This is a genomic window from Streptomyces sp. NPDC047917 (assembly GCF_043204345.1).
GTDB lineage: Bacteria > Actinomycetota > Actinomycetes > Streptomycetales > Streptomycetaceae > Streptomyces > Streptomyces sanglieri.
In genome coordinates this window covers 229,706-286,752 of the sequence record NZ_JBIDCA010000013.1, presented here as the reverse complement: position 1 = coordinate 286,752, position 57,047 = coordinate 229,706, and the positions used below count along the sequence as shown (strand labels likewise).

General features: G+C 70.0%; 49 protein-coding genes and 4 pseudogenes. 16 read left to right on the top strand and 37 right to left on the bottom strand.

The window, feature by feature from the left end; translation table 11 throughout:
* Positions 1-175: 175 nt before the first annotated feature.
* A pseudogene (locus tag ACGF8B_RS30875) lies at positions 176-429 on the top strand (oxidoreductase); the annotation flags it as partial.
* 153 nt (positions 430-582) lie between these two features.
* On the opposite strand, the gene ACGF8B_RS30870 reads toward ACGF8B_RS30875, so the two are convergent.
* From ACGF8B_RS30870 to ACGF8B_RS30825, 10 genes are all read right to left on the bottom strand, one after another.
* Entirely contained in the window at positions 583-1,041 is a 459-nt protein-coding gene (locus ACGF8B_RS30870) for a hypothetical protein (RefSeq protein WP_392745186.1), read from the bottom strand.
* Between the two features lie 168 nt (positions 1,042-1,209).
* Complete coding sequence (locus tag ACGF8B_RS30865) at positions 1,210-2,331, bottom strand: Gfo/Idh/MocA family protein (protein WP_392745185.1); 1,122 nt, start codon at positions 2,329-2,331, stop codon at positions 1,210-1,212.
* Complete coding sequence (locus tag ACGF8B_RS30860; RefSeq protein WP_392745183.1) at positions 2,331-3,125, bottom strand: sugar phosphate isomerase/epimerase family protein; 795 nt, start codon at positions 3,123-3,125, stop codon at positions 2,331-2,333. Before ACGF8B_RS30860 ends, ACGF8B_RS30865 begins: the two co-directional genes overlap by 1 nt.
* 260 nt (positions 3,126-3,385) lie before the next feature.
* Complete coding sequence (locus tag ACGF8B_RS30855; protein ID WP_392745181.1) at positions 3,386-3,715, bottom strand: alpha-galactosidase; 330 nt, start codon at positions 3,713-3,715, stop codon at positions 3,386-3,388.
* Positions 3,716-3,982: 267 nt separating this feature from the next.
* A complete protein-coding gene (locus ACGF8B_RS30850; RefSeq protein WP_392745180.1) occupies positions 3,983-5,941 on the bottom strand; it encodes a DUF2264 domain-containing protein in 1,959 nt (652 codons plus the stop codon).
* Positions 5,938-6,906, bottom strand: a complete 969-nt coding sequence (locus ACGF8B_RS30845; RefSeq protein ID WP_392745178.1) for a family 43 glycosylhydrolase — start codon at positions 6,904-6,906, stop codon at positions 5,938-5,940. The genes ACGF8B_RS30850 and ACGF8B_RS30845 overlap by 4 nt, the downstream gene beginning before the upstream one ends.
* Complete coding sequence (locus tag ACGF8B_RS30840; RefSeq protein ID WP_392745177.1) at positions 6,903-8,780, bottom strand: hypothetical protein; 1,878 nt, start codon at positions 8,778-8,780, stop codon at positions 6,903-6,905. Before ACGF8B_RS30840 ends, ACGF8B_RS30845 begins: the two co-directional genes overlap by 4 nt.
* Complete coding sequence (locus ACGF8B_RS30835) at positions 8,777-10,438, bottom strand: extracellular solute-binding protein (RefSeq protein ID WP_392745175.1); 1,662 nt, start codon at positions 10,436-10,438, stop codon at positions 8,777-8,779. The genes ACGF8B_RS30840 and ACGF8B_RS30835 overlap by 4 nt, the downstream gene beginning before the upstream one ends.
* A 53-nt stretch (positions 10,439-10,491) precedes the next feature.
* Positions 10,492-11,379: a carbohydrate ABC transporter permease gene (locus ACGF8B_RS30830; RefSeq protein ID WP_392745173.1), complete on the bottom strand. Its 888-nt coding sequence runs from the start codon at positions 11,377-11,379 to the stop codon at positions 10,492-10,494.
* Positions 11,376-12,359 (bottom strand): ABC transporter permease, encoded by a 984-nt coding sequence (locus tag ACGF8B_RS30825; protein WP_392745172.1) that lies wholly within the window; start codon positions 12,357-12,359, stop codon positions 11,376-11,378. The genes ACGF8B_RS30830 and ACGF8B_RS30825 overlap by 4 nt, the downstream gene beginning before the upstream one ends.
* A gap of 188 nt (positions 12,360-12,547) precedes the next feature.
* Between ACGF8B_RS30825 and ACGF8B_RS30820 the strand changes: the two genes are divergently transcribed.
* Both ACGF8B_RS30820 and ACGF8B_RS30815 read left to right on the top strand, forming a co-directional pair.
* Entirely contained in the window at positions 12,548-13,633 is a 1,086-nt protein-coding gene (locus ACGF8B_RS30820; RefSeq protein ID WP_392745171.1) for a substrate-binding domain-containing protein, read from the top strand.
* Between the two features lie 252 nt (positions 13,634-13,885).
* Positions 13,886-14,935: a hydroxyacid dehydrogenase gene (locus ACGF8B_RS30815; RefSeq protein ID WP_392745169.1), complete on the top strand. Its 1,050-nt coding sequence runs from the start codon at positions 13,886-13,888 to the stop codon at positions 14,933-14,935.
* Positions 14,936-15,014: 79 nt separating this feature from the next.
* On the opposite strand, the gene ACGF8B_RS30810 is transcribed toward ACGF8B_RS30815, so the two are convergent.
* The 9 genes from ACGF8B_RS30810 to ACGF8B_RS30770 all read right to left on the bottom strand — a co-directional run bounded on the left by ACGF8B_RS30810 (position 15,015) and on the right by ACGF8B_RS30770 (position 25,792).
* Positions 15,015-16,571 carry a DUF4832 domain-containing protein gene (locus tag ACGF8B_RS30810; RefSeq protein WP_392745168.1) on the bottom strand — a complete coding sequence of 519 codons (1,557 nt, stop codon included), beginning with the start codon at positions 16,569-16,571 and terminating at the stop codon, positions 15,015-15,017.
* A gap of 165 nt (positions 16,572-16,736) precedes the next feature.
* On the bottom strand, positions 16,737-17,843 hold the full coding sequence (locus tag ACGF8B_RS30805; RefSeq protein ID WP_392745166.1) for a peptidase C39 family protein: 1,107 nt from the start codon (positions 17,841-17,843) through the stop codon (positions 16,737-16,739).
* Between the two features lie 77 nt (positions 17,844-17,920).
* Positions 17,921-20,017, bottom strand: a complete 2,097-nt coding sequence (locus ACGF8B_RS30800; RefSeq protein ID WP_392745304.1) for an iron ABC transporter permease — start codon at positions 20,015-20,017, stop codon at positions 17,921-17,923.
* A gap of 50 nt (positions 20,018-20,067) precedes the next feature.
* Positions 20,068-21,132 (bottom strand): iron-siderophore ABC transporter substrate-binding protein, encoded by a 1,065-nt coding sequence (locus tag ACGF8B_RS30795; protein ID WP_392745165.1) that lies wholly within the window; start codon positions 21,130-21,132, stop codon positions 20,068-20,070.
* Between the two features lie 56 nt (positions 21,133-21,188).
* Positions 21,189-22,085, bottom strand: a complete 897-nt coding sequence (locus ACGF8B_RS30790; RefSeq protein WP_392745164.1) for an ABC transporter ATP-binding protein — start codon at positions 22,083-22,085, stop codon at positions 21,189-21,191.
* Between the two features lie 165 nt (positions 22,086-22,250).
* A complete protein-coding gene (locus ACGF8B_RS30785; protein ID WP_392745162.1) occupies positions 22,251-23,030 on the bottom strand; it encodes a helix-turn-helix domain-containing protein in 780 nt (259 codons plus the stop codon).
* Entirely contained in the window at positions 22,919-23,428 is a 510-nt protein-coding gene (locus tag ACGF8B_RS30780) for a winged helix-turn-helix transcriptional regulator (protein WP_392745303.1), read from the bottom strand. Before ACGF8B_RS30780 ends, ACGF8B_RS30785 begins: the two co-directional genes overlap by 112 nt.
* Positions 23,429-23,752: 324 nt before the next feature.
* A complete protein-coding gene (locus ACGF8B_RS30775; protein WP_392745160.1) occupies positions 23,753-24,859 on the bottom strand; it encodes a serine hydrolase domain-containing protein in 1,107 nt (368 codons plus the stop codon).
* A 327-nt stretch (positions 24,860-25,186) separates the two neighbouring features.
* Positions 25,187-25,792 (bottom strand): helix-turn-helix domain-containing protein, encoded by a 606-nt coding sequence (locus ACGF8B_RS30770; protein WP_392745159.1) that lies wholly within the window; start codon positions 25,790-25,792, stop codon positions 25,187-25,189.
* A 92-nt stretch (positions 25,793-25,884) separates the two neighbouring features.
* On the opposite strand from ACGF8B_RS30770, the gene ACGF8B_RS30765 reads away from it, so the two are divergent.
* On the top strand, positions 25,885-26,514 hold the full coding sequence (locus tag ACGF8B_RS30765; RefSeq protein WP_392745157.1) for a class I SAM-dependent methyltransferase: 630 nt from the start codon (positions 25,885-25,887) through the stop codon (positions 26,512-26,514).
* Positions 26,515-26,544: 30 nt separating this feature from the next.
* Positions 26,545-27,045 carry a DinB family protein gene (locus ACGF8B_RS30760; RefSeq protein ID WP_392745155.1) on the top strand — a complete coding sequence of 167 codons (501 nt, stop codon included), beginning with the start codon at positions 26,545-26,547 and terminating at the stop codon, positions 27,043-27,045.
* Positions 27,046-27,144: 99 nt separating this feature from the next.
* On the opposite strand, the gene ACGF8B_RS30755 is transcribed toward ACGF8B_RS30760, so the two are convergent.
* Positions 27,145-27,519: a VOC family protein gene (locus tag ACGF8B_RS30755; RefSeq protein WP_392745153.1), complete on the bottom strand. Its 375-nt coding sequence runs from the start codon at positions 27,517-27,519 to the stop codon at positions 27,145-27,147.
* Positions 27,520-27,629: 110 nt separating this feature from the next.
* Entirely contained in the window at positions 27,630-28,466 is an 837-nt protein-coding gene (locus tag ACGF8B_RS30750) for a ribonuclease activity regulator RraA (RefSeq protein WP_392745152.1), read from the bottom strand.
* A gap of 91 nt (positions 28,467-28,557) precedes the next feature.
* Between ACGF8B_RS30750 and ACGF8B_RS30745 the strand changes: the two genes are divergently transcribed.
* From ACGF8B_RS30745 to ACGF8B_RS30720, 6 genes are all read left to right on the top strand, one after another.
* Positions 28,558-29,853, top strand: a complete 1,296-nt coding sequence (locus ACGF8B_RS30745; RefSeq protein ID WP_392745302.1) for an alpha-L-fucosidase — start codon at positions 28,558-28,560, stop codon at positions 29,851-29,853.
* On the top strand, positions 29,853-31,856 hold the full coding sequence (locus ACGF8B_RS30740; protein ID WP_392745150.1) for a heparinase: 2,004 nt from the start codon (positions 29,853-29,855) through the stop codon (positions 31,854-31,856). Before ACGF8B_RS30745 ends, ACGF8B_RS30740 begins: the two co-directional genes overlap by 1 nt.
* A 219-nt stretch (positions 31,857-32,075) precedes the next feature.
* Positions 32,076-33,311 carry an ABC transporter substrate-binding protein gene (locus ACGF8B_RS30735; protein WP_392745149.1) on the top strand — a complete coding sequence of 412 codons (1,236 nt, stop codon included), beginning with the start codon at positions 32,076-32,078 and terminating at the stop codon, positions 33,309-33,311.
* Complete coding sequence (locus ACGF8B_RS30730) at positions 33,290-34,210, top strand: carbohydrate ABC transporter permease (protein WP_392745147.1); 921 nt, start codon at positions 33,290-33,292, stop codon at positions 34,208-34,210. Before ACGF8B_RS30735 ends, ACGF8B_RS30730 begins: the two co-directional genes overlap by 22 nt.
* A gap of 13 nt (positions 34,211-34,223) precedes the next feature.
* The gene (locus tag ACGF8B_RS30725) at positions 34,224-35,138 is read left to right on the top strand and encodes a carbohydrate ABC transporter permease (protein ID WP_392745145.1); all 915 of its coding nucleotides are present in this window, start codon (positions 34,224-34,226) and stop codon (positions 35,136-35,138) included.
* A gap of 85 nt (positions 35,139-35,223) precedes the next feature.
* Positions 35,224-37,215 (top strand): right-handed parallel beta-helix repeat-containing protein, encoded by a 1,992-nt coding sequence (locus ACGF8B_RS30720; protein ID WP_392745144.1) that lies wholly within the window; start codon positions 35,224-35,226, stop codon positions 37,213-37,215.
* Positions 37,216-37,277: 62 nt separating this feature from the next.
* Here the strand turns inward: ACGF8B_RS30720 and ACGF8B_RS30715 are convergent, their stop codons facing one another.
* Both ACGF8B_RS30715 and ACGF8B_RS30710 read right to left on the bottom strand, forming a co-directional pair.
* Positions 37,278-38,096, bottom strand: coding sequence for a GntR family transcriptional regulator (locus ACGF8B_RS30715; protein ID WP_392745143.1), 819 nt, complete (start codon positions 38,094-38,096; stop codon positions 37,278-37,280).
* A 341-nt stretch (positions 38,097-38,437) separates the two neighbouring features.
* Positions 38,438-39,262 carry an amidohydrolase family protein gene (locus ACGF8B_RS30710; RefSeq protein ID WP_392745141.1) on the bottom strand — a complete coding sequence of 275 codons (825 nt, stop codon included), beginning with the start codon at positions 39,260-39,262 and terminating at the stop codon, positions 38,438-38,440.
* A 110-nt stretch (positions 39,263-39,372) separates the two neighbouring features.
* On the opposite strand from ACGF8B_RS30710, the gene ACGF8B_RS30705 reads away from it, so the two are divergent.
* Both ACGF8B_RS30705 and ACGF8B_RS30700 read left to right on the top strand, forming a co-directional pair.
* A complete protein-coding gene (locus tag ACGF8B_RS30705; protein ID WP_392745140.1) occupies positions 39,373-41,319 on the top strand; it encodes a hypothetical protein in 1,947 nt (648 codons plus the stop codon).
* Positions 41,316-42,272 (top strand): aldo/keto reductase, encoded by a 957-nt coding sequence (locus ACGF8B_RS30700; protein WP_392745139.1) that lies wholly within the window; start codon positions 41,316-41,318, stop codon positions 42,270-42,272. The genes ACGF8B_RS30705 and ACGF8B_RS30700 overlap by 4 nt, the downstream gene beginning before the upstream one ends.
* A 394-nt stretch (positions 42,273-42,666) precedes the next feature.
* Here the strand turns inward: ACGF8B_RS30700 and ACGF8B_RS30695 are convergent.
* Positions 42,667-42,891: pseudogene (locus ACGF8B_RS30695) on the bottom strand (hypothetical protein); the annotation flags it as partial.
* Between the two features lie 225 nt (positions 42,892-43,116).
* On the opposite strand from ACGF8B_RS30695, the gene ACGF8B_RS30690 reads away from it, so the two are divergent.
* Positions 43,117-43,842 (top strand): dienelactone hydrolase family protein, encoded by a 726-nt coding sequence (locus ACGF8B_RS30690; RefSeq protein WP_392745137.1) that lies wholly within the window; start codon positions 43,117-43,119, stop codon positions 43,840-43,842.
* 173 nt (positions 43,843-44,015) lie between these two features.
* On the opposite strand, the pseudogene ACGF8B_RS30685 reads toward ACGF8B_RS30690, so the two are convergent.
* Together ACGF8B_RS30685 and ACGF8B_RS30680 are read right to left on the bottom strand one after the other, a co-directional pair.
* A pseudogene (locus tag ACGF8B_RS30685) lies at positions 44,016-44,723 on the bottom strand (DUF4158 domain-containing protein); the annotation flags it as partial.
* A gap of 210 nt (positions 44,724-44,933) precedes the next feature.
* Entirely contained in the window at positions 44,934-45,725 is a 792-nt protein-coding gene (locus tag ACGF8B_RS30680; protein ID WP_392745135.1) for a class I SAM-dependent methyltransferase, read from the bottom strand.
* A 143-nt stretch (positions 45,726-45,868) separates the two neighbouring features.
* Between ACGF8B_RS30680 and ACGF8B_RS30675 the strand changes: the two genes are divergently transcribed.
* Complete coding sequence (locus ACGF8B_RS30675) at positions 45,869-46,597, top strand: DUF4253 domain-containing protein (protein ID WP_392745134.1); 729 nt, start codon at positions 45,869-45,871, stop codon at positions 46,595-46,597.
* Here the strand turns inward: ACGF8B_RS30675 and ACGF8B_RS30670 are convergent.
* The 5 genes and pseudogenes from ACGF8B_RS30670 to ACGF8B_RS30650 all read right to left on the bottom strand — a co-directional run.
* Positions 46,560-46,909: pseudogene (locus ACGF8B_RS30670) on the bottom strand (transposase); the annotation flags it as partial. The gene ACGF8B_RS30675 and the pseudogene ACGF8B_RS30670 sit on opposite strands and share 38 nt — an antisense overlap.
* 203 nt (positions 46,910-47,112) lie before the next feature.
* Positions 47,113-47,598: a hypothetical protein gene (locus tag ACGF8B_RS30665; RefSeq protein WP_392745132.1), complete on the bottom strand. Its 486-nt coding sequence runs from the start codon at positions 47,596-47,598 to the stop codon at positions 47,113-47,115.
* Between the two features lie 21 nt (positions 47,599-47,619).
* Positions 47,620-47,886 (bottom strand): hypothetical protein, encoded by a 267-nt coding sequence (locus tag ACGF8B_RS30660; RefSeq protein ID WP_392745130.1) that lies wholly within the window; start codon positions 47,884-47,886, stop codon positions 47,620-47,622.
* A 559-nt stretch (positions 47,887-48,445) separates the two neighbouring features.
* Positions 48,446-49,237, bottom strand: coding sequence for a carbon-nitrogen hydrolase family protein (locus ACGF8B_RS30655; RefSeq protein ID WP_392745129.1), 792 nt, complete (start codon positions 49,235-49,237; stop codon positions 48,446-48,448).
* Complete coding sequence (locus tag ACGF8B_RS30650; RefSeq protein WP_392745128.1) at positions 49,237-49,428, bottom strand: hypothetical protein; 192 nt, start codon at positions 49,426-49,428, stop codon at positions 49,237-49,239. The genes ACGF8B_RS30655 and ACGF8B_RS30650 overlap by 1 nt, the downstream gene beginning before the upstream one ends.
* A gap of 786 nt (positions 49,429-50,214) precedes the next feature.
* Here ACGF8B_RS30650 and ACGF8B_RS30645 point away from each other — a divergent pair.
* Positions 50,215-50,892, top strand: coding sequence for an esterase/lipase family protein (locus ACGF8B_RS30645; protein WP_392745127.1), 678 nt, complete (start codon positions 50,215-50,217; stop codon positions 50,890-50,892).
* A gap of 336 nt (positions 50,893-51,228) precedes the next feature.
* Here the strand turns inward: ACGF8B_RS30645 and ACGF8B_RS30640 are convergent, their stop codons facing one another.
* The 6 genes from ACGF8B_RS30640 to ACGF8B_RS30615 form a co-directional block, all read right to left on the bottom strand.
* Positions 51,229-51,882, bottom strand: a complete 654-nt coding sequence (locus ACGF8B_RS30640; RefSeq protein ID WP_392745125.1) for a hypothetical protein — start codon at positions 51,880-51,882, stop codon at positions 51,229-51,231.
* Positions 51,879-52,427: a TetR/AcrR family transcriptional regulator gene (locus tag ACGF8B_RS30635; RefSeq protein WP_392745124.1), complete on the bottom strand. Its 549-nt coding sequence runs from the start codon at positions 52,425-52,427 to the stop codon at positions 51,879-51,881. The genes ACGF8B_RS30640 and ACGF8B_RS30635 overlap by 4 nt, the downstream gene beginning before the upstream one ends.
* Positions 52,428-52,880: 453 nt before the next feature.
* Positions 52,881-53,612 carry an NPCBM/NEW2 domain-containing protein gene (locus ACGF8B_RS30630; protein WP_392745122.1) on the bottom strand — a complete coding sequence of 244 codons (732 nt, stop codon included), beginning with the start codon at positions 53,610-53,612 and terminating at the stop codon, positions 52,881-52,883.
* Positions 53,613-53,872: 260 nt separating this feature from the next.
* Positions 53,873-54,421, bottom strand: a complete 549-nt coding sequence (locus ACGF8B_RS30625; RefSeq protein ID WP_392745120.1) for a GNAT family N-acetyltransferase — start codon at positions 54,419-54,421, stop codon at positions 53,873-53,875.
* Between the two features lie 163 nt (positions 54,422-54,584).
* The gene (locus tag ACGF8B_RS30620; protein WP_392745117.1) at positions 54,585-55,727 is read right to left on the bottom strand and encodes a glycoside hydrolase family 3 N-terminal domain-containing protein; all 1,143 of its coding nucleotides are present in this window, start codon (positions 55,725-55,727) and stop codon (positions 54,585-54,587) included.
* A gap of 194 nt (positions 55,728-55,921) precedes the next feature.
* Positions 55,922-56,713 (bottom strand): GH25 family lysozyme, encoded by a 792-nt coding sequence (locus tag ACGF8B_RS30615; protein ID WP_392745114.1) that lies wholly within the window; start codon positions 56,711-56,713, stop codon positions 55,922-55,924.
* Positions 56,714-57,047 lie beyond the last annotated feature (334 nt).

Genomic DNA, 57,047 nt, shown 5'->3' with positions numbered 1-57,047 from the left:
GGTGCCCGTCGTGATGGTGCGGCGGTCCACACCGACCCGCGAACCGGCACAACACGCGTGGGCCCGTGCCGGGGTTCACCGGGTGAGCCGCGCTGAATCAGCTCAGCATGTTGCGCCGGATCAGTGTGCTGCTGAGCCCGGTGGCCGCCGCCCGCACTCGCGTCGCGAACCGGCCGCGGTGCGGGCCATCTGCGAAGGTCTGCGGCAGGAGGCGGGTCCGGCCCTTCGGGTCACCACCGTCCGGCCGGTCCGATCGCCACCGATTCTGCCGAGGCGTCCAGTAACGACCGGATGCGCGGCGACATCACGCGCATGCGGGACGAGGTCGCCATCGCCCCCGTGGCGATGGCGCGGGCCATCGCCTGGGCGATCGACCAGCCTGCCGACGTGGACGTGAACGAGGTCGTGATCCGGCCCACTGCGCAGACGTGGTCGGCGGCGGCGGGCAACGGTTCACGGGCGACCTCATGGAGCAGATGTCCTGAACCCTCGGAGTCCGGGGCCCGCGGCGCCACCGCCGCTGCGCACGATTGGGCCGCTGAACGCCGGACGGCCGCCGCACGACTGCTGCTCGACGGGGTCTCAGTCGTCGGCTATCTGGAGGGCCAGCACGAAGTGTTCACCGTTCGTCCCTGCGAGCAGGCTGTCGAACAGCGGGGTGAGTCCGTTCACGGCGCCGCAGCCGACGTCGTGGTTGGTCCACCAGCCGGCCTCCGGTCCGAGCAGGGACACCACCCGGGCCGCCGCGTGTTCGGCGGTCCCGGCGGGCAGGTGCCGGTGGCTCGGCCAGACCAGGTCGACGGCCGCGACCCGGGCCAGGAACGGGGCGGCACCGTGCGTCTCCAGCGGCTCCAGAGCGGCGCAGATTTCCGGAGCGGACGGCGGGGTGTATCCGGTCAGGAAGCGCTGCCAGGGCTCGTCCGCCGCTACCGCGGCCAGCAGCCCGCGGATCCGGGCCGCCAGCTCCGGCAGATCGGGGTCGGGCTCGGTGAACCGCCCGGCCCGCACGTACACCCTCATCGGCGTGGACAGCGCCGCCATACTCGTTTCCAGTCCGGCCAAGCCCTCCAAAGACGCCACAGTGGGATTCTGCCGCACGCCATCGCGCGCTCCTCACTCCGCCCACCGCCCGCTCCCGAAGCCGTTCACCGGTCGAGCCGCCGGACGGTGGCCGTGGCCCGCGCCGGCGGGCGGCGCGGGCCGTGCGGCTCAGAGGGTGGCCGCGTACGGGTCGCGGTCCGGCGGGACCAGCGGGACGGCTCCGGCCCGGCTGCCGATGTGTTCCGTTTCGCCGGTGACGACGGACCGGTCGATGGCGGTGAGAACGTCCAGGACGTGGTAGCCGAGGTCTCCGGTGGCGATGTGCGGCTCGCCGGTGCGGATGGCCCGGGCCATGTCCAGTACCCCCAGTCCGCGGCCCGATCCGGTGCCGACGGACCCGGCCGTCTCCCACTGTGCGGCGCCGTCCGCGGAGTGTCCCCGGGTGATCCGCACGTCCCCGGCGAACGTGTTGGGGTCGGGTACGACCAGGGTGCCCTCCGTCCCGGTGATCTCCACGACCCCGCTGCGGACCAGGTGGGAGTCGAAACTGTAGACGCTCTGGCTGCTCGCCCCGCTCTCGAACGTGGCGAGTGCCGAGACATGGGTGGGGACGGCGACGGCGAACTCCGTACCGGCGCGGGCGCCCGTCCTGATGGTGCGGATCCCGCGACCGGTGGAGCCCACGGCGGACACCCGGGTCACGGAGCCGAGCAGGGTGACCAGCATCGTCAGGTAGTAGGGGCCCATGTCGAACAGCGGGCCGGCTCCCTCGGCGAAGAGGAACTCCGGGTCGGGGTGCCAGGCGTCGGGGCCGGGGGTCTGCATGAAGGTCTGCGCCGACAGCACGGCGCCGATGTCCCCGCGGGCGATCACCCGGCGCGCCGTCTGCACACCCGGACCGAGGACGGTGTCGGGAGCGACTCCCACCCGCAGTCCGGCCGCCGCCGCCCGGTCGAGGAGCGTACGTGCTTCGAGCGGGTGGACGGCGAGGGGCTTCTCCGACCACACATGTCTGCCCGCTTCGAGGGCCGCCGTGCTGACGTCGGCGTGAGCGGCGGGAACGGTCAGGTTGACGACCAGTTCCACGCCGTCGTGGGCGAGTACGTCCTCCGCGCTCCCCCACGCACCGACACCGTGCCGCCGGGCCTGGGCCTCGGCACGGTCGAGGGCGACATCGCCGACGATCCGCACGTCCGTGTCGGGGAACCGGCCGAGCGTGGCGAGGTACTGCTCGCTGATGTTGCCGGCGCCGATGATGCCGACACCGACCGGACCGGTACGGGGACTCATCAGACGATTCCCTTCTCGTTGAGGTACGCCACGGAGTCCGCCACGCCCTCGAACATGTCGCCGGCGTAGTGGTCGAACTCCACGACCGCCCACGCGGTGTCGGGAGCGGCGGCCAGGGCGGCGGCCACCGGTATCTCGCCCTGCCCCGCCGGCACCTGCCGGGTCAGCGCCACGTCGAACGGGGCGCCGGACGTGTGCGGGTCGTCGATGACGGCGCCGTCCTTGATGTGCAGCGCACGCACCCGGGGGCCGAGCCGGCGCAGCAGCCCGACCGCGTCCCTGCCGCCGGCCGAGGCCCAGTACACGTCCACCTCCAGCCCCACTTCGGCGTCCAGCCGCTCCACGAAGCGGTCGTAGGCGTTCACACCGTCGACGGTGGGGGTGAACTCCTGCGAGTGGTTGTGGTAGCCGACGCTCAGCCCGTGGCCGACGGCGACGGCGGCCGCTTCGTTCAGGAGCGACGCGGTCCTGTCGATCTCCCGCGCCCCGGCCCATCGGACGGCGGGCACCATCGGCTCGAACACCGTCTCCAGACCCAGCACTTGGGCCGCGTCGAACGTTCGCCGCAGTGTGTCCGGGCTCTGGCCGGGGGAAGCGATGGCGGCGTGCCCCGTGCGTGCGGCCAGCCCGTGCCGGGCGAGGGCGTCCGCGAGTTCCCGTGGACGGTGGACGAAGTCGAACACTTCGACGTTGCGCAGCCCGATCTCCGCGAGGCGGGCCAGGGTGCCGTCCTCGTCGGCGTGGAGCGCGTCGCGCACGGAGTAGAGCTGGAGTGACAACCGGGATGTGGGCATTCGGCGTCCCTTCGGGTTCAACGGTGGGTTGCGGGCCGGACGGTGACCGGCCCGGCCGGTGGCGTGCAAGTGGCGGATCCGCACATGACGGGGCGGCGGGTCCGCCGGGTCGGCGGGGTCCGGCAGCGCGTGCGGGGTTCCGGGCCGGAGCTCTTCGGCTCCGGGTGGGGGCGTTTTCGCCGCCGGCCCGTTGGCGTCACGCGGTCGTGTCCGTCGCGGCGTCCACGGCCGTGACATCGAACAGGGCGCGACCACGCCGGTCAGCCGCAGGCTGTCGTCCCACGGGTCCTCCCGTACGAGCCGCCCGGTGCACAGCGGGCCGCGGCAGGCGCGGTACAGCGCGAACCACTCCCGTGTTCCCGCTCGTCGGCCGCCCGCACGTCCCACTCGACGCCCATGTGTCCGAAGAGGGCGGTCGCCGCCCGGAACGACAGGTCGTGGGTGCGGGCGGTGGTGTGGGAGCGGGGCGGGGCGATGTGGGTGCCAGGGAGTTCGAGCGGTTCGAGCTGGGTGGTCCAGCGGTTGATCCGCCGGCGGGCCAGGGGGTCGCCGCAGTCCGCCGGCCGGACCCCCTGGGTACGTTCGAGCACGCCCGGCTCGATGCGCGATCCGCCGGACGAGCACGATTCGATCTCCAGCACCGGGACGCGGCGGCGCGGTTGGTGGCGTCATCGAGGCCGCCGAGGGGAGTACCCCAGTGGACGTTCTTCAGGAGGCGGCCGTCGCCGAATTCGACGACGGCGCTCACCGTCCCGGCGCGCAGGTGGACGATCGAGGCGGTCGGTTCGGAGCGCATGATGCCTTCCGTACGGTCTGTCCCGGTCTGCGATCGGCCGGGGTGCGGGGTCGCGTCGGGGTCATACCCCGGGAAGGCGTCCGTCCCAGGGGACGAAGGCCGCGAGATCGACGGATTTCCGGATGCCGTCGGGCCGGGTCACCGTCACGAGGGTCCCGTCGACACGCACGGCGGGTGGTTCGGGCGGGGCTGCCGTGGCGGTACGGGTGAGGGTGTGCAGGCTCACCAGTACGGTGTCGCCGGCGCGGGCGGAGGCGAAGAGGGCCGGGACGGCGGCGCAGGGGCCCAGTGCGTCGGCGTCCCGGTAGCCGAACGTGCGGGCGTCGTCGTAGCCGTGGAGACCGGTGACGCGTGCGGTGAGGCCCCCGGTGGTCGTCACGGTCGCCGACGGGACGTCCGGGTCGGCTTGCGCGGTCGGCGGTACGTCGTCGGCGACGGCCCAGCCGCCCTCGCGGACCGTCCGTCCGCCCGGCGAGCGCACGAGGTGGGCGCGTACCTCGTGTTCGCCGTCCGGCAGCGAGACGGAGACGACCGCGCAGCCGGGCAGTTGCCGTCCGTCGATCTGAGGCAGGTGCACCGACCCCGCGATCGTGCCGTCGACCCGCATCGCCCTGATCGCCCCGCGGCGGCTGGCCCGGCCGTCGGCATCGACGAGGGCGAGGTGGGAGTCGATGTTCTCCTGCCAGGCGGCACCGGTACCGGGGGCGGTGTGGGAGGAGAACGCCAGCTTGGCGTAGTGCGGGTCGTCGGGGTCCGGGCGGGTCGGTTCGACGGGGATCTCACAGTGGTCGCTGCCGTGGTTGGTGAGCCGGACTATGCCGTCCCGCTGTGTGGTGAGCAGCCAGCCGAGCGAGGGCATCGCGTGGGTCCCGCGGTCGGTCTCGGTGGGCTGTGGCTCCTCCGCGGCCGTCCACACCGGGGCGTCCGGGGCGAGGGCGAGACCGAGGAAACCGATCCCGGCCAGGTAGGCCGACCCGAAGCCGCTGTAGCTCTGTGCGATCGGCTCGTAGGGCCGGTACCAGCCCAGGTCGAGGGGGCGGTCGATGCCTACGCCGTGGGCGACGAACCGGGCGAGGACCCCGGAGGCGAGGCGTCGTGTGGCGCCCGGCCGGAGCGGGTTGACGCCGGAGATCTCCGCGCACCACAGGGCGGCGAGCGCGGCGGTGCGGTAGCTGAGCGACCGTCCCATGTGCAGCATCGACCCGTCGGGGGCGACGGTCCGCGCCCAGGAGGTGACGAACGCGCCGAGGCGTTCGAGGTGGCGGTCGCCCTCGGGGGTGGTGACCCGGTCCGTCATCCGGTACCAGGCCCACAGGTAGGGGTGGATGGCCCAGGCATTGTAGTAGTCGATGGCGTGCTCGGGGCCATCGGTGTACCAGCCCTGCTCCAGGTACCAGGACTCGACGCGGCGCACGTTGCGTTCGCCGGTGCAGCCGGAGGTGTCCTCCCCCACCGACCGCAGGAACGCCTCGGCCATCGCGGGGAAGAGCTGCCAGTTGTTGTGCCACACCTCCAGGCGGGCGTGGTGCCTGAGCCAGTCGGCGACGCGGTGGCGCTCGGGCGCGGTGAACCGGTCCCAGAGGCGGTCGCGGCTGACGTACAGGCCGAACGCGATGTTCGCGGCCTCGACGATGGAGTTGGTGACGCCGGTGACGGGTGCGCGGCAGGTGACGCCGCGCGGCCACGCCTCGGGGCCTTCCGGCTCGGTGCCGGCGAGCAGGGCGCGGGCGTAGCGCTCGGCGAGCGGTTCCGCGGTCCTCTCGTCGGTGCCGGTGAGCAGGGGTGCGGCGAGGAGGAAGGAGCGGCCGACGGTCTCCATGCTCTCGCGGCGTTCGCCGTCCGGGGTGACCCGGCCGGGCAGCCGCGGCAGGGCTCCGCCGGGGCTGTCGTGGCGTCGGACGTGGTCGAGCCAGCGCAGGCCGGTGGTCTCCCAGTGGGTGCGGGTCCAGCCGGTGAGCGGCGAGCGGGCGTGGTCGTGGGGTGGCAGGGCGAAGGGGGGCGGGGGCGGTGCCCCGGTCATGTGGCGGTGCTCCGGTGCGGGCGGGCCGGTCCGTCCTGCCCGGAGATGTTGCCGGTCGTGGTGTCGATGCTCCACCGCCCGCTCCATTCCAGGTGTGCCCGGCCGCCGCCGATGTGCAGCGGCAGCCAGACGGGGGGCGAGTCGGCCAGCCGGTCCGGCAGCCACCGGTCGCCGAGGTAGACGTGGCTGGTGCGTTCGGTGCCGTGCACCGTCGCGATCGCGCTGATCTGCGAGTCGTGGGTCGCCGAGCCCTCGGGGGCGAACAGCCGCCAGGGTTCCCAGGGGCCGGTGAGCGCGGGGGCGGTCGTGTACCGGTTGTCGTTGGTCGTCCAGCCCGTGAGGTCGGAGCCGAACAGGTAGTAGGTGCCGTCCACGCGTACCAGGGCGGGTGATTCGTAGCCGTGCCGTCCGTGGTCCGCGAGGGTCGTCGACACGAGGGAGTCCACAGCGAAGTAGTCGTCGGTGAGCCGGTAGATGTGCAGCCCGTGGTCACGGTCCTCGGACAGCAGGTAGCCGGCGCCGTCCTCGGTGTGTACTCCGATGTCGCGGCTGAGCCGGCCGAGCGGCCGCGCGCTGCCCCGGTACTCGTACGGTCCGGCGGGACGGTCTCCGACGGCGAAGCCGACCCGGGCGTCGGTGTAGTCCGCGGAGTCGATGTGCAGGAACATCACGTACCGGCCGGTGGCCGCGTGGTGCAGCACCTTCGGCCGCTCGACCACCCGGTCGGGGGCGAGGTCGCCCGTCCCGGCGGTCAGGGAGTCTCCTTCGTACCGCCAGGTGGCCAGGTCGGGCGACGAGTAGCAGGCGATCGCCGCGAAGGTGCCGCCGTGGCGCTTGTCCTCGCCCCAGGCCCAGAAGCGGTCGCCGAGGCGCAGTATTCCGATGCCGTGGAGTTGTGCGGTCCGGCCGTGCTGGTCGTGGAAGAGCCGTCCGGGTTCGATCGCACCGGTTGCCGTGTGGTTCATGCCGCCTCCGCTCGTTCGATGCGCAGTACGTGCCCTGCGCGGGCGGCCGGTTCCCGCTGGACGAGGAGGGTGCGGTACACCCGGTCGCCCCACACCCGCCGGAGTCTGTCGTCGTCCAGGTCGATCGCCTCGGTGCGGACCTCGAAGTTCTGGGTGTCGGCCCGCAGCAGGGCGGCTTCGACCCGGAGGCCCCGCGGGTGCGGGACGGGCGGATGTGCCGTCATGAGGACGAGGGTCATCGTGCGGGGTGCCTCGAAGGTCCAGTCGTCGCGGAGCAGTACGGCGCCCCGCCCGCGGTCGAGCTCGACGGACCGCTCGCAGCGCACCAGTGCGCTCTCCGGCGGGTAGGCGGGGGCCAGGTCCATCCGCAGCCGGGCCACGGTGCCGTCGTCCCCGAAGGTGACGTCCTTCGCCCGGAACTCCTTGCCGTGCCGCTGCTCGACGCCGTCGGGCAGCGGCACGTTGTGCCAGGGGCTGCGCATCGTCCAGATCGTGTAGCGGGTGTCGGGCTGGAAGGTCTCGCGGCGGTAGACGCCCACGCCGACGTCGATGAGTACCGGCTCGCCGTCCAGGGAGACGATGACACCGCCGGCGTCGTTGTGGTTGTGGCTCACATCGTTGTGGCCGCCCTTCGCGGCGGCGAACAGGCCGGTGGCGGACGCCCCGTGCTCCCGTACGACCGCGATCTCGGTGCCGGGCAGATACCGCGAGGCAGGCATGCCCGGTGCCGCCTCTCCCGCCGACGCCCAGCCCGGGGACCGGAGTTCGGCGAGGGTCCTTCGGAACAGGGGCGCGAGCTGGCCGTCGAACCGCAGGGGGTGGCGGCGTCCCATCCACCGCGCGTGGCGCACGGCGCCCTGGTCACCGGCACGGGCCGCGAACCGGGCCAGCAGGTGCCAGTTGGCGTTCTCCGGCAGCGCGGGCGAGCCGTCGGAGTAGTTGACCTGTGTGTCGGGGCCGATCTGCATGTCCACCGGGAACGATGCCATCGCCGCGACCGGGGGCACGGTGAAGCCGTCGAAGGCGCCGTCGGTGATCTCCTCCAGCAGGTCCAGGGCCTCGAAGAGGGTCGCGCCGGCCCACCACCAGTACGTGGCGCCCTCGTCGCAGCTCCCGTCCTCGTCGTAGCCGGCGCGGAACCGGTCGAGGATCACCAGCGCACGCTCGACGGTCCGCTCCAGCCGGTCCCGGTCCGGCTCGGTCACCGCCGCGCACACCAGGACGTTCGACACGATCCAGGGGGCCCAGTTGTTCGGCGGCGCGTCGACGCCGTGCCAGAAGTACGTCTCGCTCTCCCAGGGGCCGAGTACACGCCTCCGGATCTCGTGGTGGACGCGGCCGCGGATCCCGGGGAAGAGCCCCTCCAGGCGTGCCCCCGCGAAGGCGTCCACCGAGGCGAGCAGCGCGCCGGTGTAGGCGTCGGCGAGGTCGAGGACGTCACGGCCGGGCTCCGGGAGGAAGGGGCGGTGCCCCGTCTCGGGGAGCGCGTAGTGGGAGGGCAGGCACCAGGCGGACAGTTCGCACAGGCGCCAGACGGCGTCGCCGAGCGCGACGGCGTCCTCGTCCCTGTCGTCCGCCGCCAGCAGCAGTGCCGTGGAGGCGAGATGTCCGAGAAGGGCGTGCTCGGTCCGTTCGTGGGGGCGGCGGTCGCCGTTCCGGCTGTAGGCCGCCCAGGCGCTGAGACTCGGCACGTTCCGTGCCGCCCTGTCGCGCCAGTCGGCCGCGGCGCGGGCCAGCTCCGCGCGGTCGCGCTCGCCGAGGTGTGCCCAGCCGTGGCGGTCGCCCACCGGCGGTGCCGGGGACCACGCCCGGACGCGCAGCGCGGCCCGCGCGTCCGGGGTGAGCCGGGAGAGGAAGGAAGGTGCGGAGGTCATGTGCGGCTTCCCTGCCTGTCGAGCTGTTGCGTGTACTCCCTGCGGACGGTGTTCCCGACGGCGGATTTCCAGGAGGAGATCGCGGACCGTACCGCGTTCAGGTCCGCGCGCCCGAGGATGTAGCTGTTGACGGTGTCGTTGAGGGTGCTCGTCGCCGAGCCCGAGCGTGAGGCGGCCGGCGAGTAGAGCCCCTGGACGGGGTTCTCGACCAGCATGTCCTGGGTGGCGACCTGCCAGGCGTGGGAGCGCCGGAGCTGTTCGTCGATCCGAATGGGGTTGGTCAGCACCTGGGGGCCCTCGGTGACGCGGAAGAGACCGCTGGGTTCGACCGTCGTCCGGCCCGCCCTGGTGAGTTCCACGTCGTCGCCGTCGCGGGTGAAGTGGACGCCTTCCTTGCCGTTGCGGATCTTGAAGTACTCCTGGGAACCGTAGGGAGCGGCAAGGTAGTCGAGGATGCCGAGCTGTTCCTCGATCTTCTTCCGGTCCGCCTTCCTGAAGGCGGTGAAGCCGAAGCTCGACGTGCCCTGGTAGTTGGCGCCCTTGCCGCCGTCCGAGCCGAACGGGACGACGGCGCCCAGCACCACGCCCCTGGGCAGGGTCGTGTCCAGCAGCGAGGAGATTCCGTCCATGTGCATCAGGACGGTCCCGTTGGCCAGGTAGGTCTTGGCCTGCGAGTTCTCCAGACTGGGCGTGTCCGGGTGGTAGTAGCCGGCCGCGCGGAGCTTCTTGATGTAGCTGATGGTCCGGATCCACTCGTCCGTCTCGTACTTGTTGACGAGCCTGCCCCCGTCGAGCTTCCAGCCGTTCGGTACGCCGAACACGGCGCCGATGATGTCGAAGCCCCACTCGACGCCGTTGGCGCCGCCCTGCCCGCAGATCGCGTACCGGTTGGCCCTGGCGTCGGTGACCTCCTTGCACAGCGCGGTGAAGTCGGCCTCGTTCTTCGGTGCGGGTTCCTGCCCGGTGAGTTCCCCGATGATGTCCGGGCGGCAGACGAGGATGCTGCCGAACGGCGGGCGCGGCTCGGGTACTCCGTAGATGCGGCCGTTGACGCGGGCGCTCGCCCACGAGGCCTCGGGGAGGTTGGCCAGGTTGGGGTACTTCCTGACCTTGTCGCCCGACAGGTGCTCGGACAGGTCCTGGAACTTCGCGTCCAGCAGCTGCGGGTATCCCTGCGGCGGCGCGAAGGTGAGGAACTGCACCAGGTCCGGCAGGTCGCCGCCGGCCGTCATCGTCGCGAACTTGGACGCGTAGGAGTCCCCCGGCACGAGCTGGATGTCGAAGGTGGTGTTCACCTGCTCGCCCATGTACGACAGGTAGCTGTTGGCCGCGGGCGGCGGGGAATAGTACGTGACGACGAACGCCGAGGTCTTCCCGCCGGAACCCGGTCTCCCCGTCACCGACTGGAAGAGCGCGCTCTCGGCGGGTGAGCGGTAGTACACCGGCTGCACGGTGCCGTTGCCCTTGAGGTCGGGGACGGGCCCCTCGGTGATGGGGACGTAGGCGGGCAGCTTCGCGATGTCGGTGGACACCGCGGTGCCCGCACCGGAGCCCGAGCAGCCGGCGAGCGCCTGCCCCGTGCCGAGGGCGGCGAGCCCGAGGGCCGCGCCTCTGAGCAGGTTGCGCCGGCTCGGTCCGGGCGAGGTGGAACGGTTCATCGTGCGTCTCCTTCGACGTGTACCGGTGATGTGCGCGCCCGGGCGGTGCTGTCTCAGCCCTTCACGGCGCCGGTGAGGACGCCCTTGGTGAGATGGCGTTGCACAAGGGGGTAGGCCAGCAGAATCGGGACGATCGCGATCAGCACCACGGCCATCTGCACGGACTGCGCGGGTGGGGCCGTCCGGTCACCGCCGGAGTCGACGAGGGCCGAGCCCTGGAGAACGTAGGTCCGCAGCACCAGTTGCAGGGGCCACTTCGTGCTGTCGTTCAGATAGATCAGGGCGTTGAAGAAGGCGTTCCAGTAGCTCACCGCGTAGAACAGGCCGACCACGGCGACCACCGCGCGGGACAGCGGCAGGCTGACGTTCCACAGGATGCGGAACTCCCCCGCGCCGTCGATCTTCGCGCTGTCGATGAGTTCCTGCGGGATCCCCATCATGAAGCCGCGGACGACGATCATGTTGAACACGCTGAAGGCGGTGGGCAGTACGAGTGCCCAGTAGCTGTCCAGCAGGCCGAGTTCCTTCACCGCCAGATACAGCGGGATCATCCCGGGCGTGAAGAGGAACGTGACGAGGACGAAGGTCAGCAGCGGCCGCTGGAGGAGCGCGCCGCGGCGGCTCAGCGCGTACGCCGCGAGCACGGTCGTCGTCAGGCTGATCGCCGTGCCGACCAGGGTGACCAGCGTCGACACCACGACGGCCCGGGTGACGACGCCGCCCTCGAAGACCTGGGTGTACGCGTCGAGCGTGAAGGAGTCGGGCCAGAGCACGAATCCGCCGGCTTCGGTGATGGACTCGCTGTCGGACACGCTGGTCGAGAAGACGATCAGAAAGGGGAAGAGGACCACGGCCAGCGCCAGCACTACCGCGAGTGCTTTCAGCGCGAGTGCGACGGGCTTCGGCTTGCCCTGCCAGGCGGGGCGGACGATGGTGCTCATGACCGTGAATACACTCCTTGTTCGCCGAGGCGGTGCGCGGCCTTGTTCGCCGCGAGTACGAGGAGTAATCCGACGGCTCCCTTGATCAGGCCGACCGCGATGCCCACGCTCCAGTTGCCGTCGATCACGCCGTGGAAGTACACGTAGGTGTCGAGTACTTCCGCCGTGTCGGCGCCCACGGCGTTGCGCTGGAGCAGGATCTGCTCGAATCCGACGTTGAGTGCCTCGCCGAGCCGCAGGATCAGCAGGAGGACGATGACCGGCCGGATCCCGGGGAGTGTGATGTGCCAGAAGCGCCGCCATGTTCCGGCGCCGTCGATGGCCGCCGCCTCGTACAGGGAGTCGTCGATCGCCGCGAGCGCGGCGAGGAAGATGATCGCTCCCCAGCCCGCGTCCTTCCAGACGACCTGCGCGGTGAGCAGGAGCTTGAAGGTGGAGGGGTCGGACATCACATCGATCGTCGTCAGGTCGAGCTGCCGCAGCGTCTGGTTGAGTACGCCGCCCGAGCCGAGGGACTGCTGGAAGAAGCCGACGACGATGACCCATGACAGGAAGTGCGGCAGGTACAGCACCGACTGCACCGCTGCCCGCAGCCACGGCCAGGTGAGCGAGTGGATCAGCAGGGCGAGGGCGATGGGCACCGGGAAGTACAGCACGATCTGCAGGAACGTGATCTGCAGGGTGTTCACCGTCGCCCGCCAGAACGCCGGGTCCTCGAAGAGCACCTGGAAGTTGTGGAGGCCGACCCAGGGGCTGTCGCCGACGGACATGTACGGCTGGTAGTCCATGAACGCGATGACGTTGCCCAGCAACGGCAGGTACATGAACAACAACAGCAGCAGGACCGCGGGCATCACCATGAACAGCAGCGGGCTGTCACGACGCAGCCGCGCGACGAACGGCGTCTTCCGTGTCGCCTTCACTTTCCCGGACGGTCTGCTCCCCGCGGCTGGAGCAGATGCTTCGAGCGTCGTGCCCATGTGGCTCCTTCGCCTCTGACGGACGTGGCTCCACGCACTGTTGCGGTGGGCGGAGTCGGGATGGGCCGGCTGTCCGTACAGCGGCCGGCCGGTGCTCGTCGCGAGCGGTCTGGTCATCCTGAGTTGGCCCTACGATGACGGTCAAGTGTGAGCGATCATCCGAACATCAATCAAACATTGGGGCGACGATGCACCTGCACCCACGCCACGACCGCATCCTGGCGGAGCTGCGCATCCACGGCAGTCTGCTGGTGACCGACTTCGCGGCACGCGAGAACGTCTCCGCCATGACGGTCCGTCGCGACCTGACCGAACTCGCCGATCGCGGGCTGCTGCGGCGCGTGCACGGCGGCGCGGTGACGGTGGAGACCGACCCCACCGGTGGGATGGTCTCCCGGCCGGTCCCTCGGACGGTCGCCGACGACGGCCGTGCGCTGTACACGCTCGGCCTGATCGTTCCCGACCCCGGCTACTACTACCCGAACATCGTCGGCGGCGTGGTGGAGCGGACGACCGCGCTGGGCGGACGCGTGGTGCTGCGGGTGTCCGGTTACGACGCGGACCACGAGCGGCAGCAGATCGAGAGCCTGATCGCCGGCGGGGTCGACGGTCTGCTCGTCACCACGACCGTCGCGGACGCCTACCGGACGTTCGAACGACTGGAGGCGGCGCCGATGCCGGTCATCGCGGTGGAGCGGGCCGTGGCCGAGGCGCCCGTCGGCTACACCCTGGAGTCCGTGCGCAGCGACCACGACGCCGGTGCCGCGACGGCCGTCCGTCATCTGGCGGGCCTCGGCCACCGGCGAATCGGCGTCGCCACCTTCGACACCCCGACGACCGGTCAGCTCTTCAGCGGTCACCGGCGGACCGTGCGGCATCTGGGGCTGGCCGACGACGCGCCGGTGGAGATCATCGACGACACCTCCGGCATCGCCAGGCAGACCGGCGCCTTCCTGGACCGCTGCCGTGCCACCGGCACCACGGCGGTGCTGGTGCACTCCGACCACTACGCGCTCGACTTCGTCGCCACGGCCATGGACCTGGGTGTCTCGATCCCCGGCGACCTCTCCGTCGTGGCCTACGACGACGAGGTCGCGAAGCTCGCGGCGGTGCCGTTGACGGCGGTGGCACCGCCGAAACACGATGTCGGCCGGTTCGCCGCGACCGCCTGTTTCGAACGGATCTCGGCGGCGGGACAGCGGCCCTTCGCCCAACGGCACATCACCCTCGCCCCGACGCTGACCGTGCGGGACTCGTCCGCGCCGCCGCGCTGAACTCCGGCCGCCGCATGTTCGTTTGATGAGCGATCGCTCTGCGGATCTTGACATCGAACATGGCCAGGGGCTGGCATGGACAGCGCTGCTCACCGTCCGCCGGAGGTCTCCCTCCGACGGGCCCCGCGAACGAGGTGACGAGGGCGGTGCCCGGCCGTTCTCGGCTGCCGGTCGAGCCGTCGTCCGGGTGCCGGCGTGTTCATGAGCGCCGTGAGCGGCCGGAACAGACCACTCCCGAAGGGTAGGACCCCCATGACATCGGCACCCAAGCCCGCGCCCGTATCCGGTTCGCGCCGCGCCGTCCCCGTGGCGTTCGCCATGCCCGAGGCGACCTTCCGGCGGGTCTTCGGCCCGGCCGACCTCTCCGCCCTGCGCGAGTCCGGCACGGTACGACTCCTCGCGGACCGTCCGCTGGACCCGGACGTGCCCGAGGATCGCGAACTGCTCCGCGGTGTCGAGGTGTTGCTCACCGGCTGGGGCACCACCCCGCTCGACGCCCGGCGGCTCGACCTGCTGCCCGGTCTGCGTGCGGTGGTGCACTCGGCGGGCACGGTACGCCCGGTCGTCGACGACGAGGTGTGGGCGCGGGGCGTCGCGGTCACGTCGAGCACCGCGGCCAACGCCGTCCCGGTCGCCGAGTACACGGTGGCGATGATCGTGCTCGCCGCGAAGCGGACGTTCACCGCGGCGGAGTCGCTGCGCCGCGACGACGGGCCGGTGGACCTGGAGAAGGACTGGCCCGAGGTCGGCCTGCACGGCATCACGGTCGGGCTGATCGGGGCCTCCCGGGTCGGCCGCGCGGTCATCGAGCGGCTGCGGGACTACGACGTACGGATCGTGGTGGCGGACCCGTACCTGGACGACGGGGAAGCCGCCGAACTCGGTGTGCGGCGAGTGGAGTTGGCTGAACTCTTCGCGGGCAGTGACATCGTCTCGCTGCACGCGCCACTGCTGCCCGCCACCCGCGGCCTGATCGACCGTACGCTGATCGAACGCCTGCGGCCGGGAGCCACCTTCATCAACACCGCACGCGGTGCGATCGTCGACCAGGAGGCGCTCGCCGACCGTCTCGAACGGGGGGACATCGCCGCGGTCCTGGACGTCACCGAGCCCGAGCACCTGCCCGCCGGCGCACGCCTGCGCACGACGCCCAACACGTTCATCACGCCGCACATCGCGGGCTCGATGGGCAACGAGCTGCGGCGGCTGGCCGCGAACGCGATCCGTGAGACGCTCGCGTTCACGGCCACCGGTACGCTCCTCGACCCGATCCGGCCGGAAGAGTTCGCGGTCCAGGCCTGAGCCGCAGGCCCGGACGGGGCGGCTCGCCACGCCGATCAGCCTCCGGCGCGTCGTCCGGAGGCTGTTCGGCGTTCCCGGGTCAGTGGACCGTGACGTCCCCGGCGACCAGCCAGCCGCCCGCGGCGGCCTCCTTCGCGGCGAGTTCGATGCCCGGGGCGTTGCCGCGCGTGGTGTCGACGATCGCCACCCCCCACCGGTAGCGGCCCTTGGCCACCCCGGCCAGGCGTGCCCGGAACGTGTGGCTCGCCACGGCTCCCTTGCGCCATGCGGACGGATCCGAGCCCTTGTCGACGAAGACGTGTGCGGCGGTGCCGTCCGATCCCAGCAGGGCCAGGGCGGGCCGGTACTTGTTCTTCCACTGGGGCAGGTCGTTGGGCAGGTTGGCCCAGCCGAGGTTGGCCCAGTCGTGGCGCAGCTCGGCGGTGCCGCCCGCGACGACGTGCGCCGGTGCCTTCACCGTCGTCGGGTACAGGCGGTAGCCGGCTTCGGCGACGGCCCTCTTCACCAGGTCGAAGCTGCCGGTGAACCAGGACAGGGTCTCGCCGGTCCGGAAGTCCATCGCGTTGACGTGGGCCTCCGCCGAATCGTCGAACTCGCCCTTCCGGACGTCCGCGACGGTCTCGTACCCACGTGGGTCGACGGTGTAGTCGTGCTGTGTCGTCACCCAGCCGCCCTCCATCAGGATCGGCCGCCGGTGGCGCCACTTCTCGGCGTAGGCGCGTTCCCAGTCCCCGTAGTAGGTGGTCATGCCGAACGCGTCGTGCCGCAGCATGAATCCCCGGTCCACGGCGATGTCCAGCAGCCGCTCGCTGTCCGCGTCCGGCGCGCCCCAGTCCTTCTCGGCGCCGATGAGCCGGTGGTAGTTGATGGCGAGCGGGACGCGGGTGAACGCGTCCGCGTACAGGTCCACGATCCAGCGCAGCACCGACTCGCGGTTGGCGTGGTCGACGTACCTCATGGTGTGGCCCTCGCCCCACTTGCCCAGGCCGTAGCCGTCGATGAAGTCGACGGTCGCGGGATCGTTGAACCGCTTCGCGAACGCCTTCACGAAAGCGGCGTACTTCGCCTGGAACACCGGGTCGTCCGGGTAGGGGGACCACACGGTCCTGCTGCCCGTCTGTGTCTCGTAGCCGGCCGCGCCGGCGCCCCGTACGAAGTCCGGTGTGAAGCCGTACGGCTTGTCCCGGCTGTCCACGACGACCCGGAACGCCAGCCGCAGTCCACGCTTCCGGGCGGTGGCGATCGCGGCCTTGAGGTCCTCGTCGGTGTCCCAGCCGTAGACGCCCTCCGACGGCTCCAGCCGCGACCAGGCGATCCGCAGGTAGAACGTCGAGGCGTAGTCCGACGCGCGGACGGTGCCTTCGACACCGGGGACGTCGATGGCGTCGCGTGCCGTCCAGAAGTCGTCGGGGAACGAGGTGTCCCCGTAGAGCACCCAGCCGTTGAGCGGATTGCGCAGGACCGTCGAGTGGTCGGCGGTGTACGTCTTCGTCGACACCGCCCGCGCGTGCCTGGCGCCGGCCGGTCCGTGCGGGTTCGCGGCCGCGGCCCCGGGAAGCGCGACGGCCGATGTTCCCACCGCCAGTCCCAGCCCGAGTGCGGTTCTGCGGCTGATCTTTCGCATGGGGGCAGCCATGGATCGTCTCCTCTGGAGAAACACGCGTTCGCGCTGTCACACGGAAGACTGCTCGGAACCGATGTACGCGACAAGACCATTCCGTCGACCGCACATCGATCGCACATGAGGACGCGGCGAAAGGGGCCGGAACCGGTCGGCTCCGGCCTTGTGGCGGCCTTCGTCTCAGGCTCCCGGCCCGGGAGGAGGTGTGGTGTGCCGCTCCGGGCCGCCGATGATCACGGCGCCCCGGAAGCCGTCCGGCGAGATCGTCGACATCGCGTCGAGCGACGGGGTCGGGACGGGCAGCAGGTGGGCGTCGACCCAGGTGTCACCCGCGGCGGTGTTGGTCCATGGGTCCTCGATCACGACGGCACCCGGCACGGCGCCGTGGCAGAGCACCCAGTGCGGTACGTCGAAGCCCTGCATCTCGGCGAGCGAGACCAGGAGCAGCACGTGCTCCCGTCGGCCGAGCGCGCTCCGGATCGCCGTCATGGGCAGATGACGCGAGTCGATCGGGACGCCGACCCGTCCGGCTTCCGCCCGCGACGTCTCCTGGAGCACGGCACGCCACTCCTGTTCGTCCTGCGGGTAGTGGCCGAGCAGGACCGGCCGGTCCGTGTCGAGGGAGACGGTGACCGGGGACGACGGCCACGCCCGGCGCACGGCGACGCCCAGTCCGACGGGTTCGCACGCGGGGAAGTTCGTCGCGTCGCGCCACAGTGTCAGCTCCGCCCGGCGGTCGAGCGATTCCCGCGGCAGCCGCCCCGCGTGCGCCTGCGCGACCAGGGCTGTGACGGCGCCGCAGGTGAAGTGGGTCGTCTGCCCGTAGTACGGGGGTTCGTCGACCGCTTCGTCGTGCAGCCAGCGCACATGGCCGGCAGCGGGCCCGCTCGTCGCCTCCGGCTGCGTGAGCGGAGGACTCAACGGGGCGAAGCCCGCAGCGGCGGCGACCTCGGGGGTCACCGTCCAACCCTCCCACTTGACCTGTGCGAGTTCGCGGTCGCGTGCGTGGGCGACCACGGCCCGTACGGCTGCCGGCACGTCGCCGATGGCATCGACGATCTTCAGGTAGGCCGTGTGCGGGCGGGCCGTCACGAGCGCGGCGGCTGTCCAGTCATCGTCGTCGTCGCCCACGACGGCCACGATGTGGGGAGCGTGGGCGGAGCGGTCGACCCGACGCCAGCGTTCCACTACGTCGTGGTGTCCGAGCCGCTCCAACCGGTCCGGCGGCCCGGCGGGATCGAACGGGACGACGGTGCTCTTCACGGGCGTGTTCTGACGGGGCGGCATTCCGGCACTCCTTGACGGGTCGGAGGGGGTGAGGGTCGGGGCCGTCGGCACCCCGGCACCGGGCAGGGCACCCGATGTCATGCGCGCGACTTTCGGAGCACCCAGATGAAGTACGGAGCCCCGACCAGGGAGATCATGAGGCCCGCCGGCATCTGGGCGGGCGCGACGACAGTGCGGCCGAGGGCGTCGGCCACGCAGACCAGCAGTCCGCCCAGCAGCATCGAGACCGGGATCAGGCGCCCGTGCCGGGCGCCGACCAGTGACCGTGCGAGGTGCGGGGCCACAAGCCCCACGAAGCCGACGACGCCGACGGCGATCACGCTGAGCGCCGCGAGCACCGCGGCGATCGCCAGCGCGGCGAATCGTGTGCGTTCCGGCCTGACGCCGACCACGCGCGGGGTGTCCTCGTCGACGGCGAGCAGATCGAGCCGGTGCCGCATGCCCAGCAGCACGGGGAGCGCGAGCGCCAGCGCCGCCGCGACCGGTACGACGTCGGGCAGCGAGCGACCGTAGGTCGTGCCGGAGAGCCAGGTGAAGATCCGGGGTGTGTTCCACGGGTCGGCGCGCAGCAGCAGGAAGGTGGTGACGGAGCTGAGGCCGTATCCGCAGCCGATGCCGATGAGTACGAACCGGTCGGGCAGGAAGCCGCCGCGCCAGGACAGCAGGGCGATCACCGCGAACGTGGCGAGCCCGGTCGTCACCGCCGCGGCGATGAGCAGCGGCCGTCCGCCGGACAGGCCCGAGGTCACGATGGTCACCGCACCCAGACCGGCGCCCGCCGTGATGCCGAGTACTCCCGGCTCCGCCAACGGGTTGCGGACCGCGCTCTGCACGGCGCATCCGGACAGTCCGAGCGCCGCGCCGGCGAGCACCGCGGCGACCACGCGTGGGACCCGGTCGTCGAGCGCCTGGCCGATCAGGTCCGGGGCGAGCCCCCGGCCCCAGAGCACGATGTCCCCCGTCCGCAGCCAGAGGCTCCCCGCGAGGGTCGCCACGAGGGCCGCCGCGGCCAGGAGCACCACGGCGCCGATCACCACAAGGAGGAACGACCGGCGCGACCGTGTGGCGACCCGTGCGCGCGGCGGTTGCCGCAGCCCGCCCGTGTCGCGCAGGCGGAGCGCGAGGACCACGATCACAACGGCGCCGAGCAGCGCCGTCGGTACGCCCGTGGGAATGGAGGCGGCTTCGCCGGCACCCTGCACCGCGCGCAGGGACGCGTCCGCGAGCAGGATGAGCAGTGCGCCGAGCAGCCCGGACGCGGGCACCATCAGGAGGTGCCGGCGCAGCGCCCGGACCCGCCCCGCGATCAGGCGGGCCAGGACGGGGGCGCCGAGTCCGACGAAGGCGATCGGACCCGCGAGCGTCACCGACGTGCTGGTCAGGAGCACCGCGCAGAAGACGGCGATCACCCGGGTGGTGCGGATCGGCACGCCGAGGGAGGACGCGGCGTCGTCGCCGAGGCCCATCACGTCCAGCTTCCTGGACAGCGCCAGGGCGACGCAGAGCACCACGGCCATGAGAGGGAAGGCGCGTACCGACGCGTCGATGTTCAGCTGCGCGAGCGAGCCGCTTCCCCAGGCGAACAGACCGGTCGTGTTCTGTTCGAACAGGATGAGCAGCATCGCGGTCGCCGAGTCCAGGGCCATCGCCATCGCCGATCCGGCGAGGATGAGGCGCGTGCCCGCGGTGCCCGAGGCCCGGCCCGCGAGGGCCAGCACGAGCGCCGCCGCGAGCAGGCCGCCGGCGAAGGCGACGGCGCCCGAGGCCCACAGGGGGACGGTGAGGCCGAAGGCCGCGACGAGGGAGAGCGTGAAGTAGGCCCCGGCCGTGACGGCGAGGGTGTCCGGGGAGGCGAGCGTGTTGCGCGTGACGGACTGCAGCAGTGCGCCGGCTGAGCCGAGGGCGAAGCCCACTGCCACACCCGCGAGCAGGCGCGGCAGGCGGGATCCGGTGAAGATCTCGCCGACCGGTGCCCCGCCGGTGTTCGCCCCGCCCCCGGCGAAGTACCGCACCAGATCCCGGACGCCCACGCCCGATGTCCCTTGCGTCAGGTGCCACATGCCCACCAGGGCGACCGCGACGAGGAGGAGCGCCAGGACGGCCGCCCCGGCGGAGCCGTGACCGGTGCCCGGCCGCGGTTTCCGTCCGGGGGCCGGCGCCGGCGGTGTGCCCACCTCTGGTGATGTGCTCACCTTTTGTTCCGTGCTCACTTCGGGTGTTGTGTTCACTTCTTTTCGAGCACGTCGACGTACGCGTCGATCGCCTGCTCACAGGAGCGCGGACCGCCCGCGCCCCACACCCGCGCCGGGAACGCGTGCGCGCGGCCTTCCTTCACGGCCGGGAGCGACTTCCAGATCGGGTTCTTCTCCAGCGCCGCGACATATCCTCCCGCTCCTTCGTCGTTGGCGTAGAAGAGGTTGGCCTTCCCCACCGCGGTGAGTCCCTCGGCATCGGTCTGCGCGAGACCGTAGGAGGGATCGACACCGCCGTTCCCGTGGGCCTTGTTCACGTCGTCGGTCCATGCGGGGGTCATACCGAGCTCTTCGCCTATAGCGGTGAACAGGGCGCCCTTGCCGTAGGGGCGGACGGTGAGGTTGCCGCCCTGCAGCCATCCGTCGAAGAACAGGAAGTCCTTGGTCGGCAGTCCGGCGGCGGTCACCTGCTTCTTGGCCTTGGCGAGGTGCTCGTCGAACTCCTTGAGCACCTGGTCGGCCCGTTCGGTGCGGCCCGTCGCCCTGCCGATCATGCTGAACACGTTCTGCATGTTCTTGATCGGGTCGGCCGGGTCCGCCCCCAGCGTGGCCAGCACCGGCACGCCGCGCTTCTCCAGCTTCTTGATGATCTCGTCGTCGGCCTTGAACGCCTCCACGACGACGAGGTCGGGCTTCGTCGCGAAGAGGGTGTCGAGGTCGGGCTCCTCACGGGTGCCGATGTCCTTCACCCCGGCGGGCAGCTTCTCCGCGCTCACCCAGGTGCTGTATCCCTTCGCGTCGGAGACCGCGGTGGGGGTCACGCACAGGGTGAGCGCGTCCTCGATCTGCTGCCATTCCAGGACCGCGATCCGCTTGGCGGGCCTGTCGAGCTTCACCTGCCGGCCGACGCCGTCCTTGAAGGACACCGGCTTTGTCGATGTCGTGGTGGTGTCCTCGGCGCAGCTCTTCGAGGAGGGCGACGCCCGGGTGCCGGCGGCCGTCGTCTTTTCGACGCTGGTCGTGCCGCAGGCCGTTGAGGTGAGTACGACGGCGAGCCCTGTGGCGGCTGCTGCCGCCAGGCGACGGGCACGATTCATTGAGGATCCTCTTTCTGGTGGTTCGGTGGATTGCCGATGATTCGGTGGAGCGGCTTCTAGCGATTCGCCGGGGCGGCCGACGCACCGCTCCGTGCGGAGTGCCGCCCGATCGGGTCGATGCGAAGACGGCCCGTGCGGGGGTCCGCTTCGACCTCGACGCGAATGTCGTAGACCTCGCCGATGTTCTGCGCGGTGAGGACGTCGACGGGGGCGCCCGCCGCGTGCACGCGGCCGGAGCGCATGAGGACCAGCGTGTCCGCGACGCGGGTGGCGTGGTCGAGGTCGTGCAGCACGATGCCCACCGCGACGCCGTGTTCCTCCACGAGGTCACGCACCAGGTCGAGCGTCTCGATCTGATAGCGCAGGTCCAGGTGGTTCGTCGGCTCGTCCAGCAGCACGACGCCGGTGTCCTGGGCCAGGCAGGCCGCGAGCCAGACACGCTGCACCTCCCCGCCGGAGAGTTCCCCGGCCGGCCGGTCGGCCATGTCGCGCACGCCGGTGACATCCATGGCGTGGTCGATGGCGCTCCGGTCGTCGGACGACAGACCGGAGAAGCGGCTTCGGTACGGGTGACGTCCGAACGCCACGACCTCCGAGACCGTCAGTCCCTGTGGCGCGGGCCTCGACTGGGAGAACAGGGTGACCTCGCGCGCGAACCGGCGTGCGCTGAGCAGGGCCGCCGCACGTTCGGGGTGTCCGTCACGGCCCCCGAGCGTCACCCGGCCGTCCTCCACCGGGTGCAGCCGGGCGAGCGCGCGCAGCAGTGTGGACTTCCCACTGCCGTTCGGTCCCACCAGCGCGGTCGCACGACCGCGCTCCAGGGTCAGTGAGACGCCGTGGACGACCGGCGCCCCGCCGTACCGCAGCACCAGGTCGTGGCCGTTGAGGGTGGCCGTGGGCGCGGCGGGGTCGACGGCAGGCCGAACGGCGCGCCGGGAAGAGCTTGTGAACATCGGTGGGTCCGGGTGACTTGAGGGGCAACGACTGCGGCACCCTCCGTCCGGCCGTTGCCGGCCGGGCCGCGGACTCCCCGGCATCCGGAACGGACGTGCACGGCGAGCAACAACTAAGGGTTACCTAACTAAGGGAAGGCTATCTTCCGCTCGTCGTGTCGGCAATCAGGAGTTCTGGACACCCGATACGGGATTCCGGACACCGTCCGGGGATTCGTCGGCCGCGACGAAGAACGCCCCGGGCGTGGCCCCCATGACCCGTCGGAAGGCGGCGATGAAGGTACTGGGCTGTGCGTAGCCGAGCACGTCGGAGACGGTCTGCACGTCGAAGCCCTCGGAGAGCAGCGTCAGCGCCCGGTGGGCGCGCAGCATCTGCCGCCACTGCGCGAAGGAGAGCCCGGTGGCCCGGCGGAACGCGCGGGCGATCGTGCGGTCGCTGATCCCCAGGGTGCGCGCCCACTCGTCCAGCGAACGGCAGTCGGCGGGATCGTCCAGCAGGGCTTCGGCTATCGCGTCGATCCGGGAGTCGCCGGGCAACTGCAACGCGAACTGGCGCTCCGCCGGCTGGAGCACGTCGAACACCACCGCCTCCGCCCGCGCCCTGGCCGCGGCTTCGAGATCCGTGCGGGCCAGATGGGCCAGCAAGGACTCCAGCACCGGCGTCATCGTGATCGCGGTCGGCCCCTCGAACGTGAACGGCGTGCGGTCGGGGGCGAAGAAGGCATCGTGGAACCGCACACCCGCCGTCGCCCGTCCCCCGTGCACCACGCCGGCCGGCATCCACAGCCCGTATCCCTCGGACACGGTGAAGACACGGTCCTCCACACGGGACGTCAGCGTCCCCCCGCGCACCCAGACGAGCTCGTGCAGTTGGTGCGAGTGCGGCGCCCACTCGGTGGAAACGGAAGGAACCTGCGATTCGGCGAGGATGACGAAGGGTGCCACCGTCCGCCCGGGACGCACCGCGGCCCGGCGCACCACAGTGCTCGCTTCGCGCCGCCACATCCCGGGGCTCGCGCCATTACGGGACGATTCGACCATACGAGCGAGTGTATCCAGGGCCTGCATCGAGGTCGCACACCCCCCGTGGCCCGGCCGAAGGGCGGGACTGCGGCCGCGGCAGGCGTGCCGGACGGCCACTCATGACGGCAGGCCCTGGCCTCATGCAGACGGCTGGTCTCGTCCAGGCAGCGGCGGGTCCGGGCACACATCCCGTTGACCGCTTCCCGCAGCGCCCCGCCCGCCTCGGTGAGTCGGTACTCCACGCGGGGCGGCACCGTGGCATGCACGGTGCTGTGCACCACGCCGTCCCGTTCCAGCCCGCGCAGTGTCCGCGTGAGCATCGTGTGGCTGATGCCCCACCTGCGGATGACGTTCCACACGCTCGGCCTCTGCGCGATCGGCGACTTCCTCGTCATCGCCGGGCCTGCCGGGGGACGCGCGAAGTACAGTCACGCCTCCGCCACCGTCGTCGTCGAAGATCTCGACGCCCTCCGGTCGACCCCGGAGTCCGTCGGCGCCACCATGACCACTCCCGCGACCGCCGGGCCGACGGGGCGGTTCCTCCGCGCTCGCCATGCGGACGGGGCGGGTGTCGAGTACGTCGAATGGAACGCGGAACTGGTCCGCCGGCTCGTCCACGCACAGCCCCGTGGACGGTCCGGCCGTCAGTCGGCGAGAGCGGCCTCGACGAGCGCCTTGATGTACGGGAGGTCGCTGCCGGCCCCCGTCGGGTTCAGGGAGTACACCATCCGGTGTCCGAGGTCGCGGGTGGCGAAGAACCCGTTGTCCCAGCCGGGTCGGGACCCCGTCTTGCCCCAGGCGTACCGGCCGTCCGAGAGCCGGTAGCGCATGAGCCCGCCGATGCTGTAGCAGGCCTTCGGACCGGGGCAGTTCGCATTGGTGGCGGCGCTCTTCGCCCTCGGCACGGCGAACACCAGCCTCTGCTGGGCGGGCGGGAGCAGGCGGCCCCGGAACAGCGCGGTGACGAAGCGGTCCTGGTCGGCGGCGGTGGAGATCATGCCGCCCTCCGCCCACGGGTAGGGACTCTGCTCGGTCACGTCCTGCCCGTCCACGTATACCTGTGCGTGGGGCGCGGGGATCGTCGGGTCGTCGGCGGCGGGCAGGCCGGTATGGCGAAGGCCCAGCGGCCCGATGATCCTGCGCTCCAGTTCGTCGGTGTAGGAGCGGCCGGTGACCTTCTCGACGATCAGGCCGAGAACGAACGAGTTGAGCCCGTTGTACTGCTGCACAGATCCCGGTGCGGGCGGCGCGCCGGTGGCCTTGGCGAACGAGTCGCGCAGAAAGTCTTCGGGCGTCACGGACTTGAGCTGCCATCCGGGCCCGTCGGCCGGGCCGGGCGTCGGGGCAGGCTTGGGCAGACCACTCGTGTGGTCGAGGAGCTGGCGCACGGTGACGCGGTGGTACGCCTTGGGCAGCACCTCGGGGACGTACCGCCGCGCCGGGGTGTCGAGGCCGATCCGGTGCTCGGCGACGAGTTGAAGCACCAACGTGTTGGTGAAGGCCTTGGTGACACTGCCGATCCGGAAATGTGCGTCGGCGGTGACCGGTCCGGCGGTGGCGCCCACGCCGTCCCGCCTGATCAGCGCGCCCGCGACGATGCCGTCGGGCAAGCGGTCGAGGACGTCCTGGACGGTGGGGTCCGCGGGCGCCGGGGTGCCGGCAGCAGGCGCGGCGGCGCCCGAGGGCAGCACCGCGCCCGCCGTGACTGCGGTGGCCAGGGCGAGGGTGGTGACGGCGAATCGGATACGCATCGAGATTCCTCCGGAGTGACACTGGGGCTTGACGGCATCGCCAACTCTGCTGCGCGCGAAGGCCGTTGCCCATCAGTGATCACCCTGATCACAACCCCGACCGGCCCCCGATGGGCACCACCCGGGCGCCGAACCCGCCACGCCGGACGCGCTGGATGGCGGTCGCAGGACCCGAGATCGCCAGGGCCCTCGCACCGGGCTGCGTCCTCGCCGGCCTGTGGAACGTCATGGACGACCGGACTGCCCGCCGCCTCTCGCATCAGTGCCGGCCTCGGCCCGGGGCGAGGCCGCGGACTGGTCGGGGACAGGCCCGTCCCCTCGCCGAACTCACTGCCCGTCGTGGCACTGGGGCGTCCGGTCGGGCGTCACGCGCAGGTGCGCACGCGCCCCCTGCGGTCCGAAGAGGATCAGGGCTTCGACCACACCGCCGTCGGCACTGCCCAGCCAGTGCGGGAGCGTCGTGTCGAACTCGGCGACCTCACCGGGTGTCAGGGTCAGTTCGCGCTCACCGAGCAGCAGCCGCAGACGGCCGCTGAGAATGTACAGCCATTCGAAGCCTTCGTGGGTCTGCGGCGTCGGTTCGCGGAGGGCCGGCGAGGCAGGAATGATCATTTTGAACGCCTGCATGCCACCGGGCCGCCGTGACAGCGGGACGAAGACCATCCCGAAGCGCCGGATCGGCTTCAGGTGGATGCGGGGGTCACCGGTGCGCGGCGCACCGACGAGGTCGTCGAGGGGCACGCCGTAGAGCCGGGCCAGCGGGAGCAGCAGGTCCAGAGCCGGTCGGCGCTGTCCGCTCTCCAGCCGGGACAGTGTGCTCTCCGACACCGCGGTCACCTCGGCGACACCGGCGAGGGTCATGCCGCGTTCGCGGCGCAACGCGCGCAGCCGGGCTCCGACGGCACCGAGTACGTCTTCCGGTTCACGTTCCATCACACCATCTTGCCGAAACCGCAAGCTTCCGTGCCGGTCCGGTAACGCCCGGCAAGACTGCCGAGCGTTCGTTCCCGGCAGAAGGAGCCCTGATGAGCAACACCGACGTGGTCGAGTTCTGGAATGACGTCTACGCGGCCCGCCCGGCGGCCGTCGATCCTCGGCCCAACGTATGCCTCACCGAGACAGTCACCGGCCTGCCGCCCGGTGCTGTGCTGGACCTGGGGTGCGGCGCCGGCGGCGATGCGCTGTGGCTCGCCCGCCTGGGATGGCATGTCACCGCCGTCGATGTCTCCTCCGTGGCGGTCGAGCGACTCCGCGGCCTCGCCCTCGCGGACGGCCTGTCCGACGACCGCCTCTCGGCGCAGCAGCACGACTTGCGCCGTTCGTTCCCCGACGGCGCATTCGATCTCGTCTGCGCCCACTATCTCCACACTCCCCTGGACCTGGACAGGGCGGCCGTACTGCGTGCGGCAGCGCACGCGCTGCGCTCGGGCGGCCGGCTGCTGGTCGTGGACCACGGATCGACAGCCCCGTGGTCGTGGGACCAGGACCCGGATGTCCGGCACCCGGCCCCGCGGGAGGTCGCTGCGGACCTGGCCCTGGACCCGGAGACCTGGGCGGTCGAGACGGCCGACGCACGTACACGGACCGCGACCGGCCCGGACGGCCGTACGGCCGAGGTCACCGACCATGTCCTGATCATCCGCCGCACCGTCTGAACAGGGCACGGTCCTCGAAAGGCAGACCTCATGGACACCTCTTCCCGGCGTATCCGCCACACCGACACCCCGCCGCCCCGCACCGGAAACAGCGAGACCGCGGTTCTGCGCGGGTTCCTCGACTACCTGCGGGACTCGCTGGCCGCGAAGGTCGAAGGCGCCCCCGAACCCCAGGTCCGAAGAGCCGCGGTGCCGTCGGGCACGAACCTTCTCGGCCTGCTCAACCACCTCACGTACGTCGAACGAGCGACGTTCCTCGGAGCCCGGATCACCGACTGGCCGGCGACCTTCGACGCCTCCCCTTCGCACACCGCGGCGGACGTCGTCACCCGCTACCGGGAATCGGTCACCGCGGCGAACGAGGTACTCGACAGATGCGCCGACCCCGGCGCGCCGCTCCCCCGCTCCCGACCGGGCGAACCCGCACCCACTGTCCGCTGGGCACTCGCCCACATGATCGAGGAGACCGGCCGCCACGCCGGACACGCCGACATCCTCCGCGAACTGATCGACGGCTCGACCGGACGCTGACTCGCGCCGCCGGGCAGGAACACGGGCCACCCGCTGTCTCGCCCTCTGCGCTCGTGTGCGTCCGCCCCGCACCGGGAAGCGTCGTCGATCCCGAGGGTTTCAGCTTCTGACCAGGCAGAACGGATGCCCGGCCGGATCGGTGAAGACGCGCGCCCTGGCCGCGTCGTGTGGCTGGAACTCCGGCTTGCCCGCGCCCAGTTCCAGCAGCCGGGCCTCGACCTCGTCCAGGTCCTCCCCGACGCTGAAGCAGATGTGCAGCTGCTGGGGAACGGCCTGGCCGGGCCAGCTCGGAGCTCGGTGGTCGTCCACCCTTTGAAAGCCCAGGAGAAGTCCGTCCGCACGGCTGAGGCCGGCGAAATCGGCGTTCGACTCAGGATGCGGTTCGAGGCCGGTGGCCTGGTGATAGAACGCCGCCAGGGCCGACGGATCAGGGCAGTCCAGCGTTATCGCGTCCAACTTCATCCGCAGAGGCATGGCTTCTCCTGATCGCTCGGGTGATCCATCGAAGCACACTCCAGAGGCGCTCGACCCCGGCCGCCCGGCACCGTCCGCGGGAGCAGCGGTTCCGGGCGGCCGGCCGGGGCTCAGTCGGCGGCGGGGCGGCCGGCCAGGTACTCGGTCAGGCTCTCGCCGGTGAGGGGGTAGTAGTCGGAGAGCCGTGCGCCCTCGTCGAGGCGGCGGCGGGCGAACTCCTCCCGGTCCTGGTGCAGCAGGGAGTCCTCGGCGAGCGGGATCGCGTTCCGCTGCGGGACGACGACGGCGCCGTCCTCGTCCGCGACGATCAGGTCGCCGGGCGTCACCAGGGAACCGCCGACGCCGACGGGCACATTGAACGCGGAGGGGAACAGCTCGGTCTGCGAGGCGTAGTGCGGGGTCACACCGGTGCACCAGATGGGTACGCCGAGGGCGCGCACCCGGGCCGCGTCCCGCACCCGTCCGTCCACCACGATCCCGGCGCCACCGCGCAGCTTGAAGTAGCGCACGAGCATGTCGCCGAGGCAGCCGGTGAAGTGACTGCCTCGGGCCGACACCACGAGCACGTCGCCGGGCCGGATGGATTCGAGGACGCCCCACAGCGGGGTCTTGCGCTCGATGTCCTCCTGCTCCGCGCCGTTGAAGATGTCCTCGCGCTGCGGCAGGAACTCCAGCGTCACGGCACCGCCGGTGATCTTGACGTCCGGCTCCCGGTGCAGGGGCACGGGGCCGTCGATGAACGTCCGGGTGATGCCCATCTGGTGCAGCTTCGCACAGGCCGTCGCCGCGCTCACGTCCTTGAGGGCCTCCACCATCCGTGAGGTGGGTCGTACGTAGGCCGAGGTGTGGACCGGCGCTCGCATCGACTCATAAGTACGGGTCTCCTCCGTCTCGTTGATGCGGGTCGCCCCGGTCGACGGTGCTTCCTGATCCCCAATCGGGTGCATGCACTTGCCTCTCCGCGTGCTCGCAGCACGCAACGCCAGTGACATCATCGCCTATCGATGGTAGATAACAGCCAATCGATTAGTGATGTCAATGTGTCAGGAGCCTTCCGTGACCCTCGCCTCCGCCGATCCCGCTGGTTCCACTGTCCGCACCGGGTGGTTCGAGGCGTCGCGCTTCGGGCTCTTCGTCCACTTCGGCCTGTACAGCCTGGCGGCACGGCACGAGTGGGTGCGCAGCCGGGAGGCCATGTCGCAGCGGGACTACGACCGTTACCTGCACCGGTTCGAACCCGATCTCTTCGACGCCCGTCAACTGGCACGTACCGCACGGGAGTCCGGGATGCGTTACGCGGTGCTGACCGCCAAACACCACGACGGCTTCTGCCTGTTCGGCTCGGCGCTGTCCGAATACACCTCGATGCACGCGACCGGCCGTGACCTGGTGCGTGAGTTCGTCGACGCGATGCGCGCGGAGGGTCTGCGGGTCGGCCTGTACTACTCGCTGCTCGACTGGCACCACCCCGACTTCACGATCGACGAGCACCACCCGCTGCGGGACACCGGGGCCCGGCGTGAGCCCCGTGACATGGCGCGCTACCGGACGTACATGGAGGGGCAGATACGCGAACTCCTCACCGGGTACGGGCGTATCGACCTCCTCTTCTTCGACTTCACCTACCCGGAGAAGGGTCCGCAGGAGTGGGGCGCGGATCAACTTCTTGAACTCGCCCGAGAGTTGCAGCCGGGCATTCTGGTCAACGACAGGCTCGGCGTTCCCGGCGACTATGTGACGCCCGAGCAGTACCAGCCCGACCGGCCGCTGGAGCGGGGCGGCGAGCGGGTGATGTGGGAGGCGTGCCACACGCTCAACGGTTCCTGGGGGTACGACCGCGACAACCATGACTACAAGGACCCCGCGCTGCTGGTCCGCATGCTGGTGGAGTCCGTCGCCTGCGGTGGAAATCTCATCCTGAACGTGGGCCCCACCGGTCGCGGCGCCCTGGACCCCCGGGCCCGGGCCACGCTCCGCGCCATCGGCGAGTGGACCGGGCTGCACACCCGGTCCGTGCACGGTGCGGGGCCGAGCGCCTTCGAGGCGCCTGCCAACGCCCTGTACACGCAGTCGGGCACCCGTCTCTATCTGCACCTGCTGGCCTGGCCCCTGAAACACCTCCATCTGCCGGGACTGGCCGGGCGCGTACGGTACGCCCAGCTCCTGCACGACGGCTCGGAGATCCGCTTCCACGAGATGGACGGCACGCGGCACGAGCACAACAACCTCGCGCCGCCGAACCAGCCGGCGGGCACTCTCACCCTGACCCTCCCCGTCGCCCGGCCCGACGTGCTGCTCCCGGTGATCGAGCTGGTGCTGGACGGGGAGGAGTGATGCCGGTGGTGAATCCGCTGGGCGAGCGCCTTTCGGCGGTGCTGGACCCGGACGGTGACCGGGAGCTGGAGCAATTGCTCGCCGATCCGGCCGGGCGGGTGGGGGTGCCCGATGTCACCTGCCGTGCCGTGTGGGACGCGGTCCCGGGCCCGGTACGGGAGCGGGTGCTGGAGGACGCGGCCCGGGAGTCGATCCGGCCGGAGCCCCGGCTGACGGCAGGGGCATGGGCCCGCGCCTTCCGGGACGGTGACCGCAGCGCGTACGAGGACGCGGCCTGGGGTCTCCAGGAGCGGGTGTCACTGCTGACCCTGGCAGCCGTCCTCACCGGAGAGTCGGCCGATGCGAGGGAGGCACCCGGGGCCTGCCCGTATCTGGATGCCGCGATCGACGGGCTCGTTTCGTTCGCCGACGCCGGCACCTGGTGCTGGGCACCGCACGAGCGCTTCGCGGCGGAGCGCGGCGACCTCGTGCCCGATCCGGACGAGCCGTATCTGGACCTGGGCGCCGCCGAGGTCGCCTCGCTGTTCGCCTGGGCGGACCACGTACTCGGGCCGCATCTCGACCGCCGGATGCCGGGCCTGCGGCGCAGGCTGCGCCGCGAGGTGGAACGGCGGGTGCTGCTGCCCTTCGAGCACCGCCGGGACTGGCGCTGGATCGGTGCGGACGGCGGCGCCAACAACTGGAACCCGTGGATTCACAGTGCCGTGCTCGCCGCCGCGCTGCTGCTCTGCCCGGACGACGCCCGACGCGCCCGCCTCGTACGACTGGTCGTCCAGGGACTCGACCACTATGTGGCCACGCTTCCCGACGACGGCGGGATCGACGAGGGCATCGCCTACTGGTGGGTGGGGGCCTGCCGGCTGCTGGAGATCCTCGATCTGCTCGCCGGTGTCGGCGGCTCCGCCCTCGACGCCCGTCAGCTCCCGCTTCTCGGCGAGTTGTCGAGGTATCCGCAGCGCATGCATTTCGGTGCCGACTGGTACGTGAACGTGGGCGACGCTCCCGCCCGGCTGACGGCCGATCAGCCCTGGCAGGTCCCGTTCCGCTGGGGCAGGCGGCTCGGGCAGCCGGAGACGGTGGCGCACGCGCTGGCCGGAGCGCGCCGGCAGCACGGCGCCGCAGCCCCGCGTGCCGGGCTCGGGCGTGCGCTGGCCGCGCTGTCGGACGAAGAATGGTGCCGGGCCCTCACGGCCGACGCACCGGACACCTCCGCGCCCTGGCTGGCCCACGAGACCTGGCTGCCACGGCTGCAGATCCTGGTGGCCCGCGAGACGGCCGGCAGCACCGCCGGTCTCACCGTCGCGGTGAAGGCGGGCCACAACGGCGAACACCACAACCACCTCGACGTCGGCTCGTACTGGGTGGCGGTGGACGGCCGGCCCCTGGTGGTGGACGTCGGCCGGCCCACGTACACGGCGCAGACCTTCGGGCCCGACCGTTACGCCGCCTGGCCGTTCCGGAGCGACTGGCACAATGTGCCCGAGCCCGGCGTCGCACAGCAGCCCGGTCCCGGGCACCGAGCGCGGGACGTATGCGTCGAACTCGGCCGTGCCGTCAGCGGGATGACCGCCGATCTCGCCGGTGCCTATCCCGGTGGAAGCCTGACCAAATGGGACCGAGCGGTACGCCTGGTCCGGGCCGACGGGACCACTCCCCCGCACGTGAGCGTGGCGGACCGGTGGGAAGGGTGCGGGGAGAGCGTGGCCCTGCACCATGTGCTGGCCGGGCTCGTCGAGCTGGGGGACGGCCGGGCCACGGTCACCGCCCCTGACGGCAGCGGGCTGGTGATGTGCTGGAATCCCCGGGACGCCGACGCCTCCGTCGTACGCAAGGAGCTGGACGACCCGCTGCTGGCCGCGAGTTGGGGAGACCACCTCACCCGGATCACTCTCACGGTCCGCCGTCCCGGCACCCAAGGCCGCGTGACCGTACGGTGGTTGATCGCCGACGGGTCCGGCAAGGCCGGGAAGAACGAACTCAGAGGTTTGGCGCAGCACTCTTGAAGAAGCGGGGTGCCACCCCTAGCATCAGCAATCGATAGACGATAGTCACGGAGGCGAGGGCTTCTCCCCGCCTCCACCGCATCGCACCACCCCGCCGGGCGGCCCGCACCGATGACCGCCCGCACCCCCTCCCGCTACTGCTCCACCGGGAACTCTGCAGCTGAACACCAGCTATCGATTATTCACGACTACGCAACGGAGCGTGTCCCTATGAAAGCAATGTGGCGTCGAACCTGCGGACTCGCCCTGGCCCCTCTGGTGATGGCATCGGCCGTCGCCTGTGGCAACGGGTCCGACCAGGCCTCGGAGGGCACGACCCTCCGCGTCATCGTGAACATCACGCCGAACCTGACGGAGAAGTACTGGAACGATCTCTTCGACACCTACGAGAAGTCCCACCCCGGTGTCACGGTCAAGCTCGAACTGACCGGCACCATCTCGGCGGACGCGAAGCTGAGGCAGGACCTGGCCGCGGGCGACCCGCCGGACGTCGCCCAGCTGATCACACCGACGGCAGACACCGCGTCGCTCTTCGCCGACCTGTCGGACCAGCCGTGGGTCGCCAAGACGCCGCTGGCCGACCAGTACGCCATCGACGGCAAGCAATACGTGGTCGGTGTGGGCGAACAGATTCAGTCGCTCGTCTTCTACAACAAGGCCGCGTTCGAGAAGGCCGGTATCGACGCCACGAGCATCCGGACCATGGGTCAGTTCACCGCTGCCATGGGCAGCTTGAAGGGCGCCGGCTACAAGCCGCTTCAGACGTCCGGACAGTGGGTCACCGGAGCCCAGTTCTCGATGATGGCCGACGCGGGTGTGCTCACTGCCGACCCCGGGTGGACGGCCAAGCGCAACGACGGCAAGGCGTCCTTCGCCAAGAGCGACTACCTGCCCTACCTGGAGAACTACAAGAGCTGGATCGACAAGGGCTATCTGGAGAAGAGCGCGCTCGGACTCACCTACGCGGACGGCCAGACGTCCTTCCTGAACGGCAAGTCCGCGATGTACATCATGGGTTCGTACTTCGTGCCGGCCGCCGACGCCGCGAAGAAGAGCGACGAGATCGGTGTGTTCACCATGCCGACCGACGGGGCCTACCCGTCCGGTCAGTTCGGCAACATCTCCAATCCGTACGTCGTGGTGAACAAGTCGCGCCACAGGGCCGAGGCGATCGAGTTCGTGAAGTGGGCGACCACCGACCCGAAGGCCATCAAGAGCCAGCTCGCCTCCGACGCCAATCTCCGCGAGGGCTTCACGTACCCGATGTCCAGCCTCGGCTCGTCCGTGCAGAAGATCCTGGACAAGGCCCCGTCGGTGATCGTGAAGGCCGGGAAGAGCAAGCCGATCGCCGGGTTCAGCGATGAGCTCAACAAGCAGATCCAGTCCCTGTACACGGACTCGTCCCCCGCGGACGCGGCCGACGGATTGGACAAGTGGTGGAACTCGCAGAGCTGAACGCAGGACTGAAGCAGCGCCGCCGGGCGAGGCTGCGGGACTCGGCGATCTCCCTCGGGATGATGGGCCCGGCCGTCCTGCTCTACACACTGATGACCGTGGTGCCGGTGGGTGTCGCGATCTATCTCAGCCTGACCGACTGGGACGGCTTCTCCACCGCCTCGTTCACCGGGCTCGACAACTACAAGCACCTGTTCGACGACCCGAGTTCGTCGGACGCCTGGTACGTGACGGGTCTGATCGCCGTGGTCGGGACGGTCCTCATGGTGGGACTGGGGCTCGTGTACGCGCTGGCCCTCAAGGGCCGCTCCCGCACGAACTCCTTCTTCCGGGCCGTCGCCTACTTCCCGCACGTCATCAGCGCGCTGATCCTCGGCTATCTGTGGGCGGCGATCCTCGGCACCAACGGCGCCATCAACAACACCCTCGCCAAGTTCGGCATCGAACCGCTCGGCTTCCTCTTCGACGAGAAGTTCGCACTGATCTCGCTGATCGCGGTGATCGTGTGGGCCGGATTCGGCTTCAACGTCGTCCTGTTCGTGGCCGCCCTGCAGACGGTGCCCGCCGAGCTGCTGGAGGCCGCCGCGATCGACGGCGCCTCCAAGCGGCAGATCAATCTCCGGATCGTGATCCCCATGATCGCCCCCGTGGTCACCGTGGCGACGGTCCTGAACCTGGTGGGGCTGATCCGCGCGTACGACATCGTGGTCAGTCTCACCGGCGGCGGGCCGGCCGGGTCGACCCAGACGTTCACGTACCTCATTCTCGCCCGGTCCTTCGAGGGCACCAAGGTCGGGTACGCGACCGCGCAGGCAGTGTTCCTGATGGTGGTGTCCGCCGTGCTCGCCCTCCTCGTGACGGCGCTGCGCAACCGTCAAGACCAAGCTGCGACAGGTTAGTTAGGAGCCGGTGGTGGTCGTACTAGAGGCAGAGGTCCGCGACAGGCCGAAGGCCGCGCCGACCGGGGTCGGTGCCGCGTCGCGGCGTCCGGAGCACAAGGAGCCGCGCTCACCCGTGCGGTGGGCCCTTCTCGGCGTGCTGTTCGTCGTCATGATCGTGCCGATCTACCTGCTCGTGGTGAACGCGTTCAAGTCGCAGCAGGACATCCTCGACAACCCGTTCTCGGTCCCCCTGGGCGGGCTGACCTTCGAGCACATGTCGGCCGCGATCAACAGCCCGCAGTTCAACGTCATCGGTGGCTACGGCTTCACGCTGTTCCTCGTGGTGGTCGTGGACGTGCTGTGCATCCTGCTGGCGGGCCCGGCCGCGTACGCGATCGCGCGCAGCCTCAAGCGGCGTACACAGCTGGTGCTGCTGTACTTCCTGGCCGGCACGTTCATCCCGGGCGCCGCCGTGATCATCCCCGTGATCTACGTACTGCGCGAGGTGGGCCTGGCCAATACCGTGACCGGTCTGGTCGCGCACGACGTGGCGTCCACACTGCCGGTGAGCATCTTCCTGTTCGTCGGCTTCATCCGCACCATTCCCGTGGACATCGACAACGCGGCGACGATCGACGGCGCGGGCCGGTACCGCACGTTCTGGTCCATCATCTTCCCGTTGATGCGCCCCGCGGTCGTCACGGTGCTGATCCTCAACTCGATCGGGATCTGGAACGACTTCGTCTCGCCGCAGATCCTGCTCAGCCCGTCCTCCGGGCACTACACGGTCACGACGGCGATCTACGCCGGCATCAGCCAGTACTCGACGGATCTGACGAAGGTGTTCCCGAACCTTCTGCTCGCCGTGGCCCCCGTCGTCATCTTCTTCATCTACATGCAGCGCCACATCATCAGCGGTCTCACCGTCGGCGCGGTGAAGGGATGAGCAGCCGGTGCACGGTCGCGGTGGAACGGCCGGGCCCGGTGTTTTCCGTCCGAGAGAGAGCCGAGACAAGAGAGAGGATCACGCAGTGCTGAGTAGATGGATACCACGCTCCCGCAGGGGACCGTGGTCCGCAGCCGCCCTGCTCGCCGCCCTGACCGTGGTGGTGGCGGGTCAGCCGGCCGCCGCACAACCGGTCAAGTTCCGGACGGGAAAGACGTATTACGTCTCGCCTTCCGGCCAGGACACCGCCGGCGGCAGGAAGCCCAGGGCGCCGTTCCGGCACATCCAGAAGTGCGCGGACGTGATGGTGCCGGGCGATACCTGCCTGGTCCTGTCCGGCACGTACGAGGAGACCGTGGTGCCGGCCCGCTCCGGCACCGCCGAACTGCCGATCACGTACCGCGCCGCTCCGGGGGCCGAGGTCACCGTGAGCGGCGCCTCCCGGATCGGCGGATTCGAGCCGGTCACCGCCGCCGACGTCACCGAGATCGCCAAGTCCGACCCGTTCGCCGCGAAGTCGCAGTTCAGCGACGCGGTGGCGGCCGGGCACATCTACAGCACGGCCGTCGACCTCGGCACGGACGTGACCACGGTGCAGGTGTTCACCGACAAGAAGATGGACATCGAGGCCCAGTGGCCGTACCCCGGCCTCGACCTGCTCGACCCGGCGCTCCAGTACGCCGGTGCGGGCAGCGCGGACGCCACCATCGCCGACGCGGACCTGACCCGCCCGGCGGGGTACTGGGACGGTGCCCGGGCCCTCACCGGCTACTGGTACGTCTCGGCCACCACCACGGTGAAGAGCTCCGCGGCCGGCTCGGTGACACTGGACGCGGCGCCGCCGTGCGTGCACAAGGTGGTGCCCGCGGAGACCCGGTACTCGCTCTCCGGGAAGATCGGTGAACTCGGCCATCCCGGCGAGTGGTTCTACGACCCGACCGCGAAGCGCCTGTACGTGTACGGCACCGACGACCCGGACGCGCACACCGTCGAGGCCAAGCGGCGCACCCTGGGCTTCGACCTGACGAACGCCAGTCACACCACGATCGCCGGCATCGGCCTGTTCGCCACCACGGTCCAGACCGGTCCCTCCAGCACCGGCGTCACCCTGGACGGCATCAACGGCCGGTACCTGTCGCACTACACGGACATCACCCGGGGTGCGACGGACTGCGGCAGCACCGTGACACGGGGCGTCGGCGACAGCGGCATCATCCTCGACGGCACCCACAACAGAATCGTGAACAGTGATCTGGCGCTGAGCGCCGGGAACGGCATCGCGCTCCGCGGACAGAACAACACCGCCACGGACAACGTGATCCACGACGTCGACTACATGGGCACCTACGCGGCGGGCGTCGCCGTGCAGGGCAACAGCCAGACGGTCACGCACAACACGATCTCCCGCGTCGGCCGCAGCGGGATCAATCTCCAGTGGAACGAGGTGAGCGGCCTCACCCCGGGCAAGGACCTGATCGCGTACAACGACATCTCCGAGTACGCCCGAATGAGTCTGGACGTCGCCGCGATCTACACCTGTTGCAGTGCCTGGATGATGGGCACCTCCATCGACCACAACGTACTGCACGACCCGGCGCCGGCCACGACCTCCACCACGTTCGGGATCTCCGGTGTCTACGCGGACAACGGCCAGAGCGATCTGGTGATCGCGAACAACGTGGGCTGGGGCAACCGGGAGGGCACGGTGATGCTCAACGGCCTGGGCACCGGTTCGCACGACAACAGCGTCTACAACAACACCGGGGGGATGACACTGTTCTATGTGAAGGAGCCGGGGCAGTCGACCGGCACCAGGATCTACAACAACATCGGCACGATCCGGGGCCTGGACGGCGCCACCGACGGCGGGCTCGTGCTCTCCAACAACCTTCCCACGGGCGTCGATCCGCTGTTCGTCAACGCGACAAACCACGACTACCGGCTGACCGCGGAGTCCCCCGCACGCAATCAGGCGATTCCGCTGCCGGGGATCAACGACGGTTCCACGGACGCGACTCCGAGTCTGGGCGCCTACCAGTACGGGGCACCCGCATGGGCCGCCGGGGCCCGTCGTTAGCCGACCCGCGAAACGGCTGTGGGCCCGGTCCGGGATTCCGGACCGGGCCCACAGCCGCTCGGTCAGTTCGCCTTCGGCCTGGCCACCGCCTTCACGGCCGCGCCCTTCCTGACCGCTGTCTTTCCGGCAGTCGTCCGGCCGGCCGCGGTCCCCTTCGCCGCCGTGGCCTTCCTGCGCGGTTTCTTGGCCTCCCGGGCATCCGGGACGGGTCCGCGCCCGGCGGCGTGGTCGGCGAAGGCTGCGGCCGCCTTGTCGGGCTCCCCGGACCGCAGCAGGCCGACGAGCCGGCCGTGTTCGTCGGCCATCGCGCACCAGTCGCCTTCGAAGAGCGGGTCGGAGATGGCCCGCAGGGTGCGCAGGCTCGGCTCGATGACCTCCCACATCCGGGCCAGGAACGGATTGCCCGCGTACTGGCTGACCAGGGTGTGGAACTCTATGTCGGCGTCGCGGAAACCGCTGACGTCGTTGGCGGCGACCGCCTCGTGCATCCGCTCGACCAGTGCGTCGAGCTCGGTGAGCTGTTCCTCGGTGATGTGCTCGGTGGCGAGCCGGGCGGCCAGGCTCTCCAGCGGCTCACGGACCTGACGTGCATACTCCGCGTCCTGTGAGGAGATCTCGACGACGAAGTGTCCGCGTCGCGGGACGTGCGTGAACAGGCCCTCGCGGGCGAGCCGCTTGACCGCCTCACGCACGGGAGCCTGGCTCACGCCGAGCCGCCGGGCGATCTCCGATTCGACCACGCGGTCGTTCGGCGCGAGATCGCCCTCGACGACGGCCTGGCGGAGCAGTTCGTACACCTGGTCCGAGATCAGGGTCTTGCGGAACCGGTCCTTGTTGGTGGCCAGCGTGGAGACGAATCCACCCGACGCATTAGATGCCATGAATACCCAATCCTGCACTGGGGCACGTCAGTTGCGACATGATACGCGCCCGTCCTCTCTCGATGGAGTCACATCGAGGTTTCCAGCTGCCAGTCTTCCGGCCGTTACCGTTCGACAGCCACATGGCCGGGTCGAAATGTGCCATCGGGCCTCTCCGCGGAGGTGGGGACCGAGTCTCGGCGAGATGAAGTCGGTCACTGATCATCGCCTATCGATCATCGAGGGAATCGAAGCAGGGGCGTTCGAGCACTGTCAACCACGCGGACGTCAACCACATGCAGATCAGCCACCCGGAGATCGGCGACATGCAGACCTGCCACACGCGCATCGAGCACGGGGACTCAGCCGCCGAGCCCGTACACCCGGACCGCGTTCGTATGCAGTACGCGATCGAGCTGATCGGCCGCCAGATGGGACAGCCCGACCCGGGACATGGCGAGCGAGTCGGCCCGTGAGCCGCGTGGCAGGCAGATCGGCCAGTCGGAGCCGACGACGCAGCGGTCGGTCCCGAGCGTGTCGACGACGTGTCGCACCATGTGCGCGATGCGCCGCGGCGGGATTCCGTGCTGCTGGGTGAGCAGCCCGGAGATCTTCACCACCACGTTCGGGCTCGCGGCGACACGCTCGACGTCGCGGAACCACTCCCCCGCCTCCGGTGCGCGCGGGTCCGGGGCGTTCCCCAGGTGGTCGACGACGAGAGTGAGCCCGGAATGCCGGGACCCGATGTCGGCGGCCGCCGTCAACGCCCCCCGGTGCAGATTGAGTTCCAGGGCGACTCCCGCTTCGGCCAGCACGGGGACGAGCCCGCGGGCCGGCTCGGGGGTGTCCGCCCACGTGGAGCCGCCGATCCGCATGCCATTGGGGCGGGAGTCGCCCAGCTCCTGAAGAGTGGCGCGGAAGGCATCGGGCCCCTCCGCGCCATGGACGTGGAGATTGGCCACGTACCCGGTGACCAGGTCCGGGCGGCGCCGTCGCAGTTCGCACAGGGCGAGCGTCTCCCCGGCATCGCCGCGCGACGCCTCGACCAGTATCGCTCCGGCGAGGTCGAGGCCCGCGCCCGACTGTTCCAGGTCGTCCTCGTCGAAGGCGCGATGGTGCTCGTCGCCCGGTCGGATCCACGGGAATCCCTGGGCCGGATCCCACAGGTGGACATGGCAGTCGATCACGGTGCGCCTCCTCCTCGGGCCTGTCGGGGCCGCTCCGAAGTATTGACACTTCGGCTCCCCTCCCATGAGTCTAACTATCGGCTATCGATGGGCGATTGTTCAATCCGTACATGACGAGGGTGCAGGTGTTCTGGATGCTCAGGCCTGAACGAACCGGCGACACGCACAGCACGGGCGAGGCGCACGGACCTCTGCTGACCGCGACCCGGCGCGTCGGTGAGGTCCCCGAGTGGGCTCATTTGGAAAGGAAGTTGTTCGCCTTCCAGGACAAGGCATGGCGGCTCTTCGCCGACCGCTACACCGAGGGCGACGGCCGCCTCGTCTTCCGCGACACGCTCGGACAGGGCATGGACGGCCGGGACGGCGTCGACGACTTCTACGAGCCGTTCTTCAACTGGCCCACGCTCTATCTGCTCGGTGGCAGCGCGGACCTGCTGACCGCCGCCCGGCACCACTGGCGCGGAGTCACCGCCCAGCTCACCGAGATGGGCATGCTCGACAAGGGCCTGGAACGCGGCTACGACTGGTTCCACCAGGGCGAGGGACTGCTCCTCTTCTACGGTCTGTGCCTGGCGGACCCACAGGATCCGGAGCTGCGTGAACTGGCCGTACGCTTCGCCGACTTCTACCTTCCCGGCGGCCCCAATTACGACTCCGCGCACCGCCTCCTGCGCGCCCCGCACAACGGCTCGGCGGGCCCGCGCTTCGGGTTCAGCGACGAGGAGGCGTACTTCCCGTGGACTCTGGCCCTGCGCCCCTACGGTCTGCCGCTGGACGGGTTCGACGACATCACGTCCTTCGACGATCTGGCCTCCTCGCCCGAGCGTGCCCGCGCGTACGGCCGTGCGATGTGGGACCGGATGGGCCGGGGTGACACGATCGTGAACCTCGCCGCCACCGGCCTGGCCACCAACGCCTTCCTGCTCAGCGGCGAGCAGCGCTACGCGGACTGGGTGGCCGAGTACGTCGGCGTGTGGCAGGAGCGGCTCGCGGGTCGCGACGTGGTGCCCGACAACGTCGGCCTGAGCGGTGTGGTGGGCGAGTACATGGAGGGCCGCTGGTACGGCGGCCACTACGGCTGGTCGTGGCCGCACGGGCTGTCCCCGGTAGGCAGCGCGACCGTCATCGGCGCCGCCAACGCCACGCTCCTCACCGGAGACCGGGGCTTCCTGGACCTCGCCCGCAATCCGCTCGACGCGGTGCTGCGCCACGCCGAGCAGCGCGGTGCCGGTCAGATGGGCACCCTCGGCGAGCGCTGGGAACCGCACCTGCGCGAGATGCCGGCCGAGCGTACTCTCATGGTGCCCCAGCGGCACAACGACTCCGGCTGGTTCGACTTCACCGTCATGCCGGGCCAACTCCCGCTGGCATTGTGGCACTTCAGCCGTGATGAGGCCGACCGGGAGCGGATCGAACATCTGCGTGCCGAGTCCCGCTGGGACTGGACCGCCGTACACACCCAGCGGATCAAGGACGAGGCCGGGCACGAGGAGCCCTGGTACGAATTCCTGCACGGCCGGAACCCGCACTTCCCCGAGCGGATGCTGCGCAGCGCCCTCGCTAGCTGCGCCGAGCGGGTCGATGCCATCGAGAACGACACCGTCGACCCGGCCGTCGGCCCCGACGCCCTGGACATCCACCACTGGCAGCACCTCAACCCGGTGGTGACGGAGGCGCTGCTGCAGCTGACCACCGGTTCGCCGCAGGTCCTCTACAACGGCGGCCTCGCCCACCTGCATGTGCGGTATCACGACGCGGAGTCCCGCCGCCCCGGCCTGCCACAGGACGTCGCCGCGCTGGTCTCCGACATCAGCCCGGACCACACGGTGGTGGAGCTGGTCAATCTCGGCGGCGCGGCACGTTCTCTGCTGGTGCAGGCGGGGTCGTTCGCCGAGCACCACGTGGCCACCGTCCGTGTGGACGACGGACCCGAGCGGCCGGTCGACGGTCCGTACTGCCGCGTCGTCCTTCCCGGAGACTCAAGGATCCGGCTGACCCTGACCATGGCGCTGCGCGCGAGCCGCGCGGCCTGTTCCTCCCCGTGGGAGATGGCATGACCGACACCGCCACGACAAGCCGGCTGCCCTTCGCCCTGCCCCGCCTCGGCATCGGCACCGCACCCCTGGGCGGGCTCTTCGAAGAGGTCGGCGAGCAGGACGCCGCCGCGACCCTCAAGGCCGCCGCCGAGGCCGGGATCACCTACTTCGACACCGCACCCCGTTACGGACACGGCCTCGCCGAACAGCGCCTGGGCCGCCTGCTGCCCCCGTCCGACGGCAACGGCCCGGTGATCTCGACCAAGACGGGCTGGCTGCTGCGCCCCCGGCCGGACGGTTCACCCGGTGAGGTGATCACCGACTGGACGGAGCGCGGCATCCGAGAGTCCCTGGAGTCGAGCCTGACCCGCCTGGGCCGCTCCGACGTCGACATCCTCTATCTGCACGACCCGGACGACTACCCGGACGAGATACGCCGCACGGCCTATCCGGCGGTGCGCAAGCTGCGTGACGAGGGGCTGATCCGGGCCATCGGATTCGGTATGAACCACAGTGCCCCGCTCGCCTCGTACGTGGCGGAGTTCGAGGTCGACGTGGTGCTCATCGCGGGCCGCTTCTCACTCCTCGACCACGAGGCGCTCACCACCTTGTTGCCGTTGTGCGCCGAGACGGGCACGGCGGTGGTCGTCGGCGGCGTCTTCAACACCGGGCTGTTGGCCGACCCGTCCCCCGGCGCCATGTTCAACTACCGCCCGGTGCCCGCGGAGACACTGGAGCGGGCACGGCAGTGCCGGGCGCTGTGCGAGTCGTACGAGGTGCCGCTTCCCGCGGCCGCGATCCAGTTCCCGCTGCTGCACGACGCCGTCGACTCGGTCGTGCTCGGTTGCCGTTCGGCGGCCGAGGTGACGGCGAACGCTGAGGCTGCCCGCTTCCCGATCCCGGGCGAGCTGTGGCAACGGCTCGCGGAGGCCGGGTTCGTGCCCGAGCAGTTGCTGGACACACACGGCGAGTAGCGCCCCGGCGGCCCGGCGTGGCCGCTCCGCTCCCGCCCGGCGACGGAACGGCCACCGGGCGGGAGCCGGCCGCGCCGGTGCTCCACGGGGGAAGGGTCGGGGCCCGGTCGACGATCCCGGAGAATTGTTCGGCCCGGCGATCGTGCCCGGCGAAGTCCGGCCTCGGGGAAGACCGGTACAGCGGTTGGGGCTGAGAACGATCACGGTCAGGGTATGAGTGCGTTGACCTGGTGCTCGTACTCGCGGCGGACCTCGCGCTGGGCCGGGACCGTGAGGAGGTCCCCGGCCGCCGTCGAACAGCTGGCGTCGGGCGAGGAGTCGATGGTGGACGTCGAACGTCAAGGATGTGCCCGGTGCCGCGTACGAGGCGGAACATCTCGGAGATGTGCACGGTGTCGCCGGGCCGCGCGTAGTCGAGGTGCGCGCGGAACTTCGGGCGCTGGAGCGGGCGGAGGCGGCTGGAGGTGCCGCCGTCCTCCTCGAAGACCACCGGGTCCTCGATCCCGGCCTCGTGAAGGACGGGGTCCCGCCGGGCGGTGGACCGCTGGTCGGTCGAGACCCGCTTGTAGACCAGGTTCGCCGCTCGTGGGCCCCTTCCGTACACAGGATCGGACCCCATCTGTCGTCAAACCCCGCCAGCAATCACCATCGGATCCGACTGGACTCACGCCGCCGCGAACCCCGGGATTGCACGGGTCCATTGAACGCGCCGCCTGCCCGGTGGCAAACGACCGCTTGACGACAGGCAGTCGACGCGTCCGGGTGCTGTGGTCGGGACAGACTTCTGTCTGCCATCGGTGAACACCACCCCAAGCGGGCGCAACGGTCATTACCGTCCAGTCGCATGACGACGTTCACCACCCGTACGGTCGAATACCCGGCCGACAACCTGACGATGATCGGATACCTCGCGCTCCCGGCCGGTGCCGAGCGCCGGCCCGCGGTCCTGATCGGACCCGAGGGGATGGGGCTCAGCGATGTCGAGCGCCGGCGGGCCGATACTCTGGCCGAGCTGGGGTACGTGGCGCTGGCCTTCGACCTGCACGGCGGACGCTATTTGGACGACCCGGAGGAAATGTTGGCCCGTTGCATGCCGCTGCTCGCCGATCCCGACCGCATGCGAGGAATCGGTCACGCCGCGCTCGACGTGTTGCGTGCCGAACCACGGGCCGACCCCGACCGGATCGCCGCCGTCGGCTACGGAACCGGAGGCGCAATCGCACTGGAACTCGGTCGCGATGGCGTCGACCTGCGCGCGATCGGGACAGTCAACGCAGTGACCACGGGCCGACCGGGCGAGACGGCACGCATTCGCTGCCCGGTGTGGGCCGGGGTCGGGTCGGAAGACCCGATCATGCCGCCCGCGCAACGGGAGGCGTTCACCGCGGAGATGCAGGCCGCGGGCGTCGACTGGCGCCTCGTGGTCTACGGAGGAGCCCTTCACGCCTTCCACCACCCACCGGTCGACCACACCGCGCCTCCCGGCGTCGGCCACCACCCACGGCACGCACAACGAGCCTGGCGTGACGTCGTCGCCCTGCTCGCCGAGTGCCTGCCCGTCACGGATTGATCCGATCGGCACCCGATACTCACTCCTGCCCGCCGTCGTCCTCCTCGACCGCGTCCCGGTCGGGCCCGTCCAGCAGGCGGGCACGCGGGTTCGACCGGCGGTGTGACGGAGCGGCGAAGACGTCACGGTTGTTCGGGGCCCGGTGAGCTGCTCCAGCACGTGGACCACATACGCGTCCCGGTCGTCCGCGTCGGCAGCCGGCTCAGCCGCCCCAGCTCCAGCTCCAGCTCCAGCTCCAAGAACCGCGAGCCCTACGGCGTCTTCAGCGTCGCCACCAGGTCACCGGGCAGCGCCGGGTCCGCGCGACGGGCGGCGCCCGCGACGGTGGCGTGCAGCCGCTCGTCCGCGACCTTGCGCACCTCCGACACCTACCGGGCCAACACGCTCGCCCCGCGGCAGCAGTACCCGGTCACGGCGCAGCCGGCCCGCCGCGTGGTCGAGCGGTGCCGTCGGGCCCTCGGCGTGCGTCCACGCCCGGCCGTGCAGGAAGGTGCGGAACCGCCTGTACCATTCCGGGTCCTCGTACTCGTGGTACTCGTAGGCGTCCCGGATCTCCCACGCGTGCTCGTACGCCGTCTTCGGTCGCTCGGTGCACCGCTTCACCACCGACGGGTCCTCGATGCCGAGCTGCGCGGCCGGATGCTCGACCACTGGCCACGGCGCGTCCAGCGGGTCATCCGGGAGGAACCGGCCGCTGTAGCGCACCGTGCACATCTGGAGCGCGAAGCCGAGCCGATGGTGCGTGGAACCTCGCAGCGCGATCACAGAACGCGGCCGACGTAGTCAAGGAAGAATGACCGCTCCAGCTCGGGACGGGGCGGCTCATCGGCGAATTTTCCCTACGCCTCGGCCTCCTCATCGGTCAGAATCTCCACCGGCACGAGCGGAGCGTAGCCAGGCCCTGCACCTGCCCGGTGATCTGTCCGCGAACCCGGCAGAGCCCCCAGCCGGCGTGCTGGCCGACCATGATCGATCTCAGCGCCAACCGCTGTACCGATGTTCCCCGAGGCCGAAGTCAGTGGGGTCGGGCCGGCACAGCGCGCCACTTGGCCGTACGGAGACACGGTGTCTCGGCCGGCCCCACGGCCGGGTCAGCCCGGCTTGACTGCCAGCGTCGCAAAATAGTTCGACATGTATTGAGCGGATGCGTTGGACTGGTGCGGCGCCTCCGCGAAGCCGGTGAGGACGAACCCCGCGGCGAGTTGCCCGCCGATCTGGTCAGTGAGGGTGTGGCTGTATTCAAGAGGGGCATCCGCGCCGAACTTCGTGGCGCGTTCCTCGGCGGAGTACTGCGTGACATCGCTGTACGGCAGCTTGTGCACGACGATCAGCTCGCCGCGCTCGTCGAGCGCCTCGTGGTCGAACAAGTACGCATCAGGGTTGAGGAAGCCCACGAGCAGAGTTCCGCCCGGTCGCAGGACGCGGAAGCACTCACGCCACACCCGTGCCGGGTCTGGTACGAACAGGTTGGAGACCGGATGGAATACGATGTCGAATGTTGCGTCGCCGAAGACGCTGAGGTCGCGCATGTCGCCCAGGACGGTGCGCAGCTCAAGTCCGTCGCGGGCCGCCACCATCCGGTCCTGGCTGAGCTGGCGGGGCGAGTTGTCGAATACGGTGACCCGCGCCCCTGCGGCGGCGAGGATCGGACCTTGCTGGCCACCGCCGGAGGCCAGGCACAACACGTCCCTGCCGGTCAGATCCGTCGGCAACCAGGAGCGGTCGACCGGCTCACGCCCGATGAGAACAATCGACCAGTCGCCCCTGCGGGCGCGCTCGACATCCTCAGCACTCACCGGCCTCGTCCACTCGTTGCCCTCTTGCACACACTTGTCCCAGGCTGCCCGATTGTGGGCAACGGGGTCGACAACAATGTCCTGCACGTTCAACTCCCTGCTACGGCCAAGCGGACGCCTGCGGTACCGACGGTTCGGTGCCGCCAGCCAACACGATCGCAGGGTGCGGGCTCAACGAAAATTCGACATCGTTTCTGATGTCTGTCAGAGGTGCCGCGTAGATTCCGGTTGTGCCCGAGCCCTTGAGCGAAGTTCTCAGACAGCTGCTGGACGACTTGCCACCTGGCAGGCTGATTGGGCCGTGTCATCATCCGCATCCGGTGGTGTGGATGAGCGACGGCCCGGTCACAGATGCGGCTGACTGGTGGAAGCGGTTGCACGCGCGTCGTCGTGAGACCGGCCTGTACCCGCTGTTGCTTGAGTACCCCGACGACTCATTCGAGCCTGTGGGTGGTGGCTACGGGGCTGACGCCGATGCCGGCTCGTACTTCCGGAGCGAGTGGACGGACGACTCGTGGCCGCCTTTCGAGGAGTGGCCCGGTCTCGCGACGCCTGCCGCGGTGGTGACGGACGCTGACGTGTGCGCGGGGGAAGTGGCGACTGCTGTCGCCCGCGACGGCCGAGCCCGGTGTCTCGCACTCGTCCAGGTCGCGCGGGGCGCCGATGCGCCCGCTGCCCTCAGCTGGCTGGGCATGACGAATCACATGACCGCGCAGGAACTGTCGGCAGTGCTGCGTTCCTGGGAGCACCGGTTCGGTGTCCGTGTCGTGGGCTTTGGACACGGAAGCCTGTATCTCTCGGTTGCTGCTCAACCGACGGACGCCCGCCAGGCCCGTGTCCTCGCCGCGGAGCACTACCTCTCCTGCCCGGACGTCTTCCATGAGGACCCCGACCTGGACTGGTCCACGTACCACGAAGAGCTCATGCAGCGTCGAGAGTGGCGGTTCTGGTGGGATTGAGAGGGCTGTTCTTGGCGAGGCGGCGGTGGCAGATCAGCGTGGCGGCGATGCCGACGAAGACAAGGAAGTGCTCGGGCTTGCGTTGGTAGCGGTGGTGGAGGCGTCGGCAGCCGGACAGCCGGGAAACGGTTCGTTCGACGACCCAGCGGTGGCGGCCGGGCCGCTGCGAGGACTCGACGCCTCTCCGGGCGACGCGGTGGCGTATGCCGCGCCCACGAGCCATCGCCGCAGGTGGTCGTAGTCATAGCCCTTGTCCGCATGCAGCTTCGCCGGTCGCCTGCGGCGGGGCCCGCGGCAGCAACGGATGGGCGGATTCCACGGATGAGCTGTTCCAGCCCCTGGCTGTCCTTCGATCTCGCCGAGCCACCCTCTGTTCCGCTTCGGTGATTCGGGCGATCAGGTTGTCGCGGACCTCGACGAGGCGGTGTCTCTGAGCCGGGTCCGGTCGGAGCATGGAGCATCGAGTACACACTTCTTTGAACTAGTTGCGTTCATCCGGGCCAATTCGGGCAGGTTCACCCCCAGGTGATGACCTCGACGGCTGCCGGTTTGGGAAACGGTGTTGATTCCCAGCCCAAAGGCCAGCCTCCCTCGCGGTACTCCGAGGTCTCGGCCTCCAGGCGACGTGGAACCCGCCGGCTCCACCACCCGGCCCCTTCCTCGGGCCGGCCAGGCAACGGAACTGTGGCCCGGCGATACTGCTCGTCGATGCGGTCGAGCTCGGGCTGCCTGATCGACCGGACGCGCGGCGGCAGCAGCGGCCAGACCTTCGCGAGGGCGCTTCGGCACCAGATGCTGTTGTGGAACTCGGGTGCGCAGTCCGAGTAGTCTTCCTGCTCCAGCTCCGCGGCGATGCCGCTCCACTGTTCGAGCAGGGAGTTGAGTGTGGGTGGCCGTCCGCCAGTTCGGGGGCCGGCGCCGGCGGTGAGGGCTGCATGTACGGCGTCGTATTCTTCGGCGCTCAGAACGATTGCAACCGTGTGATCGTCTGTTGGGTTCATGCGTCGACCTTCTCTGGACTTCTACTGAGCGGTGATCGATTCAGGAGTGTTGTTGCTCGCGGTTGAGTTCGTGGTAGGCACGAAGAAACGTAGACCGTCGTTCACCGCCCGAGACTCGATTTCCTGCAAGAACCAGGGGCGGGCGGGGTAGTCGTCGGTCGCCAAGCCTCCGTGCTTCGGATCGCCAGAAGTTGGCGAAAGTTCTGCGATGCCGTCGATCCCCCCAGTGATCTTGATCTGGACTGTCCAGGTGGGATGGTGCCCGAGGGCCGCTTCGAGGATCGCCACGTCGTCGGGTCCCAGTCAAAAAAGGAGGTAGCCGGTCTGTTCATCGTCGATCTCGACGTAGAGGTTGCCGTCCAAGTCCACGGATCACGCTGCTGGGGCAGATGCCGATCGAGTAGAGCGATCGTCTCAGCTCGCTCACCTGATGGAAATGCGAACGCGCTGTGCATGGCTAGGGGCATAGACGGTGCAGCTTCGCGGTGGCCACGGGTATTCAGGGGCGGAGCGTTCCGTGGGTGTGCCGGTGGCGCAAATGACGGTGTCGGCAATGGCCGGCATCCCTGGGTTGGCCGTTGGCGGGCGCCGGGCGATGAGGTTGTCGAGCTGGGCGTGTTTCTCCTCTGCTCCGGCAAGGTTGGCCTGGAGGCCCTCGACCTCGCCGCGCCGGGCCTTCGCGCTTCGCAGTTGGGTTCGGCACTCTTCGCTGGGCCGAGAGGCTCGGCGGTGGGCGATGAACGCTCGATGGGCCTCGATGGCATCCGTCGGGTAGACGGCAATATGGTGGAGTCGGGTATTGGAACTCCCGGAATGCCCGGCCGTAGGGACTCCCCCAGCCGCAGTGTTACACGTTTGTCCGATCTTGATAGCTCGACTTGATTAGGTCTCGTCGGCGCTGGCCGAAGTACCAATTGGCGGACTCGTCAAGGTCGATCGTGGTTCTGATTACGGTGGTCTCGTCAGAGTTCGCCTCGGCAAGGACCTCCCCTCTCGGTGAGATGACCATGCTGGGGCAGTGCTGGTGAGGATCTGCCACGTTGGCCGCCAGGACGAACCGCTGGTTCTCCGCTGCGCGGCTGATGAGGTGGCTCCGCCAGACCCCTGCAGGCTCGGAGGGGTTGGCCGCATGGGTGAGGTAGACGAAAGCATGTGCTCCGCGGTCGGCCAGATGCTGCCATTGCTCGGGGAAACGGATCTCCCGGCAAATCTGGACGCCGAGAGTGATGGGCCCGCTCGCCAGATGGATCGGGAGCGTCACGAGCTCAGAGCCGGCATTGAGTTTGCCACGCTCGTTCATCGCCAGGTTGACCTTCCGGTAGGTCCATCGGGTGCCGTCCGGAGAGAAGTAGAGGGCGGCATTGCTCCAAGCGCCATCCTCGAATAGCAACGTGCCGCAGAACAGGTGGATGGCTCTGCGCTGCGTTAGCTCTGCGAGACGGTCCATGGCATGCGCGAGGACCGAAAGCGGTAGGCGTTCGAGGGCTGAGAGGTCGGCGCCGTAGCCGGACAGTGCGCCTTCGGGGAGTACGACGATCTCGTCTGGTTGTACGTCTTCCAGGAGTGAGGTGATGGCTGCGAGGTTTTGCTCGATGTCCCAGGTGATGGGAAATTGCGCGATTGCTATGGAGGCTTTCATCAGTCCTTCTCTCCGCGGCTTATCTCTTCTGCGTAGGCAGCCCAGTCACCGCCGGATGCCTTCTGCCACTGGACGGCGACTTGGATGTGGCCGCCGACCATCCGGGCGAGGATAGCGGCGGAAAGCTCGGCGGCGAGGGTGAACAGGGCGGTGGATCGGTCCTGTTCGGGCCGGATGCAGATCTTGTGCAACCGCAGAGCGATCTGGCTGTCGCTGAGCGGGCGGCCGGGCTGCCCGCCGCGGAAGAACCGGGAGGCGCCGTCCGGGGGTGCCGGTCCTGGCCTTGCCGCGTCGGGTTGCGCCGAGCTCGCGGACCAGGGTCGCCAGCGGCATCGCGCCCGAGGGCCCCCATGCCGTTGCCGAGGAGGTCACGAATCTTCTGATCGAGGACGCATCGCCGGCAGGCGCGAGGGCTCTGACCGAGTCGGTCGGATTCGTTGAGGCCGGCACCTCTTGGAGCGCTTGTCGCAGGAGCTTCGGGAGAAGCGGGAGCTCTCGCCGCTGCGACACCACTGGAAGAGCAGTGGCATCTGTGAATTCCAGGTCTTCTCGACCATGTCATAGCTGGAGAGGTAGACGACGGCACCGGTGCGTGGGGCGCGAATGCGGGTGTTGATCGCGCCGAGCACTTCGGCGGACTCCGGGCTGACCTGATGGCTCGCTCCTCCGCTGTTCCGGAGGCACGATCTGAAGGAGTCGCAGCCCGCCGCCACTCTCTCCCCCGTCCCGCTCCCCGCGACCGCTCCGGCCATCGCCCCGGAAGGCCCCGCCCCACGCCTGAGAACTCGAAGCCGTCCGTGCTCATCGTCTCCGTCCCAGCGCCGGCCGCTCCGGACAGTGCCCTCGCCGAGGGTGCGCCGACGCATCGGGTCGTGCATCACGGTTCCAACGGGAGTCCGCATCCCCCATCATGTCGACTCGTTGTGACCATGCAGTCCGCCCGACCACGAGGTCGGCTCAGAGCAGGAGACTTGTTCATGCGTCATCCAGCACTCGCCGCTGCGTCGGCGCTCGTCACCACCCTCGCGTTGTCTGCGCCGGCCGTCGCAGCCCCGACGGCGCCCACCGAGACGCCGGTCGTCTTCGTACACGGCCGCAACAGCGACGCGGGCGTCTGGACCACGATGATCAGCCGCTTCGAGTCCGCGGGGGATCCGAAGAGCCGCTTCTTCGCCTGGGACTACGACACATCGCTGTCGACCAACGAGGTACTGAGTGCCCGACTGGCCGACTACGTCAGCCGCGTGCTCGACGAGACCGGCGCGAAGCAGGTCGACATCGTCGCGCACAGCCTGGGCAGCCTCCCGTCCCGCTGGTACATCAAGTTCGGGGGCGGCGGGACCACCGTCCGGAACTGGGTGTCCTTGGCCGGCCCCAACCACGGCACGAGCCTGGGCTATCTCTGCGCTCTCTGGTACCAGGGGTGCAGGGACATGACGCCCGGATCGTACGTCGTCCAGCACCTCAACGAAGCGGACCCGACACCTGGACCCACGCGGTACACGACGTTCCGTTCCGGCTGTGACGAGCAGATCAGTCCGACCACGAGCACGATGCTGGACGGGGCCGTCAACGTTGAGACCGGCTGCCTCAAGCACAACGCGCTGCTGACGGATCCAGCCGTCGCGGACCAGGTTCACACCGTGCTCAAGTAGTCCTGCTGCCCCAGAGGGCGGAATCCCGGCGGCAGCCGATCACGCACCGATCCGCCCGAGGCGATGGCGCCCCAAAGGCCGGGCCCGCCCTCCCGTACGTACAGGGCTCGGACCGGCTGCCGCGTTCACCGAAGTACGCGTCGGGGCCGGTGATCACGTGCTACAGCCGTCCACCGGCGAGCCCGCATGGAACCGCCCGGATGACGCTGAAGGCATCCCCTCGGCGAAGCCGGGCCGCCGTGAAGGACCCCGGCCGAAGGACTGGGAAGGCAGGCGAATTCCGTGCCCGCTCCGCTTCCCGGTCCGGGTTCAGGCCCCGGCCCCGCAACTCCGGTCTCAGGGCCGACGCCCGAGTGCTGAGCCGAGTGCGGCGATCCAGATGAGCAGCAGGGGTAGTGAAACGTACGCCACCGGGGTCAAGGCGGTGGAAAGGAGCAGATATCCGATGCCCGACACGGCGATCGTAACGGCGAGGACCCAACCGACGACGGCTTCCCACCGCCGCAGCTGTGTGGCGTGCCGCGAGGCCGTGCAGGCGGCCGCTGCGAGTGCGGCGAGCGCGAACATCTTTACACCGTCCGCGCGTTGGACCGCCTCGAACAGTGCACCGGTGATACCCGGTGCCGCCGGATCGGCTCCAGACACTGCGATCAGTTCCAGGACGAGCTGTACGAGTGCGAGCACCCCCGCGACTCCTCCGGCCCAACCGGCGAAGCAGGCCGCGGCACTGCCGATACGGCGGGACCGGACGAGAAGTCCGTTGGCGACGACCACCAGGCCGAACCCTGCCACACCGTGAACGAGCAGCGCCTGGGCCATGGCCTCGATCGGCTTGCCGGCATACGCGCTCGCGATCGCGGCCCGTGTGTCGCCGACTTCGGGTGTGGCTCCCCATGCGGCGACGAGCCCGAGGATCCATGCCGCGGCATGCGAGTATCCGGCGACGCGGGCGGTGACGCCTGAAGCAGGCTGCTGGGCGACCGTGGTCATGCTGCCCCTCCCCTGGTCCTGTCCTGGATCGCCCGGGCGAACGCATCGCAGCCGGTGCGCCACGCTGCGTCCAGGTCCGCGTCGGGCGGGAAGCGGCCGTCGAGCTCCAGCACGACCATGCCGTGTGCGAATGCCCAGAACGAGCGTGCGATGTCGATGTCGCCGTGCACCGCGCGGGCCAGCGGCATCGCCGCACGGTCTTCGAGGCCGTCGGGGAGGGCGGTGCGGCCGAGCGGCCGGGTGTGGGTGAGGCGGTAGAGATGCGGGCCGGCGAGTGCGTGCTGCCGGTAGGCGCGGGCGAGCACGAGAAGCGGCGGTTCAACACCGATCTCGGCTTCTGCCGCTTCCAGATCCTCCGCCAGCTGGGTCATCCCCTGCGCCTGAAGCCCGGCCTCGACAGCGGCCTTGTCGGGAAAGTGCTTGTACAGAGACGGCGCCCGGACGCCGACACGCGCGGCGATGCGTCGCATCGACAACGCCTCGGGGCCTTCGGTGTCCAGCAGTTCCCGGGCGGCGGCCATGATCTGCTGTGCGCGGTCAGTCACGTCGGGCCACTCTCGCGATCGCGATTTCCGCAGTGCGCTTCGCACAATGTCGTCGGAATGCGCCCGGCCCGGCAGGGAGCATGGAAACGGCGGCGGCCGAGGGCTCCCGCTCATCTCCGGCGGTCGCCGATGCCCCGGCGAGGAAGGCCGTCGACTCGCAGGCCTCCCGGCGGGCCGGGGGCAGGACGTTGCCACCCGAAGTACTGCTGGTTGTCACGGTGTTCACTGCGTCCCCCTCATATCGTGACGGGCCGACATGACCAACGCCGTCCACCAAGTGGCGTCACGATATGGCTAACGGTGTTAGCCGTCAAGGTCGATGAATTCGAGTGCCGCCTTCACACCCTCCGGACGCAGGCGAATCGGCTCCCGCGCCCCAGCAAGGGGCATCAGGTCACGACGGCGCGGGACGCCCGTCGCCGCTGGCGCGCCCGGCTCACGCCCACGGCGGGCTCAGGACATCAGCACCGCTTTCCCCAACGCGACCACGACTCCGTCGTCGTTGCAGAAGCTGCCCTCACTGATGTCGGCCTCTATGCCGAGCTTGACCACACCGGTGATGTCCACCGACACGGTCTGCGGCCTGTTGACCTCCAGCATGATGTTCTTGCGGGTCTTCCCGTCCCCGATGACCTCCAGCTTCCCGCTCACAGCCACGGCGTTGTCGTCGAGCCCCACGGTCAGGACTAGCTTCCTGTACCTCTGGTTGATGCTGTACTCGGTGCCGGGCTGGCAGGGGTATTTCACAACCATCGCATTGGAGTAGGGCTTACCTCCCAGCGTCACGGTCCGGAGGCCGAACTCGTCGTCGGGATAGTCCCCGAGAGGGGTGAGATCGCTCAGGGCGACTTCACCCGAGGGCAGCGGAGCGGGCGCGGGCGACTGAGCGGAATCCTCGTCGACCGGTTTCCGGGGCGATGCCCCAACGGTGGCGGTGGCGGTGACCGTGACGGTTTTGGTGACTGTCACGGTCCTGGCCGTCGGAGAGTTCACCACGGTCGGCAGGCCGAAGAACCCCAGCAGCAGACCGATGACAGCCGTGATGGCCGAGACGAGCGCGGCGATCTCACCGATCCGCCTCCGTCCCGGCGTCGGCGTCGGAGGCCCGGGATCCGGCGGCGAGGGCGGCCGTGGCGGTGGCGGTAGAGGTGGCGCTCCGTCGTCGGGCGGCGTTGCAGAACTCATCGGCCGTTCCTCCCCGTTGCGAGTAGAGACGCATTAAACGGGATCCCCGCCTCGCACGGCTAGAACTTGGCCGGTCGATGATGGCCTGCTTCGCAGCCGGGTTGTAGCCGGGGCACGGGAGGAGCAGTTTCACCCCGAAGGTCTGGCCGGCGCGGGAAGGCAGGAACGGCTCCGAGGACGCTGCTCGTGGCCAGGGCGTGTCTCGTGGCCATAGCGTGTCTCGCGGGCAGCAGTGTGACTCGCGGGCAGCGCCGTGCAGCTCAGACCTCCGGGAGGGACGGATCGGGAGTCCAGGGGTCCGGCGCGGTGATGGACCAGCGTTCATGGTCCCGCCAGCCCCCGTTGATGTAGAGGTATGCGGGTGAGATCCCTTCGTAGCGGAAGCCCAGCCGCTGGACCAGGGCCAGGGACGCCTTGTTCGACGGCCGGATGTTGGCCTCCAGCCGGTGGAGCCGCAGGTCGGTGAAGGCATGTTCCAGGGTGGCGGCGATCCCCTCGGTCATGTACCCGTACCCTGCGGACGGAGCGAAGGCCGCATAGCCGATGGACGCGCCCTGGTAGCGACCCCGGATGATCGAGTTGATGTTGACCATGCCGGCTGCCACGCCGGAATCCCGGACACGGACCAGAAAGCCCAGGTTGCTGCCATCGTCGAAGCGGCGCATCCAGGCCTGGAACTCCTCCTCGGTCGCGGGCAGCCGCATCCACGGCAGGTGCAGCTCGGAACTGGCCCGCACGAGCGTGCAGAACTCGTCCTGGTCGGCGAGGGTGAGCGGGCGCAGTTCGACCCGTGACGGCATGTTGAGCATGGACCAACGTTAGGGCCTGTGAGCAGCTGCCGGACCACCCGGCCCCCACCGGCGGACCTGCGGGCTCCCCTCAGCCCCGCTTTCCGAGGGCCTCGTGCGAGGAGTTCGCGGCGCTTCCGGAGCCGGTCGCCGAGGGGACCGTACCGGCTGGGGTGTCGTCCCGTCAGGACAGGTTGCCGCGAAGGGCGTTGACTCGCCCGGCGCCCGCGTCAAAGGCCGCACCGTCGAGTGTGCCGGCCGCCAGGGCCTCGCCCAGTGCGGTCACCGCCTCCTCCCCCTGGGCGGCGTCGCGGGCCGAGCACAGGATCAGGTCCATGCCGGCCGCGGCTGCCAGTACAGCCCGCTCCGCCGTGCCGCCGTAGTCCCGAAGCGCCCCGGCCTCCAGCGCGTCGGTGATCGTCACTCCCGGGAAGCCGAGCCGGTTCCGTAGCTCGCCGACCACGGTCGGGGACAGGCCGGCGGGCCGGTCGGCGTCCAGCGCGCGGTAGACCGCCCAGGAGAGCATGACCAGCTTGGTCCCGGCCGAGATCGCCGCACGGTACGGCACCTCGTCGACGCTGCGCAGCGTGGACACGGACGTGGTGAGGGTGACGGGCCCCAGGTCGGTGTTCTGGTTCGCGGAGGCGGGTCCGAGGCCGGGAAAGTGCTTGGCGGTGGCCGCAACCCCGGTGTCCTGCTGCGCGGTGATGAAGGCCGAGCCACATGCTCCGACCGCATCCTGGTCCTTGCTGTACGACCGCTCGTACTGGTCGGTGAAGTCGCCGGCCCTCCGGTACACATCGAGCACCGGCGCCAGGTTGACGTTCATCCCCACGCCCGCGAGGTTCATGCCCGCACCGCTGCCGGTGAACTCCGCCTGTCCCTCCGGGTCGGTGGAACCGCCCACGTCCTTCGCCGACAGCACTGGCTCGCCGGGCAGGCGGCGCACCATGCCACCCTCCTGGTCCGTCATCAGGAGCAGCGGGGCCTTCACGGGGGCGGAGGCGTTCGCCTCGTTCATCTCCCGGACGACGCCCTCGATCTGGCTCAGGCTCTCGATGTTCTCCCCGAAGAAGATCACCCCGGCCGTACGGCCCTGCCTGATCGCGTCCATCAGCCCGGCCGGCGGTGTGAGCCCCGGGTAGGAGTGGATGACGCACTGTCCGGCGCGTTGTTCCGGGGTCAGGGCGGGCAGGGCGGTACGCGCCCTTTCGGGAACGCGCACGGCCGCGTCCGAACGGCCCGCCAGCCCCATCCCGCCGGCCAGGGCCGCTGTTCCGGCGAGCAGCGCGCCGCGCCTGCTGAGGGGATGTGGTGTGGAGCTCATGGCTTTCTCCTTCGCGAACTGTCGTTGTGCCCGGCCCGGACCATCGGCCGGCGATCCGGGCCGGAGCAGACCAGTCGGTCGGCGATCCGGGCCGGAGCAGACCAGTCGGTCGGCCGGTCTGCTCCGGCCCACGGCGCCGGTCACGCCGGGGTCACCGGTCCCCGGAGGTGATCACCGGGCGCTCGGGGCCGCCGTCACGGAGTGTTGTTGGCCAGGGCCAGCAGGCGGGAGCGATCGCCGCTGAAGCGGTCGCGGTCGACGTTCCCGGAGACGCCGCCGACCGAGCCGGTGGACGTGTACTGCCAGACGGTCCAGAACGGGAAGCCCTGCGGAATGCTGGGGCTGCCCGCGGAGGTCCAGTGGGCCACCCACAGCGGGCTCCTGGCGGACATGCCCGTCCAGCCACCGGTGCAGGAGTTCCACCAGCTCGCGCTGGTGTAGATCACGATGTCACGGCCGGTGCGGGCCTTGTACTTGTTGTAGAAGTCGAGGATCCAGGACTGCATGGCCGCGGGCGTCTTGCCGTAGCAGGTGCCCTCGATGTCCAGCACGCCGGGGAGGGTCAGATTGTCGCGGGACCAGGCGCCACCGTTGCTCGCGAAGAAGTCCGCCTGTGCCGCGCCCCCGGACACGTCGGGCCGCGCGAAGTGGTAGGCGCCCCGGATCACGCCGGCGTTGTAGGCGCCCAGGTAGTTGGCGCTGAACGTGGGGTCCTTGTACGTGGTGCCCTCGGTCGCCTTCATCCAGGCGAACTCGATGCCCGCGCCACGGACGGAGCCCCAGTTGATGCCGCCCTGCCAGCTGGAGATGTCCACGCCCACGGGGTTCGCCAGGAGGTTCGCGTCCGGCGCCGTGTCGAGCTTGAGCTGCCGGGTGTCCGGCTTGAAGTCCTTGCGGTCCTGGACGTAGCCCACGCCCATGTAGCCCTTGCCCTGCGGCACGGCGTTGTCCGACGACATCGGTGCCGAGGAGGCGGTACCCGACATGAGGCCGAGAGTCAGCGCGGCACTCGTGCCGAGGACACCTGCCGAGGTGAGTACTTGCCGTATGGACTTGGGGGAAAGGTTTCTGGGGAACAAGGGTTCCTCCTGCTTGGTGGGGGGGGTGAGATTCAGTGGTTCCGAGTGGTCCTTCGGTGCGGTGGATCTCAGCGCGCCGGCGCGGGTACGGTGCGACGCGGCAAACAGAAAGGTCGGCGTGCATCCGGTCAGGAGGAGTCGGGCGTGCGCTTTCCCGTAGAGGGATCTACGCGCGTCCGCTTGACGCGAACACGACACATTGAGCCATGAGAACACGTGCTCGGTAAATAGTTTTCCGACT

Coding starts and splice junctions, on each gene's coding strand:
- ACGF8B_RS30870 (WP_392745186.1), bottom strand. CDS start 1,041: ATGGCGGCGCTGTCCACGCCGATGAGGGTGTACGTGCGGGCCGGGCGG.
- ACGF8B_RS30865 (WP_392745185.1), bottom strand. CDS start 2,331: ATGAGTCCCCGTACCGGTCCGGTCGGTGTCGGCATCATCGGCGCCGGC.
- ACGF8B_RS30860 (WP_392745183.1), bottom strand. CDS start 3,125: ATGCCCACATCCCGGTTGTCACTCCAGCTCTACTCCGTGCGCGACGCG.
- ACGF8B_RS30850 (WP_392745180.1), bottom strand. CDS start 5,941: ATGACCGGGGCACCGCCCCCGCCCCCCTTCGCCCTGCCACCCCACGAC.
- ACGF8B_RS30845 (WP_392745178.1), bottom strand. CDS start 6,906: ATGAACCACACGGCAACCGGTGCGATCGAACCCGGACGGCTCTTCCAC.
- ACGF8B_RS30840 (WP_392745177.1), bottom strand. CDS start 8,780: ATGACCTCCGCACCTTCCTTCCTCTCCCGGCTCACCCCGGACGCGCGG.
- ACGF8B_RS30835 (WP_392745175.1), bottom strand. CDS start 10,438: ATGAACCGTTCCACCTCGCCCGGACCGAGCCGGCGCAACCTGCTCAGA.
- ACGF8B_RS30830 (WP_392745173.1), bottom strand. CDS start 11,379: ATGAGCACCATCGTCCGCCCCGCCTGGCAGGGCAAGCCGAAGCCCGTC.
- ACGF8B_RS30825 (WP_392745172.1), bottom strand. CDS start 12,359: ATGGGCACGACGCTCGAAGCATCTGCTCCAGCCGCGGGGAGCAGACCG.
- ACGF8B_RS30820 (WP_392745171.1), top strand. CDS start 12,548: ATGCACCTGCACCCACGCCACGACCGCATCCTGGCGGAGCTGCGCATC.
- ACGF8B_RS30815 (WP_392745169.1), top strand. CDS start 13,886: ATGACATCGGCACCCAAGCCCGCGCCCGTATCCGGTTCGCGCCGCGCC.
- ACGF8B_RS30810 (WP_392745168.1), bottom strand. CDS start 16,571: ATGGCTGCCCCCATGCGAAAGATCAGCCGCAGAACCGCACTCGGGCTG.
- ACGF8B_RS30805 (WP_392745166.1), bottom strand. CDS start 17,843: ATGCCGCCCCGTCAGAACACGCCCGTGAAGAGCACCGTCGTCCCGTTC.
- ACGF8B_RS30795 (WP_392745165.1), bottom strand. CDS start 21,132: ATGAATCGTGCCCGTCGCCTGGCGGCAGCAGCCGCCACAGGGCTCGCC.
- ACGF8B_RS30790 (WP_392745164.1), bottom strand. CDS start 22,085: ATGTTCACAAGCTCTTCCCGGCGCGCCGTTCGGCCTGCCGTCGACCCC.
- ACGF8B_RS30780 (WP_392745303.1), bottom strand. CDS start 23,428: ATGCTCACGCGGACACTGCGCGGGCTGGAACGGGACGGCGTGGTGCAC.
- ACGF8B_RS30775 (WP_392745160.1), bottom strand. CDS start 24,859: ATGCGTATCCGATTCGCCGTCACCACCCTCGCCCTGGCCACCGCAGTC.
- ACGF8B_RS30770 (WP_392745159.1), bottom strand. CDS start 25,792: ATGGAACGTGAACCGGAAGACGTACTCGGTGCCGTCGGAGCCCGGCTG.
- ACGF8B_RS30765 (WP_392745157.1), top strand. CDS start 25,885: ATGAGCAACACCGACGTGGTCGAGTTCTGGAATGACGTCTACGCGGCC.
- ACGF8B_RS30760 (WP_392745155.1), top strand. CDS start 26,545: ATGGACACCTCTTCCCGGCGTATCCGCCACACCGACACCCCGCCGCCC.
- ACGF8B_RS30755 (WP_392745153.1), bottom strand. CDS start 27,519: ATGCCTCTGCGGATGAAGTTGGACGCGATAACGCTGGACTGCCCTGAT.
- ACGF8B_RS30750 (WP_392745152.1), bottom strand. CDS start 28,466: ATGCACCCGATTGGGGATCAGGAAGCACCGTCGACCGGGGCGACCCGC.
- ACGF8B_RS30745 (WP_392745302.1), top strand. CDS start 28,558: ATGTGTCAGGAGCCTTCCGTGACCCTCGCCTCCGCCGATCCCGCTGGT.
- ACGF8B_RS30740 (WP_392745150.1), top strand. CDS start 29,853: ATGCCGGTGGTGAATCCGCTGGGCGAGCGCCTTTCGGCGGTGCTGGAC.
- ACGF8B_RS30735 (WP_392745149.1), top strand. CDS start 32,076: ATGTGGCGTCGAACCTGCGGACTCGCCCTGGCCCCTCTGGTGATGGCA.
- ACGF8B_RS30715 (WP_392745143.1), bottom strand. CDS start 38,096: ATGGCATCTAATGCGTCGGGTGGATTCGTCTCCACGCTGGCCACCAAC.
- ACGF8B_RS30705 (WP_392745140.1), top strand. CDS start 39,373: ATGACGAGGGTGCAGGTGTTCTGGATGCTCAGGCCTGAACGAACCGGC.
- ACGF8B_RS30700 (WP_392745139.1), top strand. CDS start 41,316: ATGACCGACACCGCCACGACAAGCCGGCTGCCCTTCGCCCTGCCCCGC.
- ACGF8B_RS30690 (WP_392745137.1), top strand. CDS start 43,117: ATGACGACGTTCACCACCCGTACGGTCGAATACCCGGCCGACAACCTG.
- ACGF8B_RS30665 (WP_392745132.1), bottom strand. CDS start 47,598: ATGAACCCAACAGACGATCACACGGTTGCAATCGTTCTGAGCGCCGAA.
- ACGF8B_RS30655 (WP_392745129.1), bottom strand. CDS start 49,237: ATGAAAGCCTCCATAGCAATCGCGCAATTTCCCATCACCTGGGACATC.
- ACGF8B_RS30645 (WP_392745127.1), top strand. CDS start 50,215: ATGCGTCATCCAGCACTCGCCGCTGCGTCGGCGCTCGTCACCACCCTC.
- ACGF8B_RS30640 (WP_392745125.1), bottom strand. CDS start 51,882: ATGACCACGGTCGCCCAGCAGCCTGCTTCAGGCGTCACCGCCCGCGTC.
- ACGF8B_RS30630 (WP_392745122.1), bottom strand. CDS start 53,612: ATGAGTTCTGCAACGCCGCCCGACGACGGAGCGCCACCTCTACCGCCA.
- ACGF8B_RS30625 (WP_392745120.1), bottom strand. CDS start 54,421: ATGCTCAACATGCCGTCACGGGTCGAACTGCGCCCGCTCACCCTCGCC.
- ACGF8B_RS30620 (WP_392745117.1), bottom strand. CDS start 55,727: ATGAGCTCCACACCACATCCCCTCAGCAGGCGCGGCGCGCTGCTCGCC.
- ACGF8B_RS30615 (WP_392745114.1), bottom strand. CDS start 56,713: ATGTCGGGTACCGCCTCCTCGGCACCGATGTCGTCGGACAACGCCGTG.